Genomic DNA, 57671 nt, shown 5'->3' on the forward strand with positions numbered 1-57671 from the left:
ATCACCTATAGAAGCTTTTCCAGATGACAATAAGTTTAGAGTTGTTTGGGCATATGGAGCACTTTATAAAAACATAGGAAAAACAAGAGTCCCTCATGTTGATATACTCTTAAAAGAGATAACTCTAAATCCTAGCACTTTAACTAATAATCATACCTGTATAAAAATATCTGTAGCACAGCTTGATATTGTAAGATATATGACTATATGGTGTGGTAATAAAAGAACAAACAAAATTTGGGCTAAGTTCGAAAATAATTCTTATCATAAGTTACGTTTCTCACTTGATACTAAAACTGCAACTTCTATTACATATCGAGAATCACTTACTAATTATTTTAAATCAGATATTTATAGAATAAATATCTTAGAATTAAAAAAAGATTATTGGCATTTTGCAAATGCAACTTTTACTAGATTTATAGTTGGAACAAAAACTGTATTAATTCCATCCTTAGAATTATTTACTTCAACTTTTGCACCTTTAAACCCAAGATTAAGATATGAATTACTTCAATATAACCTGGTTGATGTATTGGATGAATATATTAAAAGTAGTAAAATAGTTGATAAAGATAAATATTTGATTGAATTTAAAAGAAATAAATATAAAAATAGTCTTTTTCTTCTTGCTTATGCAAAATTTAATGAAATAGCAAGGAAAAGAATTTTTAATATTCGTGCCAGTTTAGAAACATCATCCCCATATCCTGATAGATATCCAGTAATTCTACCTTATCATCCTTCTGAAATTGAACTTGACGTAAAAGGAGTATATCTAGATAAAGATACCTTTTTAGTATTTATAATTAATGGATACACTTTGCCACATGACAATGAAGTAATCGATTATACAGAAAAAGATGAATACGAAAATACTGGAAATACTGGAACTGAAAAACCACATCAAAGATATACTTCTGAAATAGAAGATAATCCTCCAATAACAGGAGAGGAAAATCCTCATAGTTTAAATGGAAGTAAAAATATTAGATCTTCTGTTAGAATATTAAAAACTTCAAAGCATAAATTATCAAAAATTGAGAAAATAAAAAAAGCTTCACCTCCTACTGCAAAAACAACAACTGTAGAAAATACTGAGGATATAGATAACATATCTTCTGGAATAGATAATCAAGCTAATAGTTCATCAAATACAGGTAAAGTAAATATTGTTACTACGCAAGGACAAGAAATAAAACCATTAGTGGAATTTTCATTAATAATTGATGCCTTAAAAACTCTTAGAGATAAAAAAGAAATTTTATACAAAGGAGTTTATATTAATGATTTTAAGTTCATAGATTTATCTTGTAATGAAAACTCTGATTATGTAAAAACAAATTTTTCAGATGTATTGAAAAATACAGGTTTAGAATTAAATAGATGGATAGAGATTAATAGAGATATTAAAGAAAAGAACTCAAAAAAAGTCAAAAGAGCTTTTGTGAGAATCCGAAGATATCTTTTAATAAAGATTATATTTAGCAATAATGACTTTTTCTATTTATTTGAAATTGATAAAAAGAAAAATAAAGGTTATAAAGGGTTTATATTTAATTTAAATATAAAGATTGATGAAGATACTTTGATAGACCTAATTCATCAAACGCATGATAATAAAGGATTGATGAAAAAAGTATCAATACCTGGTCATACCTTTAAACATTTTGTAAAAAATGGTAAAATTGTTGATAATCTAAAAAATGCTTTTGAGAGAGTTATCAAATTATAGAAGAATATTATTTAAAAAAGTCTTCAATATTTACATCTAAAACATAAGCAATTTTTGCAAGATGCTCTATATTAAAATGATAGTTTTTATAGCAAATCTCACAACATGAAATTACAGTAACAGATTTATGTCCTATTGCTTGGGCCAATGTAAGTTGAGAAATATTCTTTTCTTCTCTTATTCTTTTTACATTTTTACCAATTTTAATGTATAGATTCTGTATGTAATCTTTATCTAATAATTCAATATCTTTCAATTTATAACTTTATATAAGAAGTTATTAAATTCTATAAGGATATTATTTTTCCTGCAACTTTATATATAAAGTTTTTATTCTCAATAAAGGTAGATTATGATTTCTTTTAGGACTGTTGTATGAAAAGAAAAAAAGAGTTAGGTACAACTGTATTAGCACTAATTATTATCTTAATATTATCAATACTTCTATTCATGGGATTACTTTTTAGTGGTACTTTAAAAATTAATGATATTAGAATGGCTATTAAATTTAGTAGTATTCCAAGTGTAATTATTAATGATATTACAGCTATGCAAGACTCTATAAATTATAAAAAAGAATTGACTTGTAAAGATTTTCAAAAGTTGTTATCAGATGATAGTTATACATGCAAGAAAACAAAAGATAAAGTTGAAATAATCAATGATAATCTCATATTCTACTCATTTGATAGTAGTATGAGTTTAAATACCTCATTATCAAGAAAACTTCATAGAAAAGAGTATGATTTATCTATTTATTATAAAAATGCTAAAAAGTATGATAATAGCTATAACCATAAAATCAATGAAAAGTTAAAAAAAGAACTTAAAAATAAATTTTTTTCAATCACAAATAAAGATATAAGAATAAGTCAGTTCGATGCATATTTAACAATTTACAACTTTAGTTATTTAATAAGGAATTGAAATGTCAATACAAAAAAACTATAAAGGCTATCGAAAAATATTTGATAAATATGATATAAATATTAATAATTCTGAAAAATATTTAGGTAAAGTAAAAATATATGAAACTATTGCAAAAGTAGTTTTACTAATAACTTTCATATTATGTTCAATTCTTTTATATGCTGCTTTTACAGAAAAAGGAAATGCAGGACTAGGAATCGCAATTACTTTCATTGTTGTACTGTTTCCAGGATTGATTCTATGGAAAATATGTAGCTTAGTTAAGATGAGTAAAATTGCTAAACTTGATGATTTAATATTCAATAAATTTCTTATAAATAAAATCAAAATCTTTTACTCTATTGATGAACTTCAAAATTGTACTTATGATAAGATTGAGCATATTAATACAAGAGCATACTCTGAAGGTAATTCAAACCAAGCAATAATTAATTTAACATTCATGGCTTTTGAAATAGGTGCTGAAGGTATTATTATTGTTTCAAACAATAGTGAAACTGTTACAGCTACAGCTATTAACAATAAAAGTAGTTCTACTCAAATTAATAGAATGGTAAATTCTTCTGAAGCTATTTTAATTAAAAATATTAAAAAAGAAGAAGTTAAAAGTTTTGACTTAAACTATTGGTACGAGCTAAAAGAGAAAGGTGCTATTAGTTCACAAGAGTATGAGAATAAAAAGAGAGAATTGTTATAATAAATACTTAACAACACAAGTGTATCTTTTGGTTAATTTTAGAATTAAACTTCATTGAAACTTAAATTTATATAGTTTCGCACTAAGTATAAAAATGAATGAAAAAGATTTAATTAACTACGTAAAAACTTTATTAAATAATACTATACTATTTGTTGGAAAACAATTAGTTCTTTTTACAACAACTAACTAAAATAGTATAAGAAAATGAGAGTATAACCTATTTCCTTTGTATTTTATAAAGTGTTAACAGATTAAAAGTTTAATTTTAAAAATCATCAACTTTCATTTCTTTTAATTTATTTAATATAATGCTATTTGCTTCATTTACATCACAAGTAGCTAATGATATTTCTTTTTGTCTTCTATAAGACTCTGCTTCATTTTTTATAAAATTCAATACCTTATGACCTATTTTCATCACTTGATATAAATCTTTATTTCTATATTTAATATTAGAATTATTGATTTCATCTTTAGGGCATAAAAAAGATAGATTTATTTTATAATTGATTTTTTCTGGAATTATCATCAATGTATTTTTATCCACCTTTACATCTTTTCTATTAAACCTTAGTGCATTTTTTTCTTGTCTATATAGTTGACTAATATATTTCTTTTTTTTTATATCTGAAAAATATATTGAATTAGTGCAATTATGTATTTGCAATTTATTAATACTATTTATATCCGTCTCATTTGTTATATTAAAGAAATAGTTTTTAATTAAAGAACCTATGTATTTATCTTCATCTAAAAGTAAAATACATTTTTTTTGAGATATAGGAAAAAATATCATTAGTCCAGGTGATTGCATAGCCGTCATACTATTATTTTTAATATGATTAAAAGCAAGATTATAAAATACTACAGGATTATCGCTAAAAATAAATTCTCTATCAGTTTTATTATTAAGAATATAAATTTTCAAATCTTTGATAACTTCTTGATAAACAAATGTATATGCTATTTTTTCATTTAAGGATTTATTGAAATATTTTTTATGAAAAGAAATTTTTATACTTTTTATTAAATCTTCTTTTTTTACTTTTTCTGTCTGTATTAAGTTATTTATCTCGTGATTGTTATTAATTATTTGTTTTAAAAGCTCATTAGAAAAATCTTCTGAAATAGATTTAATTCTATTTAACATATCAAGTGTTCTTAAATATTGAAAAAGAACAACCTGAAATATTGAACTAAAATTCTTAGACTCCTTTGTATAATCTTTAATAGAATCAATATTATTTATTATATTTAGTAACTTGCAATGTTTTCCTTCTACATCTGAATATATTTTTTCAATATTTTTGTCTAAATAAAAATTATTTTTTGAAGCTTGGTCTTTTATTGAAACATTTTCTATTATATTGCCATTTTTCTTTATTAGCATATTGATTGTTTTTATTTTTTGCTTATTATTTATTTGTACAAAATTTCTAAAAAAAAACTGAGGAACAAAGTGATGATTTTTATTATTAGCCAAAATAAATCCTTTTTCTTTAAATAGTATCAACTATTTCATAATAATTAATTGTTACATCAATGTTCTTACATATAACTAACTTTTGATAGTCATTTTTATTATTTTATATATATTAATTGATTCTGTTAAAATCATTCAAAATAAATATATCATTTTCTAAATAGGCAATATTAGATATTTCATTAAAATTATTAAAATATAAATGATAGTGTTGCATAGGAATGTTTTCAAATTTTATAAATAGCTTCCAATCTAAAACTATCTTATACTTAAAGTTATTAGTTTGGTTTTTATCTTTTGAGTGTTTACTCTTTGAAATATCTGATATTGAACCACACTCAACTTTTTTACCTAAAAAGTTTATTCTATATATTTTGTGTATTATACCTTTGTTATCTTCTCTAATTTTCTTTCGTTCTTGTATTGATAAAGCTACTGAAACTTTAAAGTTTATATTGCCAATTTTATAATCATATCTTTTAAAACCATATGCAGTAACTAAAAGTAAAGAATCATCAGTTTTTTTAATGATTGCAATTGCACCATTGTGAGCTATTTTATATGCATTATTATCTTTTTTTGAGATATGATATTTTTCATCAATTTGTTTTACTAAATCAATTAAAATATCCTTCTCTATGGGTGTATAGTGCTTTCTTCTTTTTATTGCATGTTTAGAAATTGATATATTCATTTTAAACCTAAGTTTGCTTAACTTTACAATTGAATGGATAATTTTTCAAATGTTGCTATATTATCAATAATATATTAATCAATTAATTTATAAAAATTTTCTTTTATTTTAGAATAAAGTATATCTTTATTCTTGTCTTGATTAGATATCTTTATGTGTGGCATCCATTGTTGAATAAGTTTTAATACTTCAATGTCTAAACTATTATAAAACATCTTTACAGTTAAAGTATCAATATCTATATCAATAATTTCATAAGTTGGGTTATTAAATATATTTGCTTTTTTAAAAAAGTCTGTACTCATTCTATCAAACTCTAAAAGAACATATTTGTCTTTTTGATATGGTCCAAATGCATTCCCAAATTGATCTTTTCTAAAAACTTCATTATCAACAAAATCTTCTATATCAATTTTTTCAACACGACTTAATTCAAATGTTCTTGTTTCCCCAACATTCTTTTTATTTTTTTCATGGTATGTTCCATATAAATAGTAAGTGAAACCATTAGATATTATAGTATTTGGTTTTATGAATTTTTCTTCTTGATCAAACCCATTTTTTTTGTAGAGAATTTTAAGTACACAGTTTTCATTTATAGCTGTTTTAAATTGAATTATTTTTTTTGAAAGTTCAGATAATAAATCAGTTTTTACCATTAGTATTTCTTCAGAATCGGTTAATGCATGTGTAATTATAGAAAGATCACTTTTTATTTGTTTATTATTAATACTATCACTAAAAAAATCATAGAATATTTTATAAGGGATATGTGCTGGCAAAAGTTTTGAAAATCTATAACGTTTTAGTTTCTTATCATAAATTATTTCATCATTATCTTTAAAAGTATTCTCAATAGTTTTTTGTGTAACACCAAAAAGTTCTTTTAAATTCTCTTTTGTACAAGAAAATTTATCATTATATAATCTTGTATATACTTCTTTTATTCTTTCATTCATCTCTTTATTCCATTAATTTAATATTTATAATATTAACATACTTATAAAAAAAATGCAAGTATATTACCTTTATTTGGAATTTTAATAGCAATATATTTCTATTAAGTGATAATTTTATATATAAAATATTCTTTTTTTTGGAAATAATATTGACAAATGTTTCTTTTTTGTGTAAAATAACTTTGCGTGAATCAATTTTTTGTTCATAGCTTAACACATAAGGAGTTTTCTTTGAAAGAGAACGGTTATTACGTTTTATCAAAACGTGAAGGAATTGAAGAACCATATCATTGGGTTCTTAAGGCAGCAAATAATGAGGTGATTCTTACATCAGAAAATTACACAAGTAAACATGGTGCTTTGAATGGAATTGAATCAGTAAGAAAAAACTGTGAAGAAGATGAGAACTATCAAAGGTTGGAAGCAAAAGATGGAAGTCCATATTTTAATCTTCGAGCAAAAAATCATGAAGTTATTGGTAAAAGTGAGATGTATTCATCTAAACAAGCAAGAGATAATGGAATTGAATCTGTAAAAAAACATGGTATAACATTAGCATTAGTTGATGAAACTTCATCTTCAGATAAAGGAAGTGCAACGTCAGCTGCTGCAACAGTAACTGTTAAGCCTGAAAGAAGTTCGGCAAAAAGATATGCCTAACAATAATTTAACTTCCAATCAACTTCTGGCAAAAGATTATTTGGAAGAATTAGATTTTATAGACATATCCAAATCAGATACTAAAGATTTGTTATTAATGAGTAAACAATTCACTATTAATAAATCTTCTGTGGAAATTATAACTGAAATCAGTCATAATTTCCCTTTAAAATACCCAAATTTTTATACAACTGATACAACAATGTTTCTTAAGTACCCACATATTGAACAATATAATCATAGGATAAGTGGACATAGACTTTGTCTTGATGCAGATGAAGATAAGTTGTATTATGAAAATCCAAGTGATTTATTATATGACTCATACAACAGATTAGAAGGCTTTTTAAATAAGATTGAAAACAATGAATTTGATAAAAATGAGATTTTTGATGAGTTTGATAGCTACTGGTGTAAAACTACAGGAATTGTACATTTTAACAAAGAACTTATCCAAAAGTTTAAATCTTTTAAGGTAATAGATTCATATATTATTAAGACAGAAGAAAAAGAATTACTTTTTATAGAAGATGAAAAATATATAGAGCAATTTTGTAAAAGTGCTAATTACAATTTTATTAAAAATAAAATTATATATATAAATTTTGAAAGAGAATTAGAGAAAAACATACCTAGGACTTATTCAGAATTAAAAAGTCTTATTCAAAAACTTGGATATTTAAGTAGTCTTCAAAAAATTAAGAAAGCAAAGAATATATTACCTGTAATTTTATTCTCTTTTCGCCTACCTGGTAATAAAGAAACTCATTATGCAGCTATATATTTTGATGAAATAAAATCAACAAATGTTGTAAATTTTATTAATCCTTTTTTAAGTGATTCAAATTCAAATAAAGTATTCTATGGAATGCCTGCTATGAATATATCTAATAGTAGGCTATATAAGCGAGGTGGAAATTTAATGAATGTTAATGTACATAAAAAAAGAAAGAAAATTGCAATAGTAGGATGTGGGTCAGTTGGTGCGGCATTAGCACATAAGTTAGTTAAAGTGGGATGTAATAATTTATTACTAATTGATCCAGAGACATTAAGTTCAGATAATATTGCAAGGCATTTACTTGGTATGGAATATCTTGAGCAGAATAAAGCAATAGCACTTAAAAGATATTTAGGAAAACAGTTTTTAGATATTGAGATAAGTGCAGTTGATGAGTATGTTGAAGATGTACTTAATGATTTAAAGGATTGTGATTTAATTATCACAGCTTTAGGTAGTGATGCTAATCATATTGAAGAAAAGATTATCAGAGATGCTATTAATAAAAATAGTGCACCTGTTATATCATGTTGGTTTGAAGCAACAGCTTGTATAGGACATGGGATTTTATTTGATAGTACTTGTGACAGTAAAGTGTTTAATATGAACAAATTATTTAATGAAATCATTCTTTTAGATGAGAAAGCAACTTCAATATTTGTAAAAAGTGATGTTGGGTGTAATTCTAATTATATGCCATATACATATTTGAATGCAAATTTACATTTAAATCACTTTGCAAATATGATTACAAAATATTTGATGGACGAAAAAATTAAGAATCATTGGGTTTCGGTTGGTGAAATAGGCAGTTTAGATAAATATTTAAAGAGTGATCTTAAAGTTGAAGATAATACATTGATTAAAAGAGATTTTTAGAATAATGAATAAATTTAAATTTGATATAAAAAATTTAAAAGTTTATATTAGTGAAGAGCTAAAACAAAATCTTTTAACTTTTCGTCAATTCGAGTTTGATAATGAACGAGGTGGAGTTATTTTAGGAAAATTATATCCCCAAGATAACACAATTGAAATTACTCATTTTTTTGAAGGAAGATTATTAGAATCAAGTGAATATGGTCTAGAGCTAGATATTGATTATTTACAAGATAATATTGAACATATATGGGAAGAAAGTAATGGTCTAATTACTTATTTAGGTGATTGGCATACTCATCCCCAACAATGTGCAGAACCATCATTTATTGATTTAAAAACTTTTTTTCTTAATTATTATAAAAGCAAGGTTCAACAAAATGTATTACTCTATTTAATTTTAGGGAGAAAAGAACATTGGTTTAAATCATTTAATGGTTTAAAATTTTATAAAATAAATATTCTAGGAAGAAGAAAATGAAAATAAAGATTTTATTAACAATGGTTTTAGTTGTAAGTACATTGTATGCAAATGATAATATTAACAATAGTGGAACATTTAATAATTATGGCACGATTACTAATAATCAGACCAATAATTATGATTCTGAGAAGATTATTTTTGATGCACGAATTAAAAAACTTTCTTCACAACTGATTCAATCAAGCAATAATGAAAATAATAGATATACACCTATTATTACTGCTGCATCAGAGGTTAATAAATTTAATGTTGATGCAAATATAAAAAAAGAAAAATGTATTGAATATGCATTGTCTTTGAGTTTTATAAAAATTGATGCTTCTTTCGCACGTAAAGAATGTAATAAAATTTTTAATTAGTTGAAATTTAAAAGTGACAAGGTTTTAACAATGAAAATACTGAGAATATTTAAAAGAAAAGTGTTGAAAAATAAGGTTAGAAAAAGACATCAATTAAAAAGAGAGATTCAAAAAAAATATGGTATATATTTTTTTGATAATGATGGATACGAAGTTCTTTATTCAATTAATAATGAACATGCAAGTGAATATAACTATTTATTAAGATATATATTGTCAAAACAAAATATATTGCACGAAGATACTACTATTGAGGAATTTAACTTTAAAAGACTATCTAAAAATTATTCTATGATACGTGAGTTAATTCAAAAAGAGTTGTTAAGAGATAATCTTCAAGAACAACTTAGGTTTAAAATATCAAGAGAAACTGCAGTGAGTAATATGAAAAACTTGCAATCAATACTATATTCTATTACTAAATTTCAACATGAATTCGATGACAAAAAGTAATTTTATATATAAAAATTGTTTTTAATGTAACTCAAGACTGTGGTGCAGTATATATTTATAACTTGATAAAAGGAAAAGGATATTAGTGAAAGATAAAGAACGACAAAAATACGCTAATGTTATGAATGAAATAAAAAGAAGAACCAGTGTAATATATTCAATTTTAAATGGTAAAAAAAATACTTTGTATAAAGCAACTAATATAGAATTAATGTGTTTACAAATTAGAAAAATACTAGAACTAATTGCATTATGCTCATTAGTTGCAAATCAAAGACTATTCTTGAAAAAGATTAATAATTTACAAAAAATGTGGAATGCTAAATTAATTTTAGCTGATATTGAAAAACTAAATCCTGATTTCTATCCAAAACCTATTGATGAAGTCCCTAGCAAAAAAGAAGGTATAATTAATGAATTCATTGATATTAAAGAAGGATTTTTAACTAAAGATGAATTTATAAAAGTTTATGATAAATGTGGAAAAATATTACATGCAGAAAATCCATTAGGTAATGGTATTGATTATAAATACTATGAAAAAGTTATTCCAGAATGGATGGGCAAAATAAAAAGACTATTAAACTCACATACAATTAAATTATTAAATGATAAAAATATGTATCTAGTGCATATGCAAGAAAATGGTAAGGAAGGATCGACCGTATATGTGTTCGGATTATTAAATGGAACAGGTAAAAAGGAACAATAATGAAAAAGTCAATTTTATTTTTAATATTTTTTTCAATTTATGCATGTAGTTCAGATTTATTTTTAAAACAATTTATTAATAACAAACAATGTGACCAAATTTTACAAAATAATGGGTATTTTATAACTTGTTATAGTTATAAAAATAAGGGTGCAAAATATGTTGCTTATACCTTATTTAAGGATAAAGTTAACTCAAAAAATATAAAAGAAAGACCCAGGTTTTATGATGATTTAAATATACCAAAAAAATATAGAAGTACATATAGTGACTATACTCGTAATACTTTTAAGGCTGATCGTGGACATTTATATCCTGATGCTGCTGCTGATTGGAGTCAAAAAAGTTTGAAAGCAGTTTATGTAATGAGTAATATTATTCCTCAACATTATTCTCTAAACAGAAGTATTCATGCTTGGAGAGGATTAGAGAAATATGGTAGAACATTAGCAATGAAAATGGGAAATGTTAAAGTCTTAAATGGAGTAGTATATTCAGAGCATTCACAAAAAATTGGTAGAAATAAAATCTCTGTTCCAAATGCTTTTTGGAAAATGTATTATAATAAAGATCAAAATTTTGAAAGATGTTTTTATTTTGAAAATAAACCAGAGATAAAAGGTAAAAAAATCAAAGATTATGTAGTAAAGTGTAAAAAATTAATATAACCATAGGCATATTAGTTTTTTACTTATTTTACATACCATTTATTTATTCCTGTTTGAGTTATATCAGCCCCATATTTTTTTAATTCATCATATTCTTTATTAGATAATTTGAAAAGGCTTGTTTTAATATTCATTAACATGTCTAAGTCATATTTAGATTTCATTAAATTTTTATATTGTCCAAGCTGAAGATAAAGACCATTTTTGGGATTTTTATCAAAAAAATTATGAAGAGCACGAACTCTTAACATTTTAATTTGATCCATTGTAATATCAATTAATCTTAATGTTCTTCCTAAAACATTTATTACAGATTTGCTTTCTGTTGATTTTAAAGCTTTTGTTGCATCACTAACTATGATGAAATTTATATCTTTTGATAATGTTTCACCTAGTTTCTCAATTAAAGATTCTTCTCCTAAGTTATTATAGAGTCCTCCGTCTGATAAATGTAGTTTATTGAATATTCTAACTTTTTGATCTTTTTTAAATTGTTTATTGTCCCAATCGAAGTAATGCCATTCTTTATAACTTAAAACTTTAAAGGTAAATCTACCAATTAATCCTGGAAATGCAGTTGATGAAGCTATAGCATTTGATATTTCATAATCTGGATTCATAATATAACCAAATTTATAATCTCCCATTTTTTCTTTTGAAAAACGCCAATTTTTACCAGTTTCATTTGTAGTTGCATTTATTTCCCATATAGGTTTATCAGGTAGTTCAGATAACTTGCCTGTTAAACCCCATTCCTTTTTTAATGTATATGCAATAATGTTTGCTCTACTGAATAAGTTTAACCAATGTTTAGGAATAATTAGTCTAATTAATGCATGTTTCGCTAATCCAATATTAGTAAAATAATTTTTCATTTTTGGTAAAACATTTTCCAAATACTCTTCATTTGTTGGCCATTTATTATTATTTATTTTAAATATCAATCCAACAGTTAGAGATCCGCCTGAGACGGTTGAAATAGTATTAATTTGATCTAAATAACCATTTTTTGCTAATGTTTCAAATACTCCTATATGAAATACAGATGCTCTAAATCCACCACCAGATAAAGCAATACCAATTTTTAATTTATCATTTTTTATTGCATACTCCTTTTATTTAAACTATTTCATTTCCAAAAATAATGGTGAACCAGTAAAAGAAAGAGGACTGATTGGACCATGAAACATAAAAGGGTATTTTTTATTACTACTTGGATCAATAAATGATTTATAAAATTTTGCTGCATTATCATCATTAATTATTTGTTTAATTTTTCCAAACTCTTTTCCCATTGTAAGACCATATCCAAATGCAAAAATTCTCATTTGTTGAATTATTTCTTCATCTAAAGACTCAATTGTTTGAGTAATAAACATATAACCTATACCATACTTTCTTGTGGTTCTTACAGCATCAATTATATTCTTATTTAATTCTTTAATTCTTGGATCACTCGCAGTTGAATTAGTATATCTATGTGCTTCATCCATAACAATTAAGCAGTTTGATTTGTCACCTGCTGAATAAAGTTCTTCACTAGCTTCTACTACTTTTTTTGTAATTAATTTTATTAATAATGCTTGAATATTATCTGAACCTATATTGTGAGTACCTCGTGTAGATAAATTTATAATATATAACCAACCTTTTTCTTTTACAACCCTATGTACCATATCATCTAATGATATTTTATTTGAACTACTTGAAAAAAGTGCAAGAATATTCTCTAATATTGATACCTCTTTTAGTGCTTTTTCTTTTTTTAAAGCATCAAGCTTGTCTGTCATCAGGTCTATCCTGATATTTCTTTGTGCGCCAGGAGCATATACTGAAGCAAAGTATCGTGAACATTTTTGTTTTTTTTCAGTTTCTGTTTTATGTTCTAAAAATCTAGTTAATATATCTTCTAAAAGTTTTTTGGCATTAACAGTTCCTAAAAAACTCCCTTTTTTAGTATATAAAATTCTAGTTTCTATATATTCTGAAATAGATTCACACATTGCAATTTGTTTTTCTTCTGTAGTTATATTAAAAAATTTTCTAATGAATCCTGATGTTCTTAGTAATTCAGAAAATACTTCTGGGTCATCTGGAAAGTGTACATCTTCTGGTACCTTAATTGCTTTATATTTCATTCCTTTTTTTATCACTTCATCTTTAAAACTCATATTATCAGGTAGAAGCTCTGTATCTGTATAGAACTGTTCTTGAGGGTCTAGGACCAAAATACTCATATGGTTTTTGTTTGTGGCATATCCTTTTAAAACTTGAGCTGCTGTTGTAGTTTTCCCAGAACCAGTTTTCCCAAAAACGCCAATATGATAAGCATCTCCTGCACCACCAGTATCTTTCCCAAAGTGCTTAAACCAAAATGGAATTCTTACTTCAGTATCATATGCACAACCTAAATACTCAACTATTTGGTTTTGAGTACTCGTCTTTAGAAGTTGAACCATGATATCATTTGTAACTGCACAAACTTTATTCCCCGTTGATGGAGAATTTGCCAGTTTATGGGCATTTATTTCTTCTGAAATTTTAAATGATGATTGTACCGTTAGTTTTGCTATCCTATTATCAGCATTTCCACTCAAATGTGGAAGTGATCCATGTCTTTTAATAACTGCTTTAAAAGAAGGTTCTTCATGCCATTTGTTTTCTGTTCTAATATCAGTGATTTGACCAATAGAAACTATAGTATTCTCACCTTCTGGAACAGTAAAGAAAACTAACTCTCCTAATAATTTTTGTTCAGAACTTATACCTAAAATATCAACAACTGCTTCAAATGAATCACTTGGTGATCCAATTACCCCAAGTGGCGTTGATTGTTCTATTATTTCTAAAATTTGCATAAATTAATTACTCCTATAAGATAATGAGAGATGGAAGTTTTCTTTTGTGTTTAATTTTTCATGGGATGTAACTGCTTGTTTAACAGCATCCATACCCAATGAAATATTTTTAGCTATGATATCAGCCAGGTATTGGGGATAAGGTTCATGAATCTCTGGATAAAAAATTTGATTTTTAATACTTAGTAAATATTTTTCTAGTCTTTGTATATCTTTTGCTAATGCTTTTTTCATTTCAATTCGATAACATAATCCTTCTTTAAAAGGTTTATAGTAACAAAAATATAAGTCAGTACCCTCTTTACGTGAAGGACGAAAACGACTGATAGATTTTTTAAGGTCTTTGTTTAGTTTATCAATATCTACTTTTTCATTATTATTTGTATTTTTAATATTTTTAAGGTTTAGATTACACTTGATGTGAATAATATTCCACTGAGTTTTTTCTTTTTCTGATTGACCAACTTCTAAAGGTTGAGTATATTCATCCTCATTTAACAGTAATGAAAAATATGTTTTATCATCCCCTGCAATATTAAATTCTTTCTGAACATTTTTTAAATAAATTGAATCTAAAATGTCTCGTGAGGATGAATATTTTGCCAGACCAATAATATTACTATTTTTAAATGCTTTATCTATAATATCTGGGATATCTGGGATGATTTTTTGGTAATTCTCTGAAAGAAAAGTATTTAGGGACTCCACATATTTTTCATCTGCAAGAGCTTCAGCATTTGCAGATAAAAGACTGTTAAGTTTTAATATTGATGTAATATGGCTCCCATCCATAATTCTTATTTCATGGTGAGATTTTGCAAGTATACTTAATTCCATTAAGAACATTATACCTTGACAAAGTCGACTATTGGCAACATGGTGAGGAAGAGCATCTTGCCATTGGTAATATTGTTCACTATTTTCAGACCATTGTTTTGCTGGATTATTTGTTAAACCTTCTACACCTACTGCAATAGCCATTAATAAATCAGAACCTGTCATTTTTTCAACAATGTTTGCACCATCTACCGCAATGAGACTATCAGTATACTCAACAGTTTTAATTGTTTTAATAATGTTATGTTTATTTAATTCTTCTCTACCTTTAATTAATGATTCATCACTATTATTTATCATTTGACTAAGTTTTTCTGCTGTATCAGGAGTCTTTTCAAGTATTTTTAATAGCAAATCTTCTGGAAGATATGCATAGGTATTAATATTTTTATTTTCTAACATATATAAATTATATCTTTTTTATTTATTTTATCATCAAAACATAAAATATCAATTTAATTATTTATTATTTAATCTATTTTTTTAAGATTTTTATTGTATAAATTCATTGTTTTTTTTTAAAATGGCTGAAAATAGGGCTTTTTATCGATTAATCTGTTTTATGGCCAAATACTAAAAAATTTAGTAAAATTAAACAATATTAATATATTTAAGAGTAATGATGGAAAAGATTGTATATAGAGAAAACTTAGAGAAGAATATTCTTTATTCTAATATGAATGTAGATGAAGATTTTTCATTTACAAAAAAACAGCTTTTAAGAGATGAAATTATATTTTCTTTAAAAAATCAAGGCTTTGATGTAAGATCATTATTTGAGAAAAATAAAGATATTTTAAAAAAACAAGAATATAAAAAATTACAGCTTCAATCATCTTTAGAACAGAAAAAACTTCATAAAAAGATGTTATTAAAATTACTTCCTACAGTTAAACCTTTTATGAAGAATTTAAATGAAATTAATCCAGAAAAAATAAAATTAAAACTTATAGAAGTTACTCATGGATCAATTTATGAAAAAATTTTTAAATGGTGGAACTTTTCGTGGTGGAGTATGCCATATCAAAGAGCATATGGTAGACAAATGAGATTTGTAATTTGGGATACATATCATGATGCACCTTTTGGTTTAATTGGTTTACAGAGTCCTGTACTAAAAATGTCTGTTAGAGATAATTATTTAAATATTCCCAAAGAAGAATTAGATATATGGATCAATCAATCTATGAATGCACAAAGAATAGGAGCTCTCCCTCCTTATAATGAACTTATTGGTGGTAAAATGGTTTCGTTGGCACTTGTATCAAAAGAACTTCGTATGGCATATAAAAATAAATATAAAAATGCAGTAACTCTGATGGAAAATCGTCATATAAATCCAGAGTTATTGTTTTTAACTACAACAAGTGCATTTGGTAAGAGTAGTATATATAATAGATTAAAGATAAACAAGCATTTAGTTGCAAAAAGTTTGGGATATACTAAAGGATATGGCTCTTTTCATATAAATGAAATTTTATTTCAAAAGATAATTCAGTTTTTAGAAGAGGAAGATATTGATACTCATAGATCATTTGGCAGTGGTCCTTCAACTCGAATTAGATTGTTGAATAAGGCATTTAGATTATTAGATATTCCTGGATTGGAACAACATGGACTTAAAAGAGAATTTTTTATATTTGAAAATGTAAGTAATTTGAAAGGTGTTTTGCATAATAAAGAAGAACCAAAGTATTATGATTACAAGTTCAGCAAATTAGTAGAATACTGGAAAAAAAGGTGGGCAATAGCAAGAAAAGAGAGACTAAATATAGACTCAACCTTTGATAAAGAAGACTTTGTGAAAAATTTAGAAAGTGAATTATTATAATTTTAAGAAGTTAATAAATGTATTTTTTTTAATATATAATGCTTTCTATATATACTTAGTATAAATGAAAAATAAAGTAGTCTTTTAAATATGATTATTTTAAAACTTTCTTAATAACTTGATTAGGTAGATAGAATTTGTATTTATGAGTTATAAAAAAATATTCATTATTTATAAGTTTTATATTTTTAAAACTACAGTATACATTTGTAGGAATACCTACCCAATGAAAATATCCTATAAATGCATCAATAATGTACTTTTGTGTTAAGTGTTTATCATTTGGGTTTTGTAAAATTGTAATTACTCTATTCTTTAAAATTTCATGAGAACATCTTGGTCTTACTAATTTTGGAGTTTTAATATTTTCTATATGTAGATTATGAGTTTTCCATAATTTACAAGTATAAATAAAATCTTTTAAATAATATTTATAATCAGTATATATCCATAGATAACCATCTAAATAATATTGGTAAGAATTGCTTTTATTAGAATTTGTGCAGTAAAGCAAGAACTCTTTTGCAACATATAGTCGTTTTTTTAATAAGAGATAAGAAATCTCTTTTTTATGATATTTTATCATTAGATTATCTGTATAATTTTCAAATAAATTTAATCTATTTTTATCTTTTTTTAGACTTTCAATATATTTATTTAAAAAATGGTTTTTTTTAATGCACAATTTTAATATCCAGGTATATAAGGAAGAATATCTTCAAATAATTTATCAACTTCCTCTTTACTTTTAGGTCTTTTTTTTCTTTTTAGTATTCTACTAGGCGATTTAGATTTTTTTTCATTATCATTTAGTTTTGTAAGTATATATGTAGCAGTTGGTGATATGGTTTTAAATGTTTGTTTGAATACTTTCTTTGAAATATTATTCTTATTTAGTATTTTTATAATTTCAATCACATTTAAATTAAAAACTTTACTTACAAGGAAAAGAAGTTCTTCTCTATCTCTAATATCTAATCTTGAAAAAGTACCATTATTAACTTTATTAAAAATGTAATTTGTTGAGATATCTAAATCATCTATTAGGCTTTTGAATCTAATTGGTTGTCTAACTATTTTATATATAAAAGCAAGAAAAATATTTAGTGTTAAGAAGAGGTCTTTTTTATCATTCTTTGTAATTAATGAAAAGTTAGTGTTTATATTGGCTCTTACTAAAGATAATGTAAGATAATTTTGAAAAGTAAGTAATTCTTTTTTTACTTTATTTGTTGAGGAATCTCTTAAATCAAATCCACATTTAGAGCAAATGTATATATGTGGTTGCAGATAATTTAATTTTTCAGGAGAGAATACACGATTACATTTGGGGCATTTCAGCAAAAGAACATTTCTATGAATAGGACATCCAATATAAAAAGAAAGTCTCCAATATTTATTAATATAAGGAGTTTTAGATTTTAAGCAGTCTGGACAAAAGTGAATGCCATTTGTTCTAATTTTTCCTTTTTGCCCAAATGGAGTTATAAGATACCATTTTTTATAAATATTATTTGTAGGTGAAGTGTCTACTTTGTCAATCAAGCACTCCAACGTGAGATTTTTAAGCTCTTGGTACTCTAATGATGAATATTTTAGAAGTTTATTGATTAAATTTTCTGGTGTATATCTATCTAAATCACGATAAAGAATACTGTCTTGTTTCCATATAGATAATGCAAAACTTTTAGGATCTGTCCCATTCTCAAAAGCAGTTCTTGTAAACCAAGAAATAAATGATTCATCTTCATATGGGAAAACTTCTATTTGAAAACTCATAATTATATAGGAATCTCTCTTGCTGTCATGGCATTTGTAGGTTTTATCCACTTAAACTTTTTAATTATATCAACAGTTATCTCTTCAATATCATTTTGAATAGCATAGGTAGCACACTCAATTAGTAACTTATGTAAATCTCCTATATTACCTCTTGAAATTAGATGAAGTAAAGTTGCTTTTTCTTTTGTAAAAAGGTTTGAAGGCTTTGATAAAGGTAATCTTTTTTCAAATGATTTTAATAGTCCTAGAAAGTTTTTATCTAATTCCCATTTTGTAAGTCTAACAATATCAAACCTACTACTTAGTTGTGGATCAGAAGATAGTATTAACTCTGATTCTTTTAGTCCTGCACATACAATAGGAATCATTAATATATTTCCTATATTTTTAAGAGCATCCATTACATTTCTTTGTTGTTTAGCTGTTCCTCTAAGAAAATGATGAATTTCATCTATAATTAGCATTTTTACATTGCATTCTTGTAATAGATGAAACATTTGATGTCTTATTTTTGCTAATGAATCAGAAGGATTATGTGGAGTCCAAAAAGAATCTAATATTGACATATATAAATGTTTTACATCAGCATTATCAGATGCTAATGCAGTAATTACAGGTCTTACTATGATTTTTTTACCTTTTTCATTTTCAATATTAAAACTTGAGTGTTTTTTTTCAAATGATTTTATCATTGATGTCTTCCCTATATTGGATTCCCCTATAATAAGAATATTTTGCATTCTTGCTTTTTTGGGTCTATCTATTAGATGATTTAAAATAGAGTGAACTTTTTTGATTTTTGGGTGTTCAATAAATACTTCATTATGTAAAAACATAATTCTCGCTTCTTTACTTTGATCAATAATTTTATTACATTCTTCATTTAAATGGCTATATTCTATTTTCATATCAATTTGTCCTTATTATCCAAAATCAGGGATATCTTCATCCCAAATATTATTATCAAGTTCATTATTGAGATTATTTTCAACTATTGAAGAATCCTTTTTGTTATCTTTATTTAATTCAATATTTTTGTTTTTATTTCTTTGTTTTATTCTTCTTGCTTTTTTTGTTTTTTTAATAGAATCTTCTATTTGTCTATTTAGTTCATCTCTAGCTTCAATTAAGTGGAATGTACTTGGTTTTTCTATACCCTCATCTTTAAGTGTTTTTCTTAAAATTTTATATTCCCAAAGTGGCATATCTGGCATTGATTGGTCTGCTGCATTTATTTTGTAATATTCTTTTGTTGAATCATCGTAAAACCATAAATATTTAATATTTCTGGGATCTCTTTTAAAAATAAATTGCTTTTTCTTGTTAGTTTTTTTATCCATAACATTAATTTTGGTTCTAAGTAAGTTATCATAGTAGTTAATATTATCTATGCTTACTCCATTTTTTTGAATGGTCCTTTTAAATATTGGTAAAAAATCAATTAGAATAGTTTCTGGATTTGATGGTTTTGGTAAAAGTCCAATGGGAGCATCTCCTCCAAATAAACCTAATTCCCATCGTTCTTCAGGTGTCATTTTTGTTTGGGTATGAACTCTCTTATGATAGACTTTAGTTATAAATGTAACCAACCATTTTTCAAGTTCATGAAAAGCCATTACTGCTTTTTCTTCAGATTTGTATTCTCCTTTTTGATGAATATTAGAAAATGTAGTACCAGGTATTTCATGAATTGCTTTCATTAAAGTTTTTATTACACTTTCAACATGCCCACCAAAGTGAGTCTTTTTTATTGGTCTAAACTCAATATTTATTCCATATAGTAAACCTGCATTTATTATACTTTGAGAATGGAATTCAGCACCATTATCAACATGGATTGTGTCAGGTAAACCCCATACATCCCAGTTTGTATCAATATCCAAATCCAGTAATGTTTTTTCTTTTGGTAATATCATATTTGTAATACACATTGCAACAGATGTAACACTCGGTGGATTTAGTGATAAATAGTATCCAACGATCATTCTACTGTATATATCAATTGCTACAGTTAAATAAGTTCTACCAATTACTTCTCTATCGTCATCATCTACTAAATGTAAATCGACCTCTGTATGATCAATTTGAATAAGTTCCATTGGATAAGATTTTTCAAATTTTCCAGGAACAGGATGAAATTTAGTTCTTGCAATAGATTCACTACCTCTCTTTTTTAATACCATATATTCTGATAGTTTATGAATCCTATTTCTAATTGTATTTTTACTAGGTAAAGGAATATTTCTTTTTGTACATTCGTCTAATATTTTAGTTATTGTTGATTGTACAGAGGGTTTTTGTTTTGTTAAATAGTGTGAGTTAATGATTTCTTCAATAACTTCTTCTGTGTTAAAATCTAATCTTGTTTCACCTTTTTTTCTACCACATGGCTTAGGAAGCAGACCTGCTAATGTACCTGTTGTTTTATATCGTCTTAACCATCTGTATAAAGTGGTAAAATGAACTCCTATTTTTTTTGAATGCTCTTCTATCTCCGCACGACTTATAGAATCAGTTAGCAGTGGTTGTATTGATAGGTATTTTTTTTGTAAATCAATAAATTCTTCATCTGAAATTTCATCAAAGTCTTTAAATAGTGAGTCATTATTGAGTTCATTTTCAAGAGGAGTTAAATCTTTTATAAGAAGTCTCTTTGGTTTTTTTGTTTTTACATCAATTCCTATAACTTCTGTAAAATTGATAATACTAGAAATTCTATATGTATCATTTTTATATTTTACATAAGCATTTTCTTTTAAAGTAAAAGCACTTCTATCTAGTTTTAATGACTGAATATCTTTATTATCCATTATAAACTCTCCTCTTCATTTAGTTCATTTAACCAAATCTGTGTTTCCATATTTATTGGTTGATTAAAATTGCATAGAATTTTCTTATGATATAAAAGATTGTAAATGAGACTTAGCATTAATCCTTTTTGCTCTTTTGTAACACAAAAATATTCTAATACATATTCGATTGAATTATTACCTGAAACATATAAGAAAGAGAGTATTTCATCGATATCTTCATTATCGAAGTTTAATCTTTGATATCTTTTTAGAAACATTATATTTTTAAAATATTGTGTTCTTATTTTACTTTCATCATATATTTTAAATATTAAATCATTTTCTTGTGCATATTTTATAGCTTGTTTAAATCTATATTTATATTCACAAAAATTTTTTTCAAGTTTGTCTTTTGGTTTTACTTCAATTAAAAGTGGTTTTCTTTTTAATCTCATCAAGGGAGTATTAGGTTCATTAAAGTAAACCAAAAAGTCTGGAGTATAAGGAACTGTTTTACCATTTTTATTTTTATATATAAGACTAAGTGGTTGACCTACAACCTCACTAACTGAGTCATTGAATTCTAGCATAATTAAAAAGTCTCTTTCTAAAAGAGATTCATAGGCAATGCTAGATTTTTTTCTAAAAGGGTAGTGACCTGATACACTTCCATATGTATAGCCAATTTTTCTATTATTCATTTTTATTTTCATATATTTAATCCTAGCAATGTTGTAGCATAGTTAACTGTAATAATGTGAAATTATTTAAACATCTTTTATTATTTGTATCATCAATTAATAAATAAATCATTTATATCATCCTTTATTATTTATAAATTGTAGCAAAGTTTACTGGAAATGTCAGCAGATGTAATGAGTTAGAGATAAAAAGATATAAGAATAGACTAAGTGAACCTTTCTTAGATAGAATAGATTTATATGTAATTATGAATGAAACAAATATAAATGATAAACCAAGTGTTGATTCAAAAAGTTTACACGAAAAAGTAATAGAAGCTTTTAAAATGCAAATCTTAAGAGGGCAAAATGAGTTAAATGGAAAACTTAACGATAAACAGGTAAATAAGTTTTGTACTTTAGATGAAGAATCAACTGCAATTTTACATAGAGCAACAAATAGTTTTAATCTATCATTTAGAAGTATAAATAAAGTTTTAAAAGTAGCAAGAACTATTGCAGACTTGGAGAGTTCAGTAAATATAAAAAAACATCATATTTTAGAAAGCTTAAATTATAGAAGAAGATAGGTTGAAAATATAAAAATTTATGCTACAATTTATATAAATAATATTTATGAGATTAATTATGAAAAAAAAATCTATTTTATTAATATTTATTATTACTTTAAATTTATATTCAAATGAGCTTAAAATTGGTATGTCAGGAGATTTTTCAGGTTCTATATCATACTTAGGTAATAATATGAAGATGGGCATAGAATCTTACTTTAATAAGATAAATAAGAGTTCTTCAAGTAAATATAAATTAATTAGCTATGATGATAAATATAACCCTGTTTTAGCTAGTCAAAATGTAAAAAAACTAATTCATAAAGACAAGGTTCTTACCTTACTTGGAAATACAGGTACACCAACTGCAACTGTTACTCTTCCTATTATAAATAAAAATAAAATCCCATTAATTGGTCCTTATTCTGGAGGAAAGATATTAAGAGATCCTCAAACAAATACTTTTAGTTTTAATTATAGAGTTGGTTATTACAATGAGGTTAGCCAAATTGTAACTAATCTTTTTAATAAAGGTATAACGCCAGATGAACTTGCAGTATTTACTCAAAATGACACTTACGGTGATAGTGGATATTTAGGTGTTTTAGAAGCATTTAGAAGTAGAAATATAAGTATAAATAATATAATTCATGAACGATATACCAAAGGAACTGAAAATATTGAATATGGTTTAAGTAAACTACTTGACTATAACAAAAACTTTAAAGCTTTTATTGTTGTAGGTGTAAATAAAGCAACTACAAAATTTATAAAATATGCAAAAGAAGATTTTCCTAATGCAAAGTTTTTTTTAATCTCAGCAATGAATATTTCAACTATTTTAAATAGTTTAGAAGAGTATGAAGATGATGTTTACTCAACTCAAGTTGTTCCTTTATTAAGTGAAAAACTACCTATTGTAAAAGAGTATAAAGAGGATTTTAAAAAACTTTATCCAAATGAAAAAACAAATCTAATATCTTTTGAAGGCTATATTGTTGCAAAACTTTTTCATGAAGTGATAAAAGAGTTAAAACCTGAAGAAATAAATAGAAATAATATAAGAAAACAGTTATTAAAAGTTGAAAATATTGATATTGGCTTAGGTTTTAAATCAAGTTTCAATAATGAAAAACATCAATATAGTAATAGAGTTTGGCTAACTAGAGTAAAAAATGGTGAGCTTCAAAATGTATCATGGAAAGAGATAGAAGTAAAATAGGGCATAGTTATGATAAAGATTTTCCAAAAACTAACTAAAAATCTATCTATAAAGAATATTGTTTTACTTGGGGTTATTATAATGGCTCTTATAATATCAGCCTTTGCAGTAACAATGACTTATCTGTCTTCAACAATTAAATATGACCAAGAGACTTTAAAACATATACTTGATTTAGAGAAACAAAATCAAGATGTATTAACAATAATAAGAAAAATAAACTATCTAGAAAATAAAATTATCATTAGTAAGAATTTAACTGAAATTGAGATGTTAGAGAATAAATTAATTGATAAAGATAGTGTTAGTCTAATCCATAAAGAAGGGGAAGAGTTATTAAGTTATAATAAAAAACTTGATGAAGTTTCAGATGATTTACTTAATTTAATCATATCCGAACAAGATGTGTTTTCTAAAAAGTATGTAGTATTATTTTATAAAGAGGAGTTAAAAAGTTATATAAAAAGAGTTGATAAATCAATTCGAACTATTATAAATGAAACTGAAGGTCTTTATGGAAAAGCAGCACTTTTTAGTAAAAGATATACTAGAAAAAATAAAGAGAATATCGATTTAGATTTTTTATATAAATTTGGAAGAGTGATGAGTATAAGTAAGGACTTAGATAGTTCTGCAAATATATTCTTTGGTTTAATCTCTAATATCTACTCAACAAATGATATAAATGTAATTCGTTCAATAAAATTAAATAGTTTAGCACAAATAACAAGTCTCTTTGAGAATAGTCTAATCAAAGTATTTGAGTATAAAGATTTTGATAAAAGGTTTGAAGATAATATTTATAATATAAATAAAGAGTTTTATAGAATAAAAGATTTATTAACTCTTTTTATCTCAGCAAAAGAACAAATGCTTAGAGAAGAAGAGAAGTTATCTAGTTTATTGATGGAACGCTCAACAACAAATACTGAGTTGGTAGAAAAAATAAAAAATTTAAATCAAATTTCAGAGAAGATAGAGGAAAATATTTTATCTCACTCTGATTTTATATCAAAAACTACAACTAGTGTGATTATTGTAGTAGGTGTTATCTCTTTATTCTTAATTTTCTTAGCTGCAAGTACTTTGATTTATAGAATAAACTTTCCCCTTGATTTTATCATTAATTATATAGAAAAAATAAGAAATAATAAAAAAGGCCTCTCTTCGAAACTTCCTATTGTAATTGATGATGAGTTTGGAAAACTTTCTAAATCATTTAATTCAATGACTAATACTATTAGTAAAAATATAAAAGAGATACAAAATCTTAATAAAGAGATAGAAGACACTCAAAAAGAAGTTATTCTTACTATGGGTGCAATAGGTGAAACAAGGTCAAAAGAGACTGGAAATCATGTAAAAAGAGTTGCAGAGTACTCAAAGATTCTTGCTATTAAATACGGTTTAGATGAGAATGAAGCTAATCTTTTAAAAGAGGCTAGTCCTATGCATGATATTGGAAAGGTTGGTATACCAGATAGAGTATTAAAAAAACCTGCAAAATTAAATGATGAAGAGTGGGAGATAATGAAAGGACATGCTCAACTTGGATATGAGATGTTAAAACACTCAAATAGAAAGATTTTAAAAGCAGCAGCAATTGTAGCTAAAGAACATCACGAAAAATGGGATGGAAGTGGATATCCAAATGGTTTAATAGGTGAAGAGATCCATATTTATGGAAGAATCACTGCTGTTGCTGATGTATTTGATGCTTTAGGAAGTGATAGATGTTATAAAAAAGCTTGGCCCTTAGAAGAGATTTTAGACCTATTTAAAAAAGAAAGAGGAAAACACTTTGACCCTAAATTAGTTGATTTACTTTTTGAAAATATAGATGAAGTAGTATATATTAGAGACAAATATAAAGATATCTTTGATTAAATAGCTTTACCTTTCAAAAATTCCATATTAACTCCTCACACACTGCATATTGAGTCCATATTAAACCTTTATAATACTACATATCAAAACAAAAAGGATTTAATTATGAAAAAACTTGTAACTTCAATTTTAGGAGCTACTTTACTAGCTGGTTCAGTTTTTGCAGCGGGAAATCAAGGAATGTCAGATATGAGTCATTCAAAAATGAATAAAGACCATGTTCAAAAATGTGAAGCTTTTATGCAAAAATATCAAGTAAGTCAAAGTAGTTGGACTCCTCCTACAAATATACTTACAGACTTATATCAAGCATCTGAAAACTAGTCTTTTATTATCTAGTCTCCTTTCTCCTTTAAACCTTCAAGATATTTTTCTTGAAGGTTTTTTTTGATTAAAAATTATCATTTAGTTTATAGCCTATTCCTTTTATAGTAGTAATACACTCTTTTCCTAACATTTTTCGTAAATTTTTAATATAAGTTCTAATAGTTGCTGCTGTTGGTATTTCATCATAAACCCAGTTATTTAATGAAATTTCTTCAATTGATACAATTTTGTTTTTATTTTTTATAAAAAATTCTAAAATTTTTGATTCAATCTTTGGAAGAGTGTATGTTTTTTCATTAACTTTAAGTAGTTTAGAATCATAGTTATACTCAATATCTTTATTTATTTTTATAGTTCCCATTGAATCAATATTTCTTAGTCTTTTTATATTGTTTAGACGTGCTTTTAATTCACTTAGTTGAAATGGTTTTTTTAAATAATCATCTGCTCCTGCATCAAATCCAATTTCAACATCTCGTGCAGTATGTAATGATGTTATAAAAATAGTAGGAATATCAATTTTATTTTGTTTTAGTATTTTTAATAAATCCAATCCTGTCAAAGAAGGAACATTTACATCTAAAATAAGAAACTGAAAAGACTCTTCATAAATACGTTCTAAAGCTTCCTGTCCATCATATGTAGTAACAACATTGTATTTTAGAGAAATCAAATACTCTTCTATTATCTCATTTAGTAGAATATCATCTTCAAGTAAAAGTATTTTCATTTTAGTTTTGGTCCTTTAATTTATTGAGAAATCATATGAAATTTATGAGGATTGAGTGTGGATATGTTATAATCCCAAAAAAACAGTAAGGATTTATATGACTAAATGTGGTTATGTATCTGTAGTTGGTAGACCAAATGCAGGAAAAAGTTCACTTTTAAACTGGCTTGTAGGTGAAAAAATTGCAATGGTTTCACACAAAGCTAATGCAACAAGAAAAAGATCAAATATAATCGTAATGCACGAAGATGACCAAATTGTATTTGTTGATACTCCAGGTATCCACGAAACAGAAAAACTTTTAAACCAATTCATGTTAGATGAAGCATTAAAAGCAATTGGTGATTGTGATTTAATTCTATTTTTAGCTCCAGTTACAGATAAACTTACTCACTACGAAAACTTTTTAGAGAAAAATAAAAAGAACACAAAGCATATTTTACTTTTAACAAAAATTGATAATGTTTCAAATAATGAAGTATTAGAAAAGATGAAAGAGTACGAACAATATGCTGATAAATATGAAGCAGTAATTCCAGTTTCAATTAAAAAGCAAACAAGACATGAAGATATTTTAGATGTTGTTACAAAACATTTACCAGAACATCCTTACCTTTTTGACCCAGAAATTATGACAACTGAACACTTAAGAGATATCTTTAAAGAGTTTATTCGAGAATCAATTTTTGATAATATCTCAGATGAAATCCCTTATGAAACAGATGTTATTGTAAATAGAGTTGAAGAGAAAAAAGATATTGATGTAGTAAAAGCTACGATTATTGTTCAAAAATCAACTCAAAAGGGAATGATTATTGGTAAAGGCGCAAGTGCTATTAAAAGAATAGGTAAAGATGCAAGAATCAAAATCGAAAAACTTACTGGAAGAAAGTGTTATTTAGAGCTATTTGTTTCTATTAGAAAAGGATGGACTAAAGACAAAAAAGGTCTTAAAGAGTTAGGGTACGACGTAACTTTTTAAATAAATAACTAAAAAAAATATTAAATTAAACTTTATTAAATCTTTTAAATAATAAAATAAATTATATTTTATTATGAAAGGTTTAATATGGAAACTTATGAAATAAAATCTACTGAAGAAATATCTGATGTACATTTAAAAAGTTTTCTCCTTACTAACCTTGAAAAAGAGGATTTTCTCTTATCTCCTAACTCATATATTTTTGCTTCTTATTTAGAAGAGTTAAATAAATACCAATTAATAGTTTTTGAAAAAAGCAATAGCTTAGCTCCTGAAATATTTTTACATAAAGCAATTTACGAAAATGAACTTCTTATTACCCAAAAGTTTTTCTGTCTTTATAAAGAAAAAAAAGTATATTTTTATCAAGAGTTAAAAGAAAAACTAGATAAAGAAAGAATTAAAGAGTTTATAAAAAGTAGTTTTGACTTAGATAGTTTATCTATTGTAGATAAAATAAATGAAGACAAAAAAAAAGAGAAGAACTATAGATTTATAAAGTATAAAAAAAGCTATCTATTTAAACTTTTGATACTCTATTTTCTAATTTTATTTATTGCTTTACTTTGGTATTTTTCTTTAGATAAAAAAAGTGAAAAAGATGTCTCTATATCAAGTTTGAAAAAGAAGATAGAAAGCCAAAAAAAAGATAATACCTACTCTTTTGTATCCTCTAAAATAATAAATTTATATTATCAAGCAAAACAAAAAGAGATAAACTTACATCTAATCCAACAAAATGACAACTCTTTTTTGATTGAATTATCTTCATTAAATAAAAATAGTATCTATGAGTTTTTTGATAATTATAAAACTTCTATAAACAGCTTTAAATATGATGAATTAATAGGAGGGTATATAGTAAATGCAAATATTGAATTTATTAGAAAATAGTTTTGAAAAAGCAGCTACAAGAGTAAAGTTAGAACTGTTTTTATTTCCCTTAATTATTATTGCTTCTTTGATTTATTTTTTAGAGCAGACAAAAGTAAAAGAATCGAAGAGAAGCCTTTTTAGTAGTAATATATTTATTCAAAAAAAGAGTATGGATAAATCCTTAATAGAAGTAATAAAAGATATTGAAACTTATTTAGAAAAAAACTCTATTCAGCTAATTGATATCTCAAATATAGATGAGAAGATACAACTTCAAGTAAATGCTTCTACTCTCTTAAATTTAAAATTATTAGATTATATAGAACACTACAATAATTTCTCTTCTATTAAAACATTAAGACTTACAGATGATAGTTTACTTTTAACTATAAGCTTTGACAAATCCTTTATAAAAACAAGTAATAAAGAAAGCAAGCTTGAACTAGCTTATTTAGAAAAACACATAAGTGCTAGTAAAAAGTATACTCTTAAAGCAATAGTTGGTAATGAAGTTCTAATAAATGAAAAATGGCTAAGTCTAGGTGAAAAAGTAAACAAAGATTTTAAAGTAGAAAAAATAAATAGAAATTCAGCCGTAATAAAAAGTGAAACTATTCAAATAGAACTAAGGCTTTATAATGAAACTATATAAATATCTAATTGATTATAACTATGTAAATAGTTTTGATTTAAAACTTTTAAAAGAGGCTTTGGTTTTACCTATTTCAAGTGATGGAATCTATTGTAAGTTTTATGTTTGTAAAGAGTCAAATTTAAAACTACTTGATTTAAGTTTGATAATAGAAGAGATTGAGATTTCAAAAAACAAAATAGAGTTCTTCTTAAGTGACTTTAATACAAGACTTGATTTATATAATCGCAGTGAAAATTTAATAAAACAAAAAGAGATAAACCCAAAACTTATGGAGGAGTTTTTTAATAAACTTTTAGAAAAAGCACTGAGTCTAAGAACAAGTGACTTACACTTTGAGAGTTTAGAAAACTCTATGATTGTAAGGTTTAGAATAGATGGAGAGCTAAGCTGTTTTTATATCTTTAATAAAGAGTTTTTTAAGACTATAAGTTCATATATAAAGATGTTATCAAAACTTGATGTAACAAAAGTTCGAAATCCTCAAGATGGAAGATTCTCTTTTAAAACTATTGATTTTAGAGTTTCTACTATGCCTACAATTCATGGAGAATCAATAGTAATAAGAGTTTTAGATAATTTAAATGTTAGTGAAGATTTAGAGAGTATGAGTTTCTCTTCTCATATAGTTGACTCCTTTGAAAATATTACTTCTTTAAAAGAGGGCTTAGTTTTAATAACTGGACCAACTGGAAGTGGAAAGAGTACAACTCTTTATTCTTTGGTTAAGCAGTTAAATAGTGAAGATAAAAAGATAATAACTATTGAAGACCCAGTTGAGTATAAAATAGAACAAGTACAACAAGTAAATATAAATGAAGATATTGAATTAGGTTTTAATAATGTACTTAAAAATATTTTACGTCAAGATCCAAATGTCATACTTATAGGAGAAATAAGAGATGCCTTCTCTTTATCTATTGCTTTACAAGCATCATTGACTGGACACTTGGTTTTAGCTTCTATTCATGCAAACTCTAGTGTTGATACAATTTCTAGGCTTATTGATTTAAAAGCAGATAGATTTTTACTAGCAAGTACTTTAAAATATATAGTTTCACAAAGGCTAGTATCAAAACTTTGTACTTGTAAAAGTACTTGTGAAAAGTGCAACTATAAAGGTTTTTTAGGAAGAATTGGTATTGCTGAGAGTTTAGCATGTGATAGTAAAATAAAAACTCTTTTAATGAAAGATGATTTCTTAGTTGAAATAGAAAACTATTTAAAACAAAAAGAGTATAAGACAATCTTAGATGATGGCTTAAAAAAAGTAGAAGAAGAGAAAACTACTTTAAAAGAGTTATATAAAGTGGTGAACTCTTAAGATGAAGTATAAAGTAAAGTATCAAGAAAAAGGAAAAATAAAAACTCTTCTTTTAACTGAAGATGAATACTTAGAAGAGAATAGCTTACCTTTAAATATTATTAGTGTAAAGAAAACAATGGAGTTAAATAATCTTTTTTCTTCAAAGAAAAGAGTTAGTAAAAGAGCTTTAATTAATATCTTAAATGAATTAAATCTTATGCTTGAAGCAAATATACTTTTTGATGATGCCTTTGAAATTTTGATTGATTCAAATAAAGATAAAACTATAAAAGATTTTCTACTTAAATTAAAATACTCTTTTTCAAATCATTTAGATTTAGAACAAAGTTTAAAAGAGTTTAGAATTGATAGCTTTGTAATTTCCTTATTTAAGATTATACAAAATAGTGGAGAGCCCAAAAGGCATATTAAAACTTTGTATGAGATTTTAAAAGAAGAAGATGAGGTAAAAAAACAGATAAAAAAAGTTTTTGCTTATCCTTTGATTTTAGTAGGTTCATTTTTATTTGCACTTATTGGTATTTTTAATTTTGTAGTACCAAAATTTGAGAATATGTTTTTACAAAATGATATGAAATTAAGTTTTGCTACAAAGTCTCTATTTCTTGTAAAAAACATATTTGAAAACTATCTTCTATTTATTATAGTAATTCTTAGTCTAATACTCTTTTTTATATACTTAATCTACTCAAAGAGTGAGAAAATAAAGTTTTTTGTACATAGAGTTATTTTTGAAAAACTATTTATAGTAAGTAAAATATATAAGCTTCGAATGATGTATAGATTTTTTTATATTGTAAATAGTTTGCTTCAAGGAAGATATGAGTTTCATGAAACTATTATTAAGAGTAAAACTTTAATAAACAACAAATACTTTTTAGATAAAATTACACGAATTGATAGTTCACTAAAAAGTGGTAAGTCTATTTACCATAGTTTTAAGAAGAGTGATATCTTTGATGAGCTTGTTTTAAATATAATTAGAACAGCCGAAATATCAAACTCTTTAGAAAAAACAAGTTATGAAATAAGAACTATCTATAAAAAAAGATTTAATGAAAAAGTAGAAATATTTTCTATACTAATTGAGCCAGTATTTTTTATATTGATTATGTTATTAATTGTTTGGATAATTATGGCTATCTTTGTTCCTTTATGGAGTATAGGCGATATTTTAAAAATATAAGAGGAATTTTTTATGAGCAAAGAGCTAGAGTTTGAAAACTCAGTTAAAAATATTTTAGAGTATATCGGTGAAGATATAAATAGAGAAGGGCTTGAAAAAACACCTAGTAGAGTTAGAAAAGCTTTTGAGTTTATGTGTGGTGGATATAAGCAAAACCCAGAAGAGATTATCAACTCTGCACTTTTCACAAGTTCAAATGATGAGATGGTAGTTATCAAAGATATTGAGTTTTATTCAATGTGTGAACACCATATGTTACCAATTATAGGTAAAGCACATATTGCATATATTCCAAATGGAAAAGTAGTAGGGCTTTCAAAAATACCTAGAGTTGTAGATGTTTTTGCTAGAAGATTACAAATTCAAGAGCAAATGACTGAACAGATTTGTGATGCACTTCATGAAACTTTAAACCCAAAGGGTGTTGCAGTTATGATTGATGCAAGACATATGTGTATGGAAATGAGAGGTGTTGAAAAGATTTGTTCAACAACTGTTACTTCAGCACTAAGAGGGTTATTTAAAAAAGACAAAAAAACTAAAGATGAGTTTCTTTCTATTGTAGCTCAATCTTTGCATAAATAAACACCATAAAATAGGAGTTCTTTATAATAGTACTTGAGCCACTTTTGAACTTTAATGTTCTTAGAAGTGGTTCAATCCCTATTATAACTTATTTGAATTTTTATTTAATAAACCTTTTCTTTTATATTTACTAGCTACAACATTTTTTTGTTTTGTAAACTGTTCTATTAACTTTTTTTTACTTTTTTTATTAATTGTTTGATTGATATATGAACCTAGAGCTTGCACAGTTTTCCCTTTATAAATATTATCTTTACTCTGTAGACTAGTTAAAATTTTAGTATTTGGAATACCTAAAGATTTTTGTTTTAAAATAAAACTTTTATATTTTTCAAAAACTGAACTTGATTTATTACTAGGCTTTCTTCCTATCTTTGATTTATTTTTTTCTCTTGTTATTTTAGCTTTTAGCTTTTGTGCTGAATAGTTTTTATCCTCAAAATCTAAAATTATTTTAATAAGTGAAGTCACTTTTTCATCTTCATAATTAAGTATTAAATTTCTTGAAAAGATTAATATATTCATTTTTTTTTCGAATATAAAATTAATATTATCCATGATTTTATAGGTAGTTTTACCTAAATTCTCAAATGAGTTAATTATTAATGTATCATTTTCTTGAAAGAGTGAAGAATTTTCTTCGAATTCAGATTGAAGTGTTTTGTATTTCTTTTTACGGAGGTTTTTTACGATTCCTATATCAGTAAATTCAATATTAGAATTTTTTAATACATTTTTAAAATCAAAAAAATCTTCAGTTGTTAGATAATAGGTTATAAGAATATTTTTCATATGAATATTAAACAATATATAAAATAAATTATAACTTAAAATAAATATATTTAACTTTATTTATATAAAAAATAATATTAATATAAAATATGAATTAATACAAGTTATAACAAGTTTAAAGTATAATATATTAATTTAATAAGTGTAGGTATAGTGATGAAAAAAGATAGTAACTACTTAATAAATAAATGGTTTTCTAATTTACTTGAAGGAAGAAGTAATGAAGAAATTCTTTTTATTTGTAATATAGAGATATTTGATGTAATAGAAGATTTTTTATCAAAAAAACAAAATGCTGAATATAAAATTTTAGAACCAAAAGAACGTATATTTTCAGATTCAAAAATCAAAATTGTTCGTGGTTTTGACAAAAATCTTACTTTAAATAAAAGCAATAGTTTTTTAAATTTCCCATTATTAGTTATTAATTCAGATTTAGATATTAAAAATATTAAGAAGCTTAAAGAAGATAGTTTAGAGATAAAAAAAGAATTTTATTACTATGCTAGGAAATATGAACCTATTGATTTTATAAAAGATAGAATCAATGAGTTAGAATTTTTTCTTTTTCATTCTGCTAATATTAAAATGATTGAAAGCAATCATTATTATTTTAAGTTATTTGAAGGTATTAATATAGAAGAAAGTGAGTATGAAAGAATTATTTCAGAAGATATAAAATTTTTCTTAGGTTCCAATATAATCACGTCAAGATTAATTACAATAGTTTATAGAGTTTTAAAATTAGATTTAAGTGCAACTACAACAGAATCTGGAAGATATTTTAAAAATAAAACTAATGTAAGAAGTAAAATCTTCAATAAAAGAACACTGTCTTTATATAATAATGTAAACTTAAATCTTATACCAATAGATTTAAGAATAAAGAATTTCAGAGCTTACGATTTATCGGTAAATGATACAGAATTAAAAGTAAAAAAAGAAATAGCTAGAAAACTACTTTATAGTGAATATTTAAACATTGATAAAATCTCTGAGGTCACAGATTTATCAATTAGTGAAATAAAAAAGTTATAGTTAGCTATTTGCTAACTATAACTATCTGTTAAATTGTTTCTATTGTATTCTTCTCTAAAAAATTTATAAGCGTTGCCCTTGAAATATGTATCTTTTTCCCAATTTTAACAAATTCAATTTCTCTGTTATAAATGAGTTTTTTCGCCATATCAACTTTTAATATCATCATTTCTTCAATTTCTTTTAAGTTGAAAAGTACACCTCTAGGGATTAGTTCGTCGTAGTTTGTCTTCATTTTCTATTCCTTTTTTTGTTATCAAATAAAGGTATGAAGAATATTTTTTTATTTAAATCCCATTTTTTTACACTCACATATCATAGGTATAGAAAAAGCAAGACTCATCTTGCTTTGTCAAAATACAAAGGAATGCCTATGAAAAAATCTGTTTTAAGTATTTCAAAAAAAGATTTAGCCTATGAGCGATGGCTAAGAAAATTTTTTAAAGCTCCATCTTCAAAAGAGCTTGATGATAAAGAGCTTGATGATAAAGAGCTTGATGATATGGAAAAAGAAGCTTTAAAACTCAAAGCTCAAAACAACCCTTACTATCAACCACTTCAAGGAGCTTAAAAATGAATATACCTCCTACTGTAGTAGTAGCTATTGTAATAGCTTCAGCAACTATAATAAAAGAGTATCTAGACTCAAAAGAAAACTAAGTTTTAGTCAAAGACTATCAATCCATTAAAAAATAAAAACAAATAAGGAAAAATCATGTCAGCAAATCCATTAAATAATAATCAATTACAAGAGTTAGCACCAACGCTATTTACTAGTGAACCTCACTTTGAAGTAAGTGAGAAATATCACTTTATTCCTACTATCGATGTGATAGAAGAGATAAAAGCAAATAACTGGTATCCAGTTAGTGTAAGTCAAGCAGATGTAAGAGATGAAAACAAACAAGGCTATCAACAACACTGCGTGAGATTTAGACACTTTGAGGATTTATTAAATCCTGGGGAAAATGCAGTAGAACTATTACTATTTAATTCTCACGATAGAAGTAAATCATTTAGTATTAGTGCAGGTATTTATAGATTTGTATGTGCTAATGGCTTAGTAGTATCTGATAGCGTATTTGAAAGTTACAAGATTAAGCATTTAGGAGATAGAGATAACGATGTAGCAAACGCAGTTGCAAAAATTACTGCTGTTAAAGAAAAACTGCTTGATAAAATTACTACTTTATCAAATATCCAATTATCTCAAATTGAGAAACAAAGCTTTGCTAAATTATCTGTTCCTCTACGATTTGAAGAACACTTACAAATAGATATTAATGACCTACTAGTTCCACTTAGAGATGAAGACTATAAAGATGATTTATACACAACATTAAACATCATTCAAGAGAATCTAATTCGTGGGAATATTAGTGGATTCAATAAAGATACAGGAAGAAAGTTTACAAGTAAAGAGATTAAATCAATCTCTACAGATACTTATGTAAATAAAGGTGTTTGGGATATTGCAGAAAAGATTGCAAGTATTAAAGAACCACAGTATCAAATAGCAGCATAAGGAGTTGATTATGAAACTAGTAAATTATGCACTACAAACACAAATAGAGACTCTTAGTGAATCAAAATCACAAGAGTTCTTTAAAAAATATATTCAAGAGATTTTAGAAGATCAATCAAAGCCTTATTATCAAAAGGCTGATTATGTTGGTTTATCTCTAAATGAATTAAAGAATAAGATTGATTATCTATCTTCAAATATTAAAGAGTTACAAGCTTTAAAGAAAAAGCTTTCTGAATCTCTAGAACTAGCAAAGGTTCTAACAGCACAAGTTTTAGTAAGTAATGGTGTTGACAGAGTTGATGGCAATATCATTTCATCACTTACTTTAACAAAAGAATCAACCACAATAAAGAAGAAAATCACAATCAAAGATGAAAACGCAGTTATGGGCTTAGGCTTTGTAAAGTTCTCTGTAGATGAAGAAGCAATTACAAAAACTTTAGAAGAAGAATCTTCAAAAGATTTAAAAGAGCTAAATAAATATATCAAAGTTGAAGATATAAAAACTATCACAGAAGCTAAAGTAAAAGTCAATACAAAAAGAGCTGTAAATAATGCAGAAACTACAACTGATGAAATATTGCAGTTAAAACAAGCATCATAAGGAGAATAAGATGTTTAATGAAAAACAATTAGAACAACTTGAAGATGAACTAGACTTAAAAAGAGTAAAGAGTAGAGATAAAGGGAATATCACACTTTCATACCTTGAAGGCTTTGATATTATAGAAACAGCTAATAGAGTTTTTGGTTATGGTAGTTGGAGCTATGATATAGAAAGTTTAGAACATCTATCTACAGAACAAAACCAAAATCAAAACATCGTTATTTGCTACAAAGCAATTGTTAAAGTTACTGTATATGATAAAGACCATATTCAAAATATCAGTCGTAGTGATGTGGGAACTGGAGCAGGTATAGCTAAAACTCAATCAGAAGCCCATGAAGGAGCTACAAAAGAAGCTGTAACAGATGCACTTAAAAGAGCATTACGAAGCTTTGGGAATCAGTTTGGATTATCGCTTTATGATAAGAGCAAAAATCATAACAATCAAAGTCAAACAAACAATAGTAATTACAATCAAGTACCAAATAACAATAACCAACACTATAACCAAAGAGCTAATAACTCTAACAATCAATATAACCCTAATACTCAAAACACTCAACAACAAGTACCATATAAGCACTCACAAGACTTCTCACAGTTAATCAATCTAGGATTAGCAGTTATTCAACAAGGAGAGAACTTAATAGTTGTGGGTGATAATGTCTTTGCAAATAAAGATGTAATTAAAGCTCATGGTTTCAGGTGGGATACTAATAATAGACAGTGGTATATGAATTTAAGGCAAGTAGCATAAAGAAAGGAATTAAATATGTCAAAAATAGAGTTGATAGAAATGCTTAGAACAAATTATAAAAGATCGTTGTTAAGTAAAAAAGAAACAGCAAAGGAGCTTAATATTAGCCAAGCTACTATTGATAGGTTAAGACAATCAGGACAAATAAAATCAAAACGTGTTGGTGGTGGAATATATTTTACCCTTGATGAAATTGCAAGATTTATTTGTAAATCGTAATATAGGAGGTAGAATATGAAGCTATTAACAAAAGAACTGTTAAATTCTATACCTAATCTTTATGAAACAGAAAGATCATTAAATCCTATATGTCATATTAAATTATTTACTCCAGATGCTCAATGGACTTGGTTTATTATTGAAATTTGTAAAGAGAGTAATAATATTTGCTATGGATATGTTAAAGGCTTTGATAATGAATTAGGATATTTTTCATTGAAAGAACTTGAATCTATAAAAGGTCCACTTGGATTAAGTATTGAAAGAGATTTATCTTTCCACCCAACACCACTATCAATTATAAAGGAGAATAAACAATGATGAAATATATTGAAAAAGATCTTACTCTTTTAGCAAATGTTTTGAAAACTAATAAGTCATTAGATTTAAAACATAAAGGTCAATTTTACCAAATCTTTGAAAGTGACGATTTAGGATATATTATAAATATCTATACCTCAAATGAAAGAGATGAAAATGGTGATTTATTAGATTCTAATATGATTGATGGAGGCATTTGTACTGGAAGTGCAAAAGATGCTATTAAATTCATGATTTCATAAAGGTAGGTATTATGATAGACAATAAAACATTGAGATGGCTTCTTGAAGTTTGGGAAAATTTTGGATATGAGTCTTTTAAGTTAGAAATCAAAGAACTTGGGTTGCTAAAAAAAGGTTTTACAATTACAGAAATTAGAAAAACAATACTAGAAGATAGTGAACTAATGCATGATTATATTCAAGAGACTGCTTTTATAATTAGAAGGCTTCCTCATAAGGGATAATAAGTATTATAAATAGTGAGTGGTAGGGTTTTGAATAAAACTCTACCCTCTCTTTAAATTTGCTTTTTTAATGATATTTTAAAAAGCACCCATTAAAAATCCAGCTTTTTTACAACTATGATAATACTCAGAAATATCTTTATTAGTTTGGACTAGATTTAATTTTTCATTTCTGGTTTGAATTTTTACTAGACTATTTTCAGAGGCTAAATAATCACTCTTTTTTAGATTACATTTAGAACATGATAAAACTAAGTTCCATAGTTCATCATCGAATACATAACTCCATGGAATAAAATGATCTACATGTATATCATCATTATCTAAATTACAATTACAATAAAAACACTTTTTATTATCAATTTCTAAAAGTATTTTTTTAAATCTCGTTAAAGAGTTTCTTTTTGTTTCTCCTAAGTTTTCAATTTTTGATATTAGTTTTGGTGTAAAGTTTGTTTTTTCTAAAAACTTCGCCCACTCTAAAATAAGTGCTTTATGTAGTAACTCATAATTCTTTTTTAGAAAAGAAATTGCCTCTCCTTGTAAAAGTATAAACTTGTCATCATTTGATGGAACTTTATATTTCTTATTTACTTTCTCATGGTTATGAAAATAAAAATTATTATACTCCTCAGGTTGAAATCTTGGGATAACATCATTTAAACATTTTTTTTCTATTAGTTTTGTTAAATCTTCTTTAAACTTATTCTTTTTGAAATATTTATCATAGCTATCAGGAATATATTCAGCTCCACAAAAATTTTGGATTATAGTAATTACAATAGGCTGAGAGTTTTGCTTAAAATCTTGTTTGATTTTATATTTACATTCTTGAAACCAATAATATTTTAAAAATGCTTCAGAAATCTCACCATAATAAATTTTAGTATCTTTAATATCTCGTAGGCTTAAGGAATAATCTAATAAAAATTTTCCAAGTGCAAATTTATAAGTATTATCTTTTTTCCCTTTTGAAATTATATAAATAAAAAGCTCTTCAAAAGTCATTTTTCTAACACCAGTGTAAGCCACTCAATACCACTTCTATCGAGTCCATCTTTATTTCTTTTTGTTTTAACAATTGAAAATCCTACTTCTTCACAAATCTTAATCCACTCTTCAAAACTCAATGATAAGAAAAACCTTCCTTTATTATCAAAACCATCTTTATCAATATCATCTCTAAAAAGTGAAACTGACATTAGAAACTTTCCATTTTGATTTAGTAAGTTATAGACTTTTGAAAGAGTTTTTCTCAAGGCATCTTTTGACAAGTGCATTAGTGTAGATATTGAATAAATACCATCAAACTTATTATCAAACTCTAAATCATTTGGTAAAATTTTATGAAAAAGTCTTTCTTTTAATTCAGGATGTATTTTCTTTGCTTCTTCAATCATATTTTTAGAACCATCAATTGCAATGACATTATAATTGCTTTTAATCATAAACAAAGTATCACGACCTGAACCACAACCTATCTCAAGAAGTTTTGAATTTATATCAAAAGTTTTAAGTAAAAGATTTTGAACATTATTTACATCAGCTGATTCATAACGTTCTACTAAAGTACTAGCATTTTCTTCATAATAATTTATAGTATTTATTTTCATTGTAAAATAGTAACCAAGTTTGATTTAAAAGCACTTAGTGAGATATTTTATTAATATAAACTCTTACATTCAACTTCATGATTTCTTAGCTTATCTCCTTTAGACTTTAGTCCTATAGTATTCTCATAGTAGAAACACCTCTCATACTTTTTCTCTTTGTTAAATAGCATCTTCCAGAAGCCACTAGGAACAGCTATATTGTTTCTTCCTATTGTTTTTGGTCTATCAGGGTAAACAACTCCATTAAGGACACTTACAGTTCCTAATTTAGATGCTACTACTCTTTCTAGTTTCTCAGCTTTAATCCATGTATATCTATTGATATTTCTATACTGAGGAATTACATTTGCCATGCTGTATGTACTCTTAAGAGATTTATCACTCCAATCAAAGGAAGCATCATTAGCTAAGTGACCTCTATCCATCTTATATTGGTTTCTAGTATAATCACTGTGAGTAGAACGATACTTCCTTGGTAGCTCTAGCTCATCATAGAATCTAGGTCTATCTTTGATATTGCCTTTATTCACTTTTGCACCATCTAGTACATAGTAAACATAGTTTGCACCTTTTGCTTTGTAGTTATAGCAGATTTGATAGTATTCTTTGTCTATAATTTGATTACATTGCTTGTTATTAAAGAACTTCTTAATAAATAGCTTCTCTTGTATCGATGTTTGAGCAAACGATACAGAAGCAAAAAATAGTAACAATACTGATAGTTTTTTCATTAAGGATATAGCCTTTTAAATATTTTATAGTGATTTAATTTGGATATATAGAATATCCAATATTTGATGTATTGTTAATAATATCATAATGAGTTTTATCTCTAATTCTTTTTATGAAGTTTCTAACTGTAAAAACAGAGAATTCTTTTCTTCTATCCCAGCATTTGTCATAAAGCTCTTCTGCAGATACTTTTTTATTTTCATCTTGAACTAAAATTAGATATTTAAGTATGCTATTTTCAATCTTTGATAATAGTACTACTTCATGCTTTTTATCAAAAAGCCTATTAGATTCTAAATCATAATAAAACCCTTTTCCTAAATCATATTTTCCTTCTATATCTTTTAAGACTAAAGAAGTTAAATACTCATCAAGAGTTTGTTTATTGCTTTTTAGTTTTTTGTCCAATTTTGTTTGTTGTTCTTTTGATAGGTTTAGATTCATAATTCTCTCTATAATAAAATTAGTTATATTGTAGAGTATGTCAATTTAGATAAAGCTTATTAAAGTTGATTTCCCATTTAACGACATGACTTTAACTTTGTACATTTGGATATATAGGCAAACTCTTATATTTTTAAATTTTGTATACTAAGTTACCTAGGTATTTCAAAGCACTAAATTTAGGTTATTAATATTATATATAATCTATTAATAACTAATAATTATTACTACTTCTCTAAACTTATATATCACAGTACTACTTGCTTAAGCCTATGAAATAAAGGCTTAGCAATAATAATATTTGTATACAAAGTTTATCTATTATATGAAGAATATAATAAAAGGATAAATCATGAAAACAAGAAGAATCATACAAAGAAAGAATAGCAATCAAGTTTATGTAGATGCACTTCAGGAAAAATATTCGAAAATTCTCGTAGTCAGGCTTGACCTTAGTTACAAGAAGCCATATAGCAATGACATCACACTAGTAGAAGCAACAAAAGATTTAAAAAAATTATTAAATAATCGAAGAAATAATAAAACAATATTTGAGCATAACATTGGATATATCGTAAAGAAGGAGTTTGGTTTTGATTTAAGAATACACTTCCATGTCTTCTTTTTCTTCAATGGACAGGAGGTTCAAAAAGGATCTTTTCGAGCAGATCAAATAGGTAAGTACTGGAATGAGAAAATAACAGAAGATAAAGGTACATACTATAATTGTAACCGTAATAAATACCCAGAACATGGTATAGGCATGCTTATCCATACTGATAAGCAAAAAAGAGAATATCTAGATAATGCAATCTCTTACTTATGCAAAGAAGAGCAACATATAAAAGAAACGAGAAAAGAAAGGTTAATCGTAAGAAGCACAATACCTAGAAGTAAATCAAAGTATGGAAGATCTAGGAATAATTCCTAAAAGATATAGTGTTTTTTAACAAATTTAAAGCAATTTAACAATGCAACTTCGATAAAATAACTACTAAAAATAACTATAGGTGTATGTAATGCTTTCAAAACAACAACAAGTAGCAGTAAATACTTTAGATAAGCCATTACTTATTATAGCTGGTCCAGGTTCAGGTAAGACTTTTACTTTAACCGAAAGAATATCAAACCTTGTAGTAAATCAACATGTAGAACCTAGTCAAATTATGATTTCTACGTTTACTGAAAAAGCTGCAAAAGAGCTATTAACCAGAATCTCTAACAAGATAACTCAATCAGGACTAAAAGTAAATATCAATGAGTTTTATCTAGGAACACTTCATAGTATTTTTTTAGAGCTAATTGATGAACACTTAGAGTACAGCCTTTTTAACAAAAACTACTCAGTACTTGATGACTTTGATCAAAAGTTTTTCATATATAGAAAAGTAAACTCTTTCTTTTATAAAATTGAAGGTTTAAAAGATTATATCAAAGCCCAATCTAAATGGGATAAAGCCCAATATCTCCTTAGTGTATTTAATAAATTTACAGAAGAAAACCTTGATATAGAACTTTTGAAAAGTTCACATGATAAAGAGTTAAACTACTTAGCCTCTGCATATCAATTATATATGACTTTTATGCAAGAAGAAAACTGTATTGATTTTGCATTAATACAAAAAGAGTTCTACAGAATTATTTGTGAGTATCCAGAGGTGCTAGAGAAGATACAAAACCAGATTAAATACTTTATGATTGATGAGTATCAAGATACTAACACCTTACAAGAGTTAATACTACTTAAACTTGCTTCAAAACATCAAAAAATTTGTGTAGTAGGTGATGATGACCAGTCTTTATATCGTTTCAGAGGTGCAACGGTTAGAAACATTTTAGAGTTTCAAAACAATTTTACAGATTGTGAGGTTGTAAAGCTTGAAACAAATTACCGTTCTCATAACGATATTATAAAGTACTATAATGAGTTTATAAATGAAGTTGAATGGAGTGATGATAATAACAACTACAGACATTTTAAAGTAATTGAACCACCAAAAGAAGCTACTTTTGAAGATCAACCTGTAATACTAAAGGTGAGTGAAGAAGATGAGGAACTTTGGCAACAAGAGGTTATCTCATTCATTCAACATTGTCAAAATAGAAAAATTGTTGAAGACTTGAATCAGATTACGTTTTTAGCTAATTCTGTTAAGAACACAAGAATTAAAAACCTTATCGAAACTCTTGAAGCCAATGATATTCCAGTATATTCACCAAGATCTGATTTTTACTTTAAAAGAGATGAGATTAAACTGCTTATAGGATTTCTTTTATTCATTTTCAAAAGATATCTTGATGACTACAAAACATCTGAATTTAAAATATCTACAGTTGATGACTACTTTATTCCTTGTATTACATTAGCTACTAACTACATAAAAGCAAATATTAATACGAATAAAGACTTGTTAGAGTTCTTAAGAACAAAAGCAAAGATCTATACAAATTTAGATGTTGGAAAGTCAACCGATGATAATATAACTTCAATAATTTATGAGTTGATTCAGTTTGAACCATTTGCAAGTGCTTTAGATACAAACGAATTAGCCACTAGAAATATCTCTATGTTTATTAACTTATGTGTGAAGTTTGAAAGTTATTACAATGTATCAGTTCTTACAGAAAAGAAACTAGATATGATCTTAAGAAGCTTTTTCTCTATCTTTCTTAACTTTTTATACAAAGGTGGGATCAGTGAGTATGAGGATAATGAAGTATTAGCACCATCAGGAGCAATTTCATTTATGACTATACACCAGTCAAAAGGTATGGAGTTTCCTATAACTATTGTAACAGGGCTTCATCATAGACCAAGAAGCCAATACTCAAAGCTTGATGAATTAATTGCACCATATCTTACAAAAGAAGAGTTTGAACCAGTTGAGAGAATGGCAGAGTTTGATTTTATGCGTCTTTTTTATACGGCTTACTCAAGGGCTCAAAACATCTTAGTTCTTTCAGATATGAAAAGACCAAAAGGATCAAATAAAATTCCATCAAAACAGCTTGAATCATCTTTTAAAAAAGCACTTGACTGGAAAGATGAAAGTTTTCAAAATGCTACCTATGAGTTAGAGAGTGTTAAAAAAGCAGATATAAATCATGAGTACACCTTCACTTCTCATATCTCTATCTATGAAACTTGTCCATTGCAGTATAAGTTCTATAGAGAGTTAGAGTTTACACCTGCAAGGTCAGGAACTATTGTATTTGGTACATTAGTGCATCAAACTATTGAGGATATTCATAAGGACTCTATGAAGTCAGGATTTAAAACTATTCCAGACCACACAATTGAACAATGGTTTAATACCAACTACAATCTTCTTGTACTGAAAGAAAATGCTTATTTAGACCAAAGAGTTTTAAAAGCAGCATTGAATCAAGTTAAATCATACTATAAAAGAAATCAAGTAAGAATCTCTGAAATAGTAGCAGCGGAGGTTGATGTTTCAGTTCTGAGAAATGACTATATTTTAAAAGGCGTTATTGACCTTATTCAAGGTAAAGATGATACAGTAGAGATAGTGGACTTTAAAGCTACTAAAAAACCAAAAGATATGAACAACAAAAGGCTTCTTAGCTATAAACGACAGCTTGAAGTATATTCACATATAGTAGAGGAGAGGTACAATAAAAAAGTATCCAAGATGCACCTTTACTATACAGGTGAAACAGAGAATGAGCCAAAAATTACTTTTAACAAACAACAAAGCGATATGGATAAAACACTTAAAGAGTTTGATAAGATAGTAGAGAAAATTGAAGCTAAAGATTTTGATGTAGAACAAAGACCACTAGACCTTTGTAAAGACTGTGACTTTAGGTATTATTGTGCTAGAACAAAACCAGAAGATAAGTGCACAAAAGGTAAGCTTTTTAAATATTAAATATGGAGATTTTATAAAATATGAGTGAACAATTAGATTTAGGAATTGATAATACAGTAGATAATGTAGAGGAGTATCAGTTTAAGCCTATTAAGGGCTATCCTATGCTTAACTGGAAAGGTAAACGTCCTTTTAGAAGTACTAGATATTTTCCTGCACAACTTAAAGAGGTGCATGGCTCAGACGTAGATGGATGGCTTAATAAAATATTCTGGGGTGATAATATTCAAGTTATGTCACATTTATTAAAAAACTACAGAGGACAAGTTGATTTAATTTATATTGATCCACCATTTGATTCTAAAGCTGACTATAAAAAGAAAATTAAGTTAAAGAATAAACAAATAAAAACTGACACTTCATTTTTAGAGGAAAAACAATATACAGATATATGGTCTAATGATGAATATTTGCAATTTATGTATGAGAGATTGGTTTTAATTAGAGAACTTCTATCTGATAATGGATGTTTGTATTTACATTGTGATCCAACAAAAGGTCATTATTTAAAAATAATTTTAGATGAAGTTTTTGGACAAAATAATTTTAAAAATGAGATTATATGGAGAAATACTTCAAGTCATAGTAATTCTAATACATATGGAAATATTCATCAAAATATATTTTACTATAGTAAAAATTCAGAAAATTTGTTTTGGAATAATGAATATAAATTTCCTTATGAAAAAGATTATATTGAGCAGTATTATAGATATAAAGATGATGATGGACGTGTATTTAAGTCTGAGGATTTAACTGTTCCCTCTAGAAATGAAAATAATTTTTTTGAATTCTGTGGAAAGTTCCCTAGTGGGACAAGAGGTTGGGGGTATAAATTAAATGAATTAGAAGAAATGCTAAGTAATAATTTAATTTATATTACAAAAAATGGCTTCCCTAGGTTTAAGCGTTATCTAGATGAAAATGATGGAATAAAACCACAAAGTCTTTGGACGGGGAAAGAAGTATATACTGTTGGTAGTTGGTCAGAAGAATCTTCAATTGGCTATCCAACACAAAAACCCGAATCTCTATTATCAAGAATTATAAATATTTCTTCTAATCCAGGAGATTTAATTTTTGACTGTTTCATGGGTTCTGGTACAACTATGGCAGTTGCTCAAAAATTAGGTCGTAGGTTTATAGGTGCAGATATTAATCTTGGTTCTATTCAAACTACTACAAAAAGACTAAGAAATATCATTGATGAAAATCTAAACGATGAAGATGAACTAAAGTCTTGTGGCTTTGAACTGTATAATGTAAATAACTATGATATCTTTAAAAACCCTGTTCAAGCTAAAGAACTACTTATTGAAGCATTAGAAATTGACAAATTAAATGGAAGTTATTTTGATGGTATGAAAGATGGTAGAAAAGTTAAAATCATGCCAATAAATAGAATAGCAACAAAAAAAGATGTGTCTGATCTTATTACAAATCTTGATTACAAAGCTTATGAAAAAGAAGTTGAAACTAACCCTAATAAAAAAGTAGATGATATTTTACTTGTATGTATGGGGCATGACCTTGACATAAAACCACACTTCCAGAAAGAGTGTCCTTTTAATATTGATATTGAAGTGTATGATATCTTAAAAGAGGGTTCTGGGATAGTATTTAAAAGAGACTCAGAAGCTTCTATTGAAGTAAATGAAAGCACTTTAACAGTTAATAAATTCTACCCAAATACGCTACTTGAAAAACTAAGACAAGACGGTACAGAAGTAGAAGACTGGAGAGAAACAGTTGAATCTATTATGATTGATACTAACTATGATGGGTCAGTATTTGAGCCAAGTATCGTTGATATCCCAGAAAAAAAAGAGTTAGTAAGTGGTAGTTATGAATTACCAGAAGATGCAGGTACTATTGCTATTAAAATTACTGACTTATTATCAGAGAGCTACTTTGAGGTGTTAAATGGCTAAGAAGAAAAAAACTTCTAATAGTTTTGTACCTGATATTGAGCAGTATTCTTTATTTACAAATCTGCTTAATTATTACGAACAAAACAAAGGTAAAATAAAAAAGAAGTATAGAAGAATTAGTAAGGTTTTTTTAGATTATAATGAGGACAACTACTTAAGAGAACCTCAGTTTAAAGCATTAGAAATATATGTGTTTTTAAAAGAGTATTACCACAATAGAAAAGTGTTTGATATATTCAAAGAGCTATACGATCATGATATTATGAAAATAGCTGCTAAAAAAGATAGTGAATCACTTTTTGATGGAATATTTGATAATGAAAAAGAGGTTTTTGATAAATACTATAAAGAAGTAGAAAAAAATCTAAGTGAGTTAGAGAGAAACTATCCTGATTATGTATTTGCTCTTACTATGGGTACTGGTAAAACTATACTTATGGCTACTACAATGTTCTATGAGTTTATTCTAGCTAACAAATTCCCAAAAGATAAACTCTATGCTCACAATGCACTTGTATTTGCTCCAGATAAAACAGTCCTGCAATCACTTAGAGAGATAGTGGAGTTTGATAAGTCAAAAGTTATACCTACTGAATATCAAAACTTTATAAATACAGAAGTTAAGTATCATTTCTTAGAAGACACAGAAACTCAACTGAATACTCTTGATGGTAGCCAGTTTAATATTATTATTACCAACCAACAAAAAATTTCACTACAAGAGAAACATAAAGAGACAAAAGCTGTAGACAAACTCTTAAACAGTGATAGTTTATCAGCACTTGATGATATGAACGATCTGCTTGATCTAGAGAACTTTGAGCTAGTTGATAATAAAAAGCTTATCAAAAACCAAAGATTTGAAAAGATATTAAGACTTGATAATTTAGGTATCTATGTTGATGAAGCACACCACACATTTGGCAAAGGTCTTGATGATAGTTTGAAAAAACTTAAAGCTACTATTGATGCAATTTCAAATAAGACTACAGTGATTGGGTGCTATAACTTTACTGGAACTCCATATGTAAAAAATAAACTTATTCCTGAAGTAGTTTATGCTTATTCCCTATCTAATGCAATAGAAAGAAAGTTTTTGAAAAATCCTATTGTAAAAGGATATGATAAAGTTGAAGAAGAAGATTTTGTAAGAGAAGTAATAAATGATTTTTGGTCAAAGTATAGTGAGTGTAGATTTGAAGACATGCTTCCTAAGCTTGCTTTTTTTGCTCCTAATATTGAGACACTACAAAATGAGCTTAGACCAGCTGTTGAAAAGATATTAATAGAACTTGGTATTGATACTAATAAGATAATAGTAAATGTTGGTGATCAAAAGATAACTTCTAATGATGATTTAAGAGAGTTTAGAAACCTCGATAGACCTACAAGTGAAAAACAGTTCATCTTATTAGTTAATAAGGGGCAAGAGGGATGGAACTGTAGAAGTTTATTTGGAGTAGCACTGTTTAGAAAACCTAAATCAACTATATTTGTACTTCAATCTACTATGAGGTGTTTAAGAGCAGTAGAGCCTGTGCAGTTAAATGGTCATATATATTTATCAAATGAAAATCATCAGATACTTGAAAAAGAACTTCAATCTAATTTCAATATGAATCTTGATAACTTTGGGAAACAAGATGAAGAAGACAAAAAGCAGTTTAGTCTGAAAGTTAAAGAGCCTATAGAATCTCTTAAAATAAAAAGAGTAAAAAGAGAATATAGGATGAAAGAAAAAGATATTAAACCAGATAATAGTATAGATTTTGAGTTTAATAAAATAGATTTTTCAAAGTATTTAGGAACAGTTGTAACTAATTATGGTTTAAAAAATTTAGAGGATAAAAGTTCAAGAGAAAAAGTTTCTAAGTATCAAAAGAAATATTCTCCTATAATGCTTGTAGCTGAATGTTCTGCGTATATAAACAAAAGCTCAATCTTAATAGAAAAAATACTTTCTAATTCTAAAGAAGGGATAAAAAGACTAGTAGAACAATCATCTGAATATAATCATGTAGTTTATGATGTAATCATACCAAAATTAATGGATTATTTTTATGATGTTTATCCTCATGAAGAATCTTATGAAGAAGAGGTACCTCTTGTAAATATTGATAAATCAAATAATGGTTTTTTTACTTGTGTAACTTCAAGAGAAGATAAAGTTGTAAATGAATATATGTACCCACAATATAATCACAAATCATTTCATATTGACCACTATTGTTTTGATTCTGAGCCAGAAAAACAGTTTTTTATTAATTCTCTAAAAGATGATGAAAATGTGAGAAAAGTTTTTTTTACAGGACAACTAACACATGGCCAATCTGATTTTTATATTGGTTATATTGATCCAGAGTCACATAGCGTAAGAAAATACTATCCTGACTTTTTAATACAAAAGAATGATGAAAGCTGGGTTATGGTTGAAATAAAAGGTGAAGACAAACTAGATGATCCAGTAGTGCAAGCAAAAAAGAATTATGCAGAAAGAATGGCAGAGCATAGTCAATTTACTTATTTGTTTGTTCCAAGTAAGTTCGCTATTGATTTTAATGTTAAATCTATCTTAGATGAAACATGTTTTATCAAAAATAAATCACTATTAGAAAATTAATATTAAAGACTTATCTAGTCATTATGCTAGATAAGTTAAATAACTTTTCAGTTCACTGTTTAAATTAAGTTCTCTAATAGTCTGTTTTGTATAAGTATGATAATATCAAGAAAAAATTATTTACTTAGTTTTTTGAAACAATAAGCACATATCAATATTTAATATTTGAGAAATCTTAAGTATTTGTTCTAAATTAAAGTGTTTGCCTTTATAGCAAACTTCACCACTAGATACAACAGATACAGATTTATATCCCATTGCTAAAGACAAATCAAGTTGTGACATCTTTTTTTCTTTTCTATATTTAGCAACATTCTTTCCTATATATGTATATAATTCTTCAATTGTTGTTTCATGCATTTATACAACCTACTATTAGTGATTATTTTTTGTAAGTTTAACTTGTGTATAATATTTCAACAATCACTATACATACAATGTATTATAGTAGATTTTGAAGGAGTATACATGAACATAATGCAAATATATGGGCTAGCAAAACGAGCTTATAATATTAAGAAAGAAAATGATCAAAAAAAGTCTGAAAATAATTATGAAAATGAGTTTTTTTATATACTTTTTAAAAAGTTAGAAAATAAAAAAGTATATATAGACTCTAATATTTTTATGGCAGAGTCAAATGAAGCAATTGAAAGATTTTTTTATGACTTTAGAAAGTATGATGACATTCAAATTATAATGCCATCAGAGCAATATCAAGAAATATATAATAAAAAAAATAAAGAAGATTTAAAAGCAGCGAGAGATGCATTTAATCGTATTGAACAATTAGTAGATTTAAAAAAAATCAATATAATAAATTTAAAAGAGGATATGGTTACTAATGCATATGCAGATCCTATTTTTATAAAGATGATAATAGATGATTTAAAAGAGGGACATGAGGTTTGTTTTTTTACAGAAGATAAGGATTTAAAAATTAGGCTAAAAGTAAAAATTAAAGAAGAGTCCCTTAATGAAGATAACCTTTTAATACATAGTTTCAAAACTTTATATAATAATAAATATAGTATTGTCGATGAAGAAAGAAAAAAAGAGATAGAAAGAAAAAAAGAAAGAGAAAGAATTGATAAAATGCTTGACATAATTGAAAATGGAACTTTCAAAAGTCGTATGGCTCAAAAAGTGGCTGATTTTATAACTAGATAGTATCTTATACAAATGAAAACATTTTGAGACTGTTCAGAGTTTTGTGTCAGCAACCGATAGTTCCTAGAACTCAAGCACAGTTAAACTTATTTAACCTAATTTGTACCAAAAAGTACAGGTTGTTGAACTTTCTAAAATTAGACTCATATTGTAATAATTTCTCTATCATTTTCTGTAACTAGGTCACTTGTAATAACTATAAGTTAATGTTAAAAAGAATAATACCAAGTAAAAGAATTAAAACACCACCAAAGAGTTCTAAGATAAAAGCCTTTGATTCGAGAAAGTTATTAGCTTTTTTATTTAATAAAATTGATAATATACCTACTAAAGAAATAGTAAGTCCCATTCCTATACTCATACAAATTGCTGCTAAGATTCCAAGGGCAAACTTCTTTAATATGATACAAAATAGAACTATTGTCATAACTCCTGGACAAGGTACTATTCCTATACTAAAAGCAAGTGCATATTTACTTTTATTTTTATCAACTTTTTTTTCTTTTTGTTTTCTAGTGAGATATGAAGACACTATTATATAAACCCCAACAAGGACAATCATAGTTGCACTTATTTGCATTGTAATCTTTGAATAATAATTAAAATTTTGCCTAAACATTTTTTCTAAAATAAAATATATCCCAAAGGTCAAAGTAAGTGCTGATAAGGTATGAACAATTGAAATTAAATAACCTAAAGTAAAAGCTTCTTTGTAACTATTTTTATTTGTGGCAAAATAAAATGCAACTAAAGCTTTCCCGTGACCAGGTCCAGCTGCATGGATTAAGCCATATAAAAATGCAATACCCAAAACAAGGAATGAAGCACTTAAAAGATTTTCATCATTTATATTTTTAATTGTTGAAGATATAAAACTGTTTATTTTAAACTGATATTGTATTAATTGATTGATAAATTGATTATAGATTTCCATTTATTTTACTCCGAAGACCTTTTTTTTGATTTTTTTGATTTGGTTTTTTTTTGTACCGTTTATTCTTATATACTCTTTCTCAAGAACTAAGCCCATAAATAAATCTTTATCAAAGAATGAAATTTTTAAATCCTCTAAAGGGTACGCTTTATTAATATCAAAAGAGTAAATCATTCTCTGCTCTTTTATATAAGCTTTAAAATCTTTTGGGATTAAGTTGTTTTTGGTATGATTTAGTGACTTTATTTCCGTATAAAAGTTATACTCTTCTAGAGAAATAAAATAGTTTTTATAAATAAACTCATTTTCTTTTTTATCTATTTTCCCATCACCATTGCTATCTAATTCCATTATTAGCATAGAAGAAGTCATTTCGTCTAAAACCCACTTGATATTTAAATTTGAAACCTTATTCCCTTTTATATTTAAAGTTGGAAAAACTTCAATAAATGAGTGTGGGTGAGAGAATGACTTTGTTAAAAAAGATATTAGAAATATGATTATTAGATTTATTTTTTTCATCTCAAAATATTAAACTAAGAATAAATGTAACTACGTTACATTTATTCAGTTTATAGTTAATTGCTACTCTTCCAAAGTAGAAGTTCAAGATTGATATTTAAAACATAGTTCACTTTTGAGCCAATTGTGATTGGTTTTAATAAATTTACAATATCCTCATCACTTGGGCTTATTTCTTTTTTCGATATTTTTATACTCTCTTTTATTTTTAGAATAGCATCATCTAATTCAAGTAGTTCGCTATGGGTATTTTGTAAAGGGAATTTCTTATATTTTATATTTTTAGATTTAAGCCATCTCTTTTTATTCTCTAAGTCTTTAAAAACAAATTTCTCAATACCGTATTGATGAAATAGTAACTCTTCAAAATTTGAGCCTTTTTCTTCAACAAAGTCTAAAAAACAAACGCTACCATTTGAATATTCTAAAATCTTTTCAAAATCCACATCTTCACTAAAAGCTGCGGATAATGTAGCAAAAACTAAATCGAACTTTTCACCACTTTTAAAATCCCTCCATCCTGAACTATCTGCTTTTATTTTTTCTTTTACGTTATAATTCCAAGAATCTTCTTGTAAAATATCAAGCATTGCAGGTGAAATATCTAAAGCTAAAACACTTTTAACCTCTTTTGCTAATGGAATAGTATAAACACCTGTTCCGCAGCCAATATCTAATACACTTGTATTTTTGTTAATGACATTTTCATTTTTTAAAATCTCTATGATTTTTTGTTGAAATTGATCATTTTCTTTATTATATCTAGGAAAATCTGCTGCTGCTTTATCCCAAAATTCTTTTTTACTCATTTTCGTTCCTTTATTTTGATTCTTCAATTTTTTTATTTTTAGAAATTTTAATAATGTATAAACTATTTATAATTAGTGTTGCTAATATTATTAGACCACCCCAAATTGTATTCATAACAGGTATTTCATTTAAGAAAATAAATGCCCAAATTGGTGCAAGAATAGTCTCTAAAATTGTAAGAAGTGATATTTCGCTTGCAGGTAAAGTTTTTGTTCCAATAAGTACAAAGATTCTAGAAAATGGACTAACTAAAAGACCTGCTACTAAAAGTATATATAATGAAGTAGTATCAACTTCATAACTTTCAATAAAGAATAAAGACATCACAGTAATACAAACACCAGCAAAAGCAAGAACTGCAAATCTATTAACACCTGTGTGTTTAGACATTACTACAAAATTCAATGAAAAACTCATTGCACAAAGTAAAGCTAAGATATCCCCAAACAAATTTCCACCTGATAGTTGTTGAGAGAAGATGATTAGTAAACCTACAAAGATAAATATAGTGGCAATAAAAATATTTTTTTGTGGTTTTTCTTTATAAAAAAGATATGCAAAAAGTGTTGCAAAAAGTGGCGATGAACTGATAATTATAACTGCATTTGCAATAGTAGTATGCTTTACAGAATTAATAAAAAACATATTTGCAAAGCCCATTAAAAGTCCTGATATAAGAATAATCTTTAAATTGTCTTTATAAAGATTGAGTGTATTGTTAAATCCATCTTTTAATAAAACAGCATTTAATGATATAAACATCAATATACCAATATAAAAAGAGTATGTCACTCCGGAAATATTTGTCAATTTGATTAGTAGTGTTTCAACACTCATCAAGACGACACCAAGCATTGTAATTAATAGTGCAAATATATAACTATTATTTTTCATTTTAGACTCCTGTAATTTAATTTTTTAGTAAAACTATAATGGAAATTTAACATAAATAGATAAATATAAACTTAAATAGCTATTTACATAGCTAAATGCTATTATAGTTTATATAGCTATTTAAACAACTATTAAGATACATATTAATAGAATTTCAATGAAAGCAATTATCAATATTATTAAAAGGAGTAATTTGAAATATCTCTTAAGTTTATATGTGATTTTTTTAAATTTGCCATATTTAGTTGCTACTGAGAATAAAATGAATAATTCTTTGAATATAGAAGGGAATATAGCAGTTGTATCTCTTTATAATCAAGAAGAAAAAAAAGATATTGGATTTACACATGCGATTTCTGAATTTGCATTATCAAAAACTTATAAAAATTGGTTATTAGACTTTGGACTTATTAAGTATAGTAAAATTGATGAAGTTGATCAAACTAATTACCCAAGCTATACTAAACCAATAATCCATAGAGTTGCAATTGAGTATCAAAATGATTTTACCTCTTTACGGCTTGGACGGCAAAGGTTAAGTCATTATTGGATTGGAAGTTTTCATGAAGCAGCTGTATTAAAAGTTAAGCCTCATAAGCATTTAGATTTGTCATTGATTCATAGTCAAGGGTACGCCTGGATCAGGGGAAAGGTAGGGTTTAACTTCTCAGACTATAACAAAGAGGGCAAAGGTGTCAATGTTTTCGATATTAATTATACACATGACAATTTTACATTAAATCCTTATATATATTATGCGGATAAACTATATAGTTTTTATGGAATAAAGTCTCTATATAGAAATCATACTTTAGATGTTTTAGCACATTATGTAATAAGTGATGAAGAGAATAAAAATGATAGAGGTTCTGTATTTAATTTGGAACTCTCTTTAAGAGAGATGAACAAATTTGATTTTAGTTTAGGTTTTATACAGACAAATAAAAATATTGGATCAGGCTCAATTGGAAATATAGATGAGAATATTAATCCAGCAGAAGAAGCTAATGCAATTTATAAACCTAATGCAAAAAGTAAATATTTAAGTTTTAAATATAAAGGTTTTAAAAATCTAACTCTAGAAAGCAAATTTCTAAAAACTACATATATGCAAAATAGTTCTGAAGAAGAACTAGATTTTATTGCAGAATACAAATTGACTAATGGTGTTAATTTAGGTGCAACATTTGCCAAGGTTAATAGCAGTGAATTAAATAAAGATTATATAAGTACTATAATGTGGATAAGTTATAAAATCTAATAATTTAACACTCAATAAGTAAATACATATTTAAATAGTTATTTAAGCTTGTATTAAAGCCTACTTAGGTAAATTTCTACTAGATATTGATAATTGGTATTAATAATAAAAAGGAAAATTTATGAAAGAAAAAATAATAGCCTCTTTAACGATGTGTTCAAGCATTGCATTTTCACAAAACATTATGCTTGATACAATTACAGTAAATGAGATTTCAGATGGAACTACGCAAACTTTAAACTCTAGTGTTTTAATCAAAGAAAAAGGTCAAAGTAATAATATTGGAGATTTTATTTTTGATGATACAGAAGTTTCTTTAAATAGAAAGGCAAATTTTGGAGACAATGGAAGTGGTTTACTACTTAGGGGGCAAAGTGGGAATAGAATAGCTTTAAATATAGATGGAAACAATATTAACTCAATTGGAGGAATGGGTGCTCCATATATTGATTTTTCTGCTATTCCAATGGATAATATTGAAAGAATAGATATTATAAAAGGTGGAAGTAGTATTGAATATGGTCACATTTTAGGTGGAGTTATAAATGCCTATACTAAAAAACCAAAAGAAAAAGCTGATTTTTCTTTTTATGGAACAAGTGGTGGCTGGGATGGTGCAAATGACTTTTCAAATATCAGAACAAGTTTTTCAAAAAGATTTGGAGACTTTGGTATAAGTCTTGGTGCAAGTCATCAAGAAGCAGATGCTTATCTTTTAAACAATGACTATGAATCAGATAGCATCTCTGCAAGACTATACTATTTTGCCCCAAATGATGGCGAACTTAGCCTTGGGGTATTATACTCAGATACTACAAGAGGTTTAGTTAAAGACAATAGCACAGGAGCAAACTCAAAATATCCCACCTCTTTGGGTGAAACGTTTGTTGGTGGTGCACCTATGAATAGTGCTTTAAGTTTAATAGGTGATGGGGGCAGAGGCAAATAAAGAAAAAACACTTTTAGATATCGCTTACTCTCAGCCTATAGGTGAGGATGTTTTAGTTGAGTTAAGTGCTTACAAAAATAACGAGGACAGAACAGAAAAAAACTTTTCAGATACTTCAGGTAGCACTTACAATGCAGGGGATTTAGTTTTCCAAAGAGATGTTGGAGTTGATGATTCATATGGATTAAAATCTAAAGTTACTGCATTTATAGATAATCACGAGATCCTTTTTGGTGCTGAATATAAAAAGCTAAAAGGTGGAGAAAGTACAATTACCCATTTAAATACAGAATATAATAACACTCCACCCGCACCTTGGAGTATCAATGGTATTGTTGGTGTAAAATCTGATTTTTCGGAAACAGAACAAGAAGCGATTTTCCTAAGTGATAGATTTGAATATAGTGATAAACTGACTTTCCAATTAGGTGCTAGATATGATAAATATGAAGCAGTACATTTAGGTTTTAAAACAAAGGATAAAAAGCTTACACCAAAGCTTGGAGTTGAATATTTAGTATCCGAGGACAATATCCTAGGATTTTATGCATATCAAACATTTAGAGCACCAGGAACTCCAGAATTAAATCATCATTTAGATGCTGTAAACAGTGGAAGAGCTGAACTTCAAAATAATAATCTAAAAACAGAAAGTGCCAATGCAATCGATGTAGTATATAGACATAACTTCTCTTCAAGTAACTTTCTTAAAGCTTCTCTTTTCTTCTATGATGTAAAAGATTATATTACCTTTAAAGAAGTTCCAAAGGAAGGGTATTATGCTTACAATTTAGATAAGGCAAAATTCTTTGGTCTTACACTAAATGGACAATATAAAGTAAATGATACATTTCTAATCAAAGCTGGAGCAACTTATCAGAAAACCAAAAAAGAAGGAGATGTTTTAGATCTAAATGAAATCTCTAATAAAATAGATTATGTTCCAAATTTAAAAGTGAACCTATCTCTTGATTATGATATTACTCCAAAAATAGGAAGTAGTTTTGCTATAAACTATACAGGAACAAGATATTATGAAAAAGATTCAACAGCAGTTGAAAAGTTAGATGATTTTGTGACAGCTGATTTATCACTAAATTACAAAATATTAAAAAATAGTGTAGTAGAAATCTATGGCCAAAATATTTTTGACAAAGATTATGATACAAGATATGGCGTTCCTTCTACTGGTGCTATTATAGGAGCTAGTTTTAAATACCAATTCTAATAATACTTAACATAAATTTAACAATTATATGTTTAAATAGCTATTCAAATATTAATAAAGGAAAATAATGAGTATAAAAAAAGCTTTAATCTATCTTTTTGCTTTTTTACCCTTACTTCTTTTCTCTCAAGAAAAAAGTATTGTGATTAAAGACACTTTAGATAGAAAGGTAACTATAAATGGAGAGGTTCAAAGAGTTATTGCACTTGGAACAAGTCTAAGTTTTATAACATATTTAAACGCAATGGATAAAGTAATTGCTGTTGAATCAATTGAACAAATGGATTTTGACAAAAGAACATATACCTATGTTAATAAA

The 57671-nt window shown here is 26.3% G+C and carries 63 protein-coding genes (2 of these 63 cut by a window edge); 39 read left to right on the forward strand and 24 right to left on the reverse strand.

All coding sequences use genetic code 11. The annotated features are described in order from the left end of the window. Positions 1 to 1735, forward strand: the 3' portion of a protein-coding gene (locus tag CRV03_RS07110; protein ID WP_129084457.1) for a hypothetical protein. The gene continues 32 nt to the left of window position 1, outside the view; only the last 1735 of its 1767 coding nucleotides appear in the window; its start codon lies beyond the left edge, outside the window; the stop codon is at positions 1733 to 1735. 7 nt (positions 1736 to 1742) lie between these two features. Here the strand turns inward: CRV03_RS07110 and CRV03_RS07115 are convergent, their stop codons facing one another. After that, positions 1743 to 1991 carry a helix-turn-helix transcriptional regulator gene (locus CRV03_RS07115; protein ID WP_129084458.1) on the reverse strand — a complete coding sequence of 83 codons (249 nt, stop codon included), beginning with the start codon at positions 1989 to 1991 and terminating at the stop codon, positions 1743 to 1745. A 119-nt stretch (positions 1992 to 2110) separates the two neighbouring features. On the opposite strand from CRV03_RS07115, the gene CRV03_RS07120 reads away from it, so the two are divergent. Continuing rightward, positions 2111 to 2662 carry a hypothetical protein gene (locus CRV03_RS07120; RefSeq protein ID WP_129084459.1) on the forward strand — a complete coding sequence of 184 codons (552 nt, stop codon included), beginning with the start codon at positions 2111 to 2113 and terminating at the stop codon, positions 2660 to 2662. Position 2663: 1 nt separating this feature from the next. After that, a complete protein-coding gene (locus CRV03_RS07125) occupies positions 2664 to 3362 on the forward strand; it encodes an SHOCT domain-containing protein (RefSeq protein ID WP_129084460.1) in 699 nt (232 codons plus the stop codon). Positions 3363 to 3630: 268 nt separating this feature from the next. Here the strand turns inward: CRV03_RS07125 and CRV03_RS07130 are convergent, their stop codons facing one another. The 3 genes from CRV03_RS07130 to CRV03_RS07140 all read right to left on the reverse strand — a co-directional run bounded on the left by CRV03_RS07130 (position 3631) and on the right by CRV03_RS07140 (position 6501). Continuing rightward, the gene (locus tag CRV03_RS07130) at positions 3631 to 4848 is read right to left on the reverse strand and encodes a DUF4238 domain-containing protein (RefSeq protein ID WP_164968631.1); all 1218 of its coding nucleotides are present in this window, start codon (positions 4846 to 4848) and stop codon (positions 3631 to 3633) included. Positions 4849 to 4960: 112 nt separating this feature from the next. Next, positions 4961 to 5542, reverse strand: a complete 582-nt coding sequence (locus CRV03_RS07135; protein WP_129084462.1) for a hypothetical protein — start codon at positions 5540 to 5542, stop codon at positions 4961 to 4963. A 74-nt stretch (positions 5543 to 5616) separates the two neighbouring features. Next, positions 5617 to 6501, reverse strand: a complete 885-nt coding sequence (locus CRV03_RS07140) for a WYL domain-containing protein (protein ID WP_129084463.1) — start codon at positions 6499 to 6501, stop codon at positions 5617 to 5619. Between the two features lie 231 nt (positions 6502 to 6732). Here CRV03_RS07140 and CRV03_RS07145 point away from each other — a divergent pair, with 231 nt between their 5' ends. From CRV03_RS07145 to CRV03_RS07175, 7 genes are all read left to right on the forward strand, one after another. Beyond that, entirely contained in the window at positions 6733 to 7161 is a 429-nt protein-coding gene (locus CRV03_RS07145; RefSeq protein WP_129084464.1) for a YegP family protein, read from the forward strand. Between the two features lie 97 nt (positions 7162 to 7258). Further along, entirely contained in the window at positions 7259 to 8821 is a 1563-nt protein-coding gene (locus tag CRV03_RS07150; protein ID WP_164968632.1) for a ThiF family adenylyltransferase, read from the forward strand. Between the two features lie 4 nt (positions 8822 to 8825). Further along, positions 8826 to 9302: a Mov34/MPN/PAD-1 family protein gene (locus CRV03_RS07155; RefSeq protein ID WP_129084466.1), complete on the forward strand. Its 477-nt coding sequence runs from the start codon at positions 8826 to 8828 to the stop codon at positions 9300 to 9302. Then, positions 9299 to 9664 (forward strand): hypothetical protein, encoded by a 366-nt coding sequence (locus CRV03_RS07160; protein ID WP_129084467.1) that lies wholly within the window; start codon positions 9299 to 9301, stop codon positions 9662 to 9664. Before CRV03_RS07155 ends, CRV03_RS07160 begins: the two co-directional genes overlap by 4 nt. Before the next feature lie 30 nt (positions 9665 to 9694). Next, entirely contained in the window at positions 9695 to 10117 is a 423-nt protein-coding gene (locus CRV03_RS07165) for a hypothetical protein (RefSeq protein ID WP_129084468.1), read from the forward strand. A gap of 85 nt (positions 10118 to 10202) precedes the next feature. After that, the gene (locus CRV03_RS07170) at positions 10203 to 10829 is read left to right on the forward strand and encodes a hypothetical protein (RefSeq protein ID WP_258239032.1); all 627 of its coding nucleotides are present in this window, start codon (positions 10203 to 10205) and stop codon (positions 10827 to 10829) included. Then, the gene (locus CRV03_RS07175) at positions 10829 to 11497 is read left to right on the forward strand and encodes a DNA/RNA non-specific endonuclease (protein ID WP_129084469.1); all 669 of its coding nucleotides are present in this window, start codon (positions 10829 to 10831) and stop codon (positions 11495 to 11497) included. Before CRV03_RS07170 ends, CRV03_RS07175 begins: the two co-directional genes overlap by 1 nt. A 23-nt stretch (positions 11498 to 11520) precedes the next feature. Here the strand turns inward: CRV03_RS07175 and CRV03_RS07180 are convergent, their stop codons facing one another. The 3 genes from CRV03_RS07180 to CRV03_RS07190 are packed head-to-tail and all read right to left on the reverse strand — an operon-like array spanning position 11521 to position 15594. Continuing rightward, positions 11521 to 12600 (reverse strand): patatin-like phospholipase family protein, encoded by a 1080-nt coding sequence (locus tag CRV03_RS07180; RefSeq protein WP_129084470.1) that lies wholly within the window; start codon positions 12598 to 12600, stop codon positions 11521 to 11523. A 21-nt stretch (positions 12601 to 12621) separates the two neighbouring features. Beyond that, positions 12622 to 14355: a helicase HerA domain-containing protein gene (locus CRV03_RS07185; RefSeq protein ID WP_129084471.1), complete on the reverse strand. Its 1734-nt coding sequence runs from the start codon at positions 14353 to 14355 to the stop codon at positions 12622 to 12624. A 3-nt stretch (positions 14356 to 14358) separates the two neighbouring features. Next, on the reverse strand, positions 14359 to 15594 hold the full coding sequence (locus CRV03_RS07190; protein WP_129084472.1) for a DNA double-strand break repair nuclease NurA: 1236 nt from the start codon (positions 15592 to 15594) through the stop codon (positions 14359 to 14361). 220 nt (positions 15595 to 15814) lie between these two features. Between CRV03_RS07190 and CRV03_RS07195 the strand changes: the two genes are divergently transcribed. Continuing rightward, positions 15815 to 17023 (forward strand): Druantia anti-phage system protein DruA, encoded by a 1209-nt coding sequence (locus CRV03_RS07195; RefSeq protein ID WP_164968633.1) that lies wholly within the window; start codon positions 15815 to 15817, stop codon positions 17021 to 17023. Between the two features lie 94 nt (positions 17024 to 17117). Here CRV03_RS07195 and CRV03_RS07200 read toward each other — a convergent pair whose 3' ends face one another. From CRV03_RS07200 to CRV03_RS07220, 5 genes are all read right to left on the reverse strand, one after another. Further along, positions 17118 to 17609 (reverse strand): hypothetical protein, encoded by a 492-nt coding sequence (locus CRV03_RS07200; protein WP_129084474.1) that lies wholly within the window; start codon positions 17607 to 17609, stop codon positions 17118 to 17120. Between the two features lie 101 nt (positions 17610 to 17710). Continuing rightward, complete coding sequence (locus tag CRV03_RS07205) at positions 17711 to 18802, reverse strand: TniQ family protein (RefSeq protein ID WP_129084475.1); 1092 nt, start codon at positions 18800 to 18802, stop codon at positions 17711 to 17713. Positions 18803 to 18804: 2 nt separating this feature from the next. Continuing rightward, positions 18805 to 19713, reverse strand: a complete 909-nt coding sequence (locus tag CRV03_RS07210) for a TniB family NTP-binding protein (RefSeq protein ID WP_129084476.1) — start codon at positions 19711 to 19713, stop codon at positions 18805 to 18807. A 15-nt stretch (positions 19714 to 19728) separates the two neighbouring features. Continuing rightward, the gene (locus tag CRV03_RS07215) at positions 19729 to 21615 is read right to left on the reverse strand and encodes a helix-turn-helix domain-containing protein (RefSeq protein WP_129084477.1); all 1887 of its coding nucleotides are present in this window, start codon (positions 21613 to 21615) and stop codon (positions 19729 to 19731) included. Further along, positions 21615 to 22310, reverse strand: coding sequence for a TnsA endonuclease N-terminal domain-containing protein (locus tag CRV03_RS07220; protein ID WP_129084478.1), 696 nt, complete (start codon positions 22308 to 22310; stop codon positions 21615 to 21617). Before CRV03_RS07220 ends, CRV03_RS07215 begins: the two co-directional genes overlap by 1 nt. A gap of 125 nt (positions 22311 to 22435) precedes the next feature. On the opposite strand from CRV03_RS07220, the gene CRV03_RS07225 reads away from it, so the two are divergent. The 4 genes from CRV03_RS07225 to CRV03_RS07240 all read left to right on the forward strand — a co-directional run bounded on the left by CRV03_RS07225 (position 22436) and on the right by CRV03_RS07240 (position 26282). Further along, the gene (locus tag CRV03_RS07225) at positions 22436 to 22867 is read left to right on the forward strand and encodes an ATP-binding protein (RefSeq protein WP_258239036.1); all 432 of its coding nucleotides are present in this window, start codon (positions 22436 to 22438) and stop codon (positions 22865 to 22867) included. A 58-nt stretch (positions 22868 to 22925) separates the two neighbouring features. Then, positions 22926 to 24071: an ABC transporter substrate-binding protein gene (locus tag CRV03_RS07230; RefSeq protein WP_164968634.1), complete on the forward strand. Its 1146-nt coding sequence runs from the start codon at positions 22926 to 22928 to the stop codon at positions 24069 to 24071. A 9-nt stretch (positions 24072 to 24080) separates the two neighbouring features. Next, positions 24081 to 25958, forward strand: a complete 1878-nt coding sequence (locus tag CRV03_RS07235; protein ID WP_258239033.1) for an HD domain-containing phosphohydrolase — start codon at positions 24081 to 24083, stop codon at positions 25956 to 25958. 105 nt (positions 25959 to 26063) lie between these two features. Then, positions 26064 to 26282: a hypothetical protein gene (locus tag CRV03_RS07240; RefSeq protein ID WP_129084480.1), complete on the forward strand. Its 219-nt coding sequence runs from the start codon at positions 26064 to 26066 to the stop codon at positions 26280 to 26282. A 67-nt stretch (positions 26283 to 26349) separates the two neighbouring features. On the opposite strand, the gene CRV03_RS07245 is transcribed toward CRV03_RS07240, so the two are convergent. Next, positions 26350 to 27015, reverse strand: a complete 666-nt coding sequence (locus CRV03_RS07245; protein WP_129084481.1) for a response regulator transcription factor — start codon at positions 27013 to 27015, stop codon at positions 26350 to 26352. Between the two features lie 97 nt (positions 27016 to 27112). On the opposite strand from CRV03_RS07245, the gene era reads away from it, so the two are divergent. The 6 genes from era (at position 27113) to folE (ending at position 32623) form a co-directional block, all read left to right on the forward strand. Then, a complete protein-coding gene (era, locus tag CRV03_RS07250; protein WP_129084482.1) occupies positions 27113 to 27997 on the forward strand; it encodes a GTPase Era in 885 nt (294 codons plus the stop codon). A gap of 87 nt (positions 27998 to 28084) precedes the next feature. Continuing rightward, the gene (locus CRV03_RS07255; protein ID WP_129084483.1) at positions 28085 to 28891 is read left to right on the forward strand and encodes a hypothetical protein; all 807 of its coding nucleotides are present in this window, start codon (positions 28085 to 28087) and stop codon (positions 28889 to 28891) included. Further along, positions 28863 to 29525, forward strand: coding sequence for a hypothetical protein (locus tag CRV03_RS07260; protein WP_129084484.1), 663 nt, complete (start codon positions 28863 to 28865; stop codon positions 29523 to 29525). The genes CRV03_RS07255 and CRV03_RS07260 overlap by 29 nt, the downstream gene beginning before the upstream one ends. Beyond that, a complete protein-coding gene (locus tag CRV03_RS07265) occupies positions 29512 to 30849 on the forward strand; it encodes a GspE/PulE family protein (RefSeq protein WP_129084485.1) in 1338 nt (445 codons plus the stop codon). Before CRV03_RS07260 ends, CRV03_RS07265 begins: the two co-directional genes overlap by 14 nt. A 1-nt stretch (position 30850) precedes the next feature. Next, a complete protein-coding gene (locus CRV03_RS07270) occupies positions 30851 to 32038 on the forward strand; it encodes a type II secretion system F family protein (RefSeq protein WP_129084486.1) in 1188 nt (395 codons plus the stop codon). Positions 32039 to 32050: 12 nt separating this feature from the next. Beyond that, positions 32051 to 32623 carry a GTP cyclohydrolase I FolE gene (folE, locus tag CRV03_RS07275; protein WP_129084487.1) on the forward strand — a complete coding sequence of 191 codons (573 nt, stop codon included), beginning with the start codon at positions 32051 to 32053 and terminating at the stop codon, positions 32621 to 32623. 81 nt (positions 32624 to 32704) lie between these two features. On the opposite strand, the gene CRV03_RS07280 is transcribed toward folE, so the two are convergent. Next, positions 32705 to 33415, reverse strand: coding sequence for a hypothetical protein (locus CRV03_RS07280; protein WP_129084488.1), 711 nt, complete (start codon positions 33413 to 33415; stop codon positions 32705 to 32707). 156 nt (positions 33416 to 33571) lie between these two features. On the opposite strand from CRV03_RS07280, the gene CRV03_RS07285 reads away from it, so the two are divergent. Beyond that, complete coding sequence (locus CRV03_RS07285; protein WP_129084489.1) at positions 33572 to 34453, forward strand: hypothetical protein; 882 nt, start codon at positions 33572 to 33574, stop codon at positions 34451 to 34453. Positions 34454 to 34481: 28 nt separating this feature from the next. Here the strand turns inward: CRV03_RS07285 and CRV03_RS07290 are convergent, their stop codons facing one another. Beyond that, complete coding sequence (locus CRV03_RS07290; protein WP_129084490.1) at positions 34482 to 34688, reverse strand: DNA-binding protein; 207 nt, start codon at positions 34686 to 34688, stop codon at positions 34482 to 34484. Between the two features lie 138 nt (positions 34689 to 34826). Between CRV03_RS07290 and CRV03_RS07295 the strand changes: the two genes are divergently transcribed. The 8 genes from CRV03_RS07295 to CRV03_RS07330 all read left to right on the forward strand — a co-directional run bounded on the left by CRV03_RS07295 (position 34827) and on the right by CRV03_RS07330 (position 38351). Then, entirely contained in the window at positions 34827 to 35024 is a 198-nt protein-coding gene (locus CRV03_RS07295; protein WP_129084491.1) for a hypothetical protein, read from the forward strand. 144 nt (positions 35025 to 35168) lie between these two features. Then, entirely contained in the window at positions 35169 to 35978 is an 810-nt protein-coding gene (locus CRV03_RS07300) for a DUF932 domain-containing protein (RefSeq protein ID WP_129084492.1), read from the forward strand. A 10-nt stretch (positions 35979 to 35988) separates the two neighbouring features. After that, positions 35989 to 36585, forward strand: coding sequence for a siphovirus Gp157 family protein (locus CRV03_RS07305; protein WP_129084493.1), 597 nt, complete (start codon positions 35989 to 35991; stop codon positions 36583 to 36585). 10 nt (positions 36586 to 36595) lie between these two features. After that, positions 36596 to 37345: a Rad52/Rad22 family DNA repair protein gene (locus CRV03_RS07310; RefSeq protein WP_129084494.1), complete on the forward strand. Its 750-nt coding sequence runs from the start codon at positions 36596 to 36598 to the stop codon at positions 37343 to 37345. Between the two features lie 15 nt (positions 37346 to 37360). Continuing rightward, a complete protein-coding gene (locus CRV03_RS07315) occupies positions 37361 to 37564 on the forward strand; it encodes a helix-turn-helix domain-containing protein (protein ID WP_129084495.1) in 204 nt (67 codons plus the stop codon). Between the two features lie 15 nt (positions 37565 to 37579). Continuing rightward, positions 37580 to 37885 carry a DUF2958 domain-containing protein gene (locus CRV03_RS07320; RefSeq protein ID WP_129084496.1) on the forward strand — a complete coding sequence of 102 codons (306 nt, stop codon included), beginning with the start codon at positions 37580 to 37582 and terminating at the stop codon, positions 37883 to 37885. Next, complete coding sequence (locus CRV03_RS07325; protein WP_129084497.1) at positions 37882 to 38127, forward strand: hypothetical protein; 246 nt, start codon at positions 37882 to 37884, stop codon at positions 38125 to 38127. Before CRV03_RS07320 ends, CRV03_RS07325 begins: the two co-directional genes overlap by 4 nt. A gap of 11 nt (positions 38128 to 38138) precedes the next feature. Continuing rightward, entirely contained in the window at positions 38139 to 38351 is a 213-nt protein-coding gene (locus tag CRV03_RS07330; RefSeq protein ID WP_129084498.1) for a hypothetical protein, read from the forward strand. A gap of 78 nt (positions 38352 to 38429) precedes the next feature. Here CRV03_RS07330 and CRV03_RS07335 read toward each other — a convergent pair whose 3' ends face one another. From CRV03_RS07335 to CRV03_RS07350, 4 genes are read right to left on the reverse strand one after another with little or no spacing between them, the layout of a single operon-like run. Further along, positions 38430 to 39383, reverse strand: coding sequence for an HNH endonuclease (locus tag CRV03_RS07335; protein ID WP_129084499.1), 954 nt, complete (start codon positions 39381 to 39383; stop codon positions 38430 to 38432). Then, on the reverse strand, positions 39356 to 39964 hold the full coding sequence (locus CRV03_RS07340; protein ID WP_129084500.1) for a bifunctional 2-polyprenyl-6-hydroxyphenol methylase/3-demethylubiquinol 3-O-methyltransferase UbiG: 609 nt from the start codon (positions 39962 to 39964) through the stop codon (positions 39356 to 39358). The genes CRV03_RS07335 and CRV03_RS07340 overlap by 28 nt, the downstream gene beginning before the upstream one ends. Before the next feature lie 50 nt (positions 39965 to 40014). Then, complete coding sequence (locus CRV03_RS07345; protein WP_129084501.1) at positions 40015 to 40695, reverse strand: DNA/RNA non-specific endonuclease; 681 nt, start codon at positions 40693 to 40695, stop codon at positions 40015 to 40017. A gap of 34 nt (positions 40696 to 40729) precedes the next feature. Next, complete coding sequence (locus CRV03_RS07350; protein WP_129084502.1) at positions 40730 to 41140, reverse strand: winged helix-turn-helix domain-containing protein; 411 nt, start codon at positions 41138 to 41140, stop codon at positions 40730 to 40732. A 352-nt stretch (positions 41141 to 41492) separates the two neighbouring features. Here CRV03_RS07350 and CRV03_RS07355 point away from each other — a divergent pair, with 352 nt between their 5' ends. From CRV03_RS07355 to CRV03_RS07370, 4 genes are all read left to right on the forward strand, one after another. After that, a complete protein-coding gene (locus CRV03_RS07355) occupies positions 41493 to 42071 on the forward strand; it encodes an inovirus-type Gp2 protein (protein WP_129084503.1) in 579 nt (192 codons plus the stop codon). 88 nt (positions 42072 to 42159) lie between these two features. Then, positions 42160 to 45033 (forward strand): ATP-dependent DNA helicase, encoded by a 2874-nt coding sequence (locus CRV03_RS07360; protein WP_129084504.1) that lies wholly within the window; start codon positions 42160 to 42162, stop codon positions 45031 to 45033. Between the two features lie 20 nt (positions 45034 to 45053). Then, a complete protein-coding gene (locus CRV03_RS07365; protein ID WP_129084505.1) occupies positions 45054 to 46964 on the forward strand; it encodes a site-specific DNA-methyltransferase in 1911 nt (636 codons plus the stop codon). Continuing rightward, entirely contained in the window at positions 46957 to 49584 is a 2628-nt protein-coding gene (locus tag CRV03_RS07370; protein ID WP_129084506.1) for a DEAD/DEAH box helicase, read from the forward strand. Before CRV03_RS07365 ends, CRV03_RS07370 begins: the two co-directional genes overlap by 8 nt. A 120-nt stretch (positions 49585 to 49704) precedes the next feature. Here the strand turns inward: CRV03_RS07370 and CRV03_RS07375 are convergent, their stop codons facing one another. Next, positions 49705 to 49944 carry an XRE family transcriptional regulator gene (locus CRV03_RS07375; protein ID WP_129084507.1) on the reverse strand — a complete coding sequence of 80 codons (240 nt, stop codon included), beginning with the start codon at positions 49942 to 49944 and terminating at the stop codon, positions 49705 to 49707. Positions 49945 to 50052: 108 nt separating this feature from the next. Between CRV03_RS07375 and CRV03_RS07380 the strand changes: the two genes are divergently transcribed. Then, positions 50053 to 50754 (forward strand): hypothetical protein, encoded by a 702-nt coding sequence (locus CRV03_RS07380; protein WP_129084508.1) that lies wholly within the window; start codon positions 50053 to 50055, stop codon positions 50752 to 50754. 196 nt (positions 50755 to 50950) lie between these two features. Here CRV03_RS07380 and CRV03_RS07385 read toward each other — a convergent pair whose 3' ends face one another. From CRV03_RS07385 to CRV03_RS07400, 4 genes are read right to left on the reverse strand one after another with little or no spacing between them, the layout of a single operon-like run. Then, positions 50951 to 51688, reverse strand: a complete 738-nt coding sequence (locus tag CRV03_RS07385) for a nickel/cobalt transporter (protein ID WP_129084509.1) — start codon at positions 51686 to 51688, stop codon at positions 50951 to 50953. Continuing rightward, positions 51689 to 52210 (reverse strand): DUF1007 family protein, encoded by a 522-nt coding sequence (locus tag CRV03_RS07390; RefSeq protein WP_129084510.1) that lies wholly within the window; start codon positions 52208 to 52210, stop codon positions 51689 to 51691. A gap of 56 nt (positions 52211 to 52266) precedes the next feature. Continuing rightward, complete coding sequence (locus CRV03_RS07395) at positions 52267 to 53019, reverse strand: class I SAM-dependent methyltransferase (protein WP_129084511.1); 753 nt, start codon at positions 53017 to 53019, stop codon at positions 52267 to 52269. 10 nt (positions 53020 to 53029) lie between these two features. Further along, positions 53030 to 53914: a DMT family transporter gene (locus CRV03_RS07400; RefSeq protein ID WP_129084512.1), complete on the reverse strand. Its 885-nt coding sequence runs from the start codon at positions 53912 to 53914 to the stop codon at positions 53030 to 53032. A gap of 193 nt (positions 53915 to 54107) precedes the next feature. Here CRV03_RS07400 and CRV03_RS07405 point away from each other — a divergent pair, with 193 nt between their 5' ends. From CRV03_RS07405 to CRV03_RS07420, 4 genes are all read left to right on the forward strand, one after another. Further along, positions 54108 to 55175: an Opr family porin gene (locus tag CRV03_RS07405; RefSeq protein WP_164968635.1), complete on the forward strand. Its 1068-nt coding sequence runs from the start codon at positions 54108 to 54110 to the stop codon at positions 55173 to 55175. A 121-nt stretch (positions 55176 to 55296) separates the two neighbouring features. Further along, entirely contained in the window at positions 55297 to 56124 is an 828-nt protein-coding gene (locus CRV03_RS07410) for a TonB-dependent siderophore receptor (protein ID WP_129084514.1), read from the forward strand. After that, positions 56105 to 57352 carry a TonB-dependent receptor gene (locus tag CRV03_RS07415; RefSeq protein ID WP_129084515.1) on the forward strand — a complete coding sequence of 416 codons (1248 nt, stop codon included), beginning with the start codon at positions 56105 to 56107 and terminating at the stop codon, positions 57350 to 57352. The genes CRV03_RS07410 and CRV03_RS07415 overlap by 20 nt, the downstream gene beginning before the upstream one ends. Positions 57353 to 57419: 67 nt before the next feature. Next, positions 57420 to 57671 carry the 5' end (the start) of an ABC transporter substrate-binding protein gene (locus CRV03_RS07420; RefSeq protein ID WP_129084516.1) on the forward strand. The gene runs 843 nt beyond the window's last position, so the window shows 252 of its 1095 coding nt (coding positions 1–252); its start codon is at positions 57420 to 57422; its stop codon lies beyond the right edge, outside the window.

Source organism: Arcobacter sp. F155 (genome assembly GCF_004116455.1).
Lineage (GTDB): Bacteria > Campylobacterota > Campylobacteria > Campylobacterales > Arcobacteraceae > Halarcobacter.

What these genes read in the sequence shown, in the direction of transcription:
- CRV03_RS07255 (WP_129084483.1), top strand. Translation starts at nt 28,085, where the DNA reads ATGGAAACTTATGAAATAAAATCTACTGAAGAAATATCTGATGTACAT.
- CRV03_RS07165 (WP_129084468.1), top strand. Translation starts at nt 9,695, where the DNA reads ATGAAAATACTGAGAATATTTAAAAGAAAAGTGTTGAAAAATAAGGTT.
- CRV03_RS07205 (WP_129084475.1), bottom strand. Translation starts at nt 18,802, where the DNA reads ATGAGTTTTCAAATAGAAGTTTTCCCATATGAAGATGAATCATTTATT.
- CRV03_RS07310 (WP_129084494.1), top strand. Translation starts at nt 36,596, where the DNA reads ATGTTTAATGAAAAACAATTAGAACAACTTGAAGATGAACTAGACTTA.
- CRV03_RS07290 (WP_129084490.1), bottom strand. Translation starts at nt 34,688, where the DNA reads ATGAAGACAAACTACGACGAACTAATCCCTAGAGGTGTACTTTTCAAC.
- CRV03_RS07305 (WP_129084493.1), top strand. Translation starts at nt 35,989, where the DNA reads ATGAAACTAGTAAATTATGCACTACAAACACAAATAGAGACTCTTAGT.
- CRV03_RS07265 (WP_129084485.1), top strand. Translation starts at nt 29,512, where the DNA reads ATGAAACTATATAAATATCTAATTGATTATAACTATGTAAATAGTTTT.
- CRV03_RS07365 (WP_129084505.1), top strand. Translation starts at nt 45,054, where the DNA reads ATGAGTGAACAATTAGATTTAGGAATTGATAATACAGTAGATAATGTA.
- CRV03_RS07185 (WP_129084471.1), bottom strand. Translation starts at nt 14,355, where the DNA reads ATGCAAATTTTAGAAATAATAGAACAATCAACGCCACTTGGGGTAATT.
- CRV03_RS07415 (WP_129084515.1), top strand. Translation starts at nt 56,105, where the DNA reads ATGGGGGCAGAGGCAAATAAAGAAAAAACACTTTTAGATATCGCTTAC.
- CRV03_RS07120 (WP_129084459.1), top strand. Translation starts at nt 2,111, where the DNA reads ATGAAAAGAAAAAAAGAGTTAGGTACAACTGTATTAGCACTAATTATT.
- CRV03_RS07240 (WP_129084480.1), top strand. Translation starts at nt 26,064, where the DNA reads ATGAAAAAACTTGTAACTTCAATTTTAGGAGCTACTTTACTAGCTGGT.
- era (WP_129084482.1), top strand. Translation starts at nt 27,113, where the DNA reads ATGACTAAATGTGGTTATGTATCTGTAGTTGGTAGACCAAATGCAGGA.
- CRV03_RS07270 (WP_129084486.1), top strand. Translation starts at nt 30,851, where the DNA reads ATGAAGTATAAAGTAAAGTATCAAGAAAAAGGAAAAATAAAAACTCTT.
- CRV03_RS07285 (WP_129084489.1), top strand. Translation starts at nt 33,572, where the DNA reads ATGAAAAAAGATAGTAACTACTTAATAAATAAATGGTTTTCTAATTTA.
- CRV03_RS07160 (WP_129084467.1), top strand. Translation starts at nt 9,299, where the DNA reads ATGAAAATAAAGATTTTATTAACAATGGTTTTAGTTGTAAGTACATTG.
- CRV03_RS07140 (WP_129084463.1), bottom strand. Translation starts at nt 6,501, where the DNA reads ATGAATGAAAGAATAAAAGAAGTATATACAAGATTATATAATGATAAA.
- CRV03_RS07410 (WP_129084514.1), top strand. Translation starts at nt 55,297, where the DNA reads ATGAAAGAAAAAATAATAGCCTCTTTAACGATGTGTTCAAGCATTGCA.
- CRV03_RS07190 (WP_129084472.1), bottom strand. Translation starts at nt 15,594, where the DNA reads ATGTTAGAAAATAAAAATATTAATACCTATGCATATCTTCCAGAAGAT.
- CRV03_RS07245 (WP_129084481.1), bottom strand. Translation starts at nt 27,015, where the DNA reads ATGAAAATACTTTTACTTGAAGATGATATTCTACTAAATGAGATAATA.
- CRV03_RS07215 (WP_129084477.1), bottom strand. Translation starts at nt 21,615, where the DNA reads ATGGATAATAAAGATATTCAGTCATTAAAACTAGATAGAAGTGCTTTT.
- CRV03_RS07380 (WP_129084508.1), top strand. Translation starts at nt 50,053, where the DNA reads ATGAACATAATGCAAATATATGGGCTAGCAAAACGAGCTTATAATATT.
- CRV03_RS07295 (WP_129084491.1), top strand. Translation starts at nt 34,827, where the DNA reads ATGAAAAAATCTGTTTTAAGTATTTCAAAAAAAGATTTAGCCTATGAG.
- CRV03_RS07175 (WP_129084469.1), top strand. Translation starts at nt 10,829, where the DNA reads ATGAAAAAGTCAATTTTATTTTTAATATTTTTTTCAATTTATGCATGT.
- CRV03_RS07325 (WP_129084497.1), top strand. Translation starts at nt 37,882, where the DNA reads ATGATGAAATATATTGAAAAAGATCTTACTCTTTTAGCAAATGTTTTG.
- CRV03_RS07345 (WP_129084501.1), bottom strand. Translation starts at nt 40,695, where the DNA reads ATGAAAAAACTATCAGTATTGTTACTATTTTTTGCTTCTGTATCGTTT.
- CRV03_RS07375 (WP_129084507.1), bottom strand. Translation starts at nt 49,944, where the DNA reads ATGCATGAAACAACAATTGAAGAATTATATACATATATAGGAAAGAAT.
- CRV03_RS07315 (WP_129084495.1), top strand. Translation starts at nt 37,361, where the DNA reads ATGTCAAAAATAGAGTTGATAGAAATGCTTAGAACAAATTATAAAAGA.
- CRV03_RS07360 (WP_129084504.1), top strand. Translation starts at nt 42,160, where the DNA reads ATGCTTTCAAAACAACAACAAGTAGCAGTAAATACTTTAGATAAGCCA.
- CRV03_RS07235 (WP_258239033.1), top strand. Translation starts at nt 24,081, where the DNA reads ATGATAAAGATTTTCCAAAAACTAACTAAAAATCTATCTATAAAGAAT.
- CRV03_RS07320 (WP_129084496.1), top strand. Translation starts at nt 37,580, where the DNA reads ATGAAGCTATTAACAAAAGAACTGTTAAATTCTATACCTAATCTTTAT.
- CRV03_RS07150 (WP_164968632.1), top strand. Translation starts at nt 7,259, where the DNA reads ATGAGTAAACAATTCACTATTAATAAATCTTCTGTGGAAATTATAACT.
- CRV03_RS07400 (WP_129084512.1), bottom strand. Translation starts at nt 53,914, where the DNA reads ATGAAAAATAATAGTTATATATTTGCACTATTAATTACAATGCTTGGT.
- CRV03_RS07280 (WP_129084488.1), bottom strand. Translation starts at nt 33,415, where the DNA reads ATGAAAAATATTCTTATAACCTATTATCTAACAACTGAAGATTTTTTT.
- CRV03_RS07370 (WP_129084506.1), top strand. Translation starts at nt 46,957, where the DNA reads ATGGCTAAGAAGAAAAAAACTTCTAATAGTTTTGTACCTGATATTGAG.
- CRV03_RS07210 (WP_129084476.1), bottom strand. Translation starts at nt 19,713, where the DNA reads ATGAAAATAGAATATAGCCATTTAAATGAAGAATGTAATAAAATTATT.
- CRV03_RS07340 (WP_129084500.1), bottom strand. Translation starts at nt 39,964, where the DNA reads ATGAAAATAAATACTATAAATTATTATGAAGAAAATGCTAGTACTTTA.
- CRV03_RS07390 (WP_129084510.1), bottom strand. Translation starts at nt 52,210, where the DNA reads ATGAAAAAAATAAATCTAATAATCATATTTCTAATATCTTTTTTAACA.
- CRV03_RS07220 (WP_129084478.1), bottom strand. Translation starts at nt 22,310, where the DNA reads ATGAAAATAAAAATGAATAATAGAAAAATTGGCTATACATATGGAAGT.
- CRV03_RS07135 (WP_129084462.1), bottom strand. Translation starts at nt 5,542, where the DNA reads ATGAATATATCAATTTCTAAACATGCAATAAAAAGAAGAAAGCACTAT.
- CRV03_RS07195 (WP_164968633.1), top strand. Translation starts at nt 15,815, where the DNA reads ATGGAAAAGATTGTATATAGAGAAAACTTAGAGAAGAATATTCTTTAT.
- CRV03_RS07155 (WP_129084466.1), top strand. Translation starts at nt 8,826, where the DNA reads ATGAATAAATTTAAATTTGATATAAAAAATTTAAAAGTTTATATTAGT.
- CRV03_RS07230 (WP_164968634.1), top strand. Translation starts at nt 22,926, where the DNA reads ATGAAAAAAAAATCTATTTTATTAATATTTATTATTACTTTAAATTTA.
- CRV03_RS07385 (WP_129084509.1), bottom strand. Translation starts at nt 51,688, where the DNA reads ATGGAAATCTATAATCAATTTATCAATCAATTAATACAATATCAGTTT.
- CRV03_RS07350 (WP_129084502.1), bottom strand. Translation starts at nt 41,140, where the DNA reads ATGAATCTAAACCTATCAAAAGAACAACAAACAAAATTGGACAAAAAA.
- CRV03_RS07395 (WP_129084511.1), bottom strand. Translation starts at nt 53,019, where the DNA reads ATGAGTAAAAAAGAATTTTGGGATAAAGCAGCAGCAGATTTTCCTAGA.
- CRV03_RS07200 (WP_129084474.1), bottom strand. Translation starts at nt 17,609, where the DNA reads ATGATAAAATATCATAAAAAAGAGATTTCTTATCTCTTATTAAAAAAA.
- folE (WP_129084487.1), top strand. Translation starts at nt 32,051, where the DNA reads ATGAGCAAAGAGCTAGAGTTTGAAAACTCAGTTAAAAATATTTTAGAG.
- CRV03_RS07355 (WP_129084503.1), top strand. Translation starts at nt 41,493, where the DNA reads ATGAAAACAAGAAGAATCATACAAAGAAAGAATAGCAATCAAGTTTAT.
- CRV03_RS07125 (WP_129084460.1), top strand. Translation starts at nt 2,664, where the DNA reads ATGTCAATACAAAAAAACTATAAAGGCTATCGAAAAATATTTGATAAA.
- CRV03_RS07260 (WP_129084484.1), top strand. Translation starts at nt 28,863, where the DNA reads ATGCAAATATTGAATTTATTAGAAAATAGTTTTGAAAAAGCAGCTACA.
- CRV03_RS07330 (WP_129084498.1), top strand. Translation starts at nt 38,139, where the DNA reads ATGATAGACAATAAAACATTGAGATGGCTTCTTGAAGTTTGGGAAAAT.
- CRV03_RS07300 (WP_129084492.1), top strand. Translation starts at nt 35,169, where the DNA reads ATGTCAGCAAATCCATTAAATAATAATCAATTACAAGAGTTAGCACCA.